The sequence below is a fragment of the Psychrosphaera sp. genome (genome assembly GCF_982872775.1).
The window spans coordinates 1-51004 of record NZ_CEYNSH010000016.1 but is presented as its reverse complement, the minus strand read 5'-3'; the positions used below and the strand labels follow the sequence as shown (position 1 = coordinate 51004).

At 41.3% G+C, this 51004-nt stretch carries 40 protein-coding genes and 1 tRNA gene; 23 read left to right on the top strand and 18 right to left on the bottom strand.

Going from position 1 to position 51004, the window contains the following annotated elements; translation table 11 throughout:
- From AC4E96_RS06685 to AC4E96_RS06670, 4 genes are all read left to right on the top strand, one after another.
- Window positions 1-1056, top strand: a 1056-nt coding sequence (locus tag AC4E96_RS06685; protein ID WP_490255287.1) for a TonB family protein, incomplete at its 5' end; no start/stop codon positions are given.
- A 202-nt stretch (window positions 1057-1258) separates the two neighbouring features.
- Window positions 1259-1522: a CBU_0592 family membrane protein gene (locus AC4E96_RS06680; protein ID WP_488032732.1), complete on the top strand. Its 264-nt coding sequence runs from the start codon at window positions 1259-1261 to the stop codon at window positions 1520-1522.
- A gap of 248 nt (window positions 1523-1770) precedes the next feature.
- Window positions 1771-3927: a spermidine synthase gene (locus AC4E96_RS06675; RefSeq protein ID WP_490255286.1), complete on the top strand. Its 2157-nt coding sequence runs from the start codon at window positions 1771-1773 to the stop codon at window positions 3925-3927.
- A gap of 5 nt (window positions 3928-3932) precedes the next feature.
- The gene (locus AC4E96_RS06670) at window positions 3933-4574 is read left to right on the top strand and encodes a hypothetical protein (RefSeq protein ID WP_490255285.1); all 642 of its coding nucleotides are present in this window, start codon (window positions 3933-3935) and stop codon (window positions 4572-4574) included.
- On the opposite strand, the gene AC4E96_RS06665 is transcribed toward AC4E96_RS06670, so the two are convergent.
- Complete coding sequence (locus tag AC4E96_RS06665; RefSeq protein ID WP_490255284.1) at window positions 4558-5142, bottom strand: nuclear transport factor 2 family protein; 585 nt, start codon at window positions 5140-5142, stop codon at window positions 4558-4560. The genes AC4E96_RS06670 and AC4E96_RS06665 overlap by 17 nt on opposite strands.
- A 292-nt stretch (window positions 5143-5434) precedes the next feature.
- On the opposite strand from AC4E96_RS06665, the gene AC4E96_RS06660 reads away from it, so the two are divergent.
- From AC4E96_RS06660 to AC4E96_RS06650, 3 genes are all read left to right on the top strand, one after another.
- On the top strand, window positions 5435-6571 hold the full coding sequence (locus AC4E96_RS06660) for an aminotransferase class V-fold PLP-dependent enzyme (protein ID WP_490255283.1): 1137 nt from the start codon (window positions 5435-5437) through the stop codon (window positions 6569-6571).
- Between the two features lie 124 nt (window positions 6572-6695).
- Window positions 6696-7262, top strand: coding sequence for an elongation factor P-like protein EfpL (gene efpL / locus AC4E96_RS06655; RefSeq protein WP_488032727.1), 567 nt, complete (start codon window positions 6696-6698; stop codon window positions 7260-7262).
- 93 nt (window positions 7263-7355) lie between these two features.
- Complete coding sequence (locus AC4E96_RS06650; protein ID WP_490255282.1) at window positions 7356-7769, top strand: DUF3293 domain-containing protein; 414 nt, start codon at window positions 7356-7358, stop codon at window positions 7767-7769.
- Here AC4E96_RS06650 and fabR read toward each other — a convergent pair.
- Complete coding sequence (gene fabR, locus AC4E96_RS06645; RefSeq protein ID WP_488032725.1) at window positions 7766-8428, bottom strand: HTH-type transcriptional repressor FabR; 663 nt, start codon at window positions 8426-8428, stop codon at window positions 7766-7768. The genes AC4E96_RS06650 and fabR overlap by 4 nt on opposite strands.
- Window positions 8429-8591: 163 nt before the next feature.
- Here fabR and AC4E96_RS06640 point away from each other — a divergent pair, with 163 nt between their 5' ends.
- The 4 genes from AC4E96_RS06640 to AC4E96_RS06625 all read left to right on the top strand — a co-directional run bounded on the left by AC4E96_RS06640 (window position 8592) and on the right by AC4E96_RS06625 (window position 14445).
- On the top strand, window positions 8592-9623 hold the full coding sequence (locus tag AC4E96_RS06640) for an FAD-binding oxidoreductase (protein ID WP_490255281.1): 1032 nt from the start codon (window positions 8592-8594) through the stop codon (window positions 9621-9623).
- Window positions 9620-10645 (top strand): fatty acid desaturase family protein, encoded by a 1026-nt coding sequence (locus AC4E96_RS06635; RefSeq protein WP_490255280.1) that lies wholly within the window; start codon window positions 9620-9622, stop codon window positions 10643-10645. The genes AC4E96_RS06640 and AC4E96_RS06635 overlap by 4 nt, the downstream gene beginning before the upstream one ends.
- Before the next feature lie 433 nt (window positions 10646-11078).
- Complete coding sequence (locus AC4E96_RS06630; RefSeq protein WP_490255279.1) at window positions 11079-12269, top strand: sugar ABC transporter substrate-binding protein; 1191 nt, start codon at window positions 11079-11081, stop codon at window positions 12267-12269.
- Window positions 12259-14445 carry an ATP-binding protein gene (locus AC4E96_RS06625; protein WP_490255278.1) on the top strand — a complete coding sequence of 729 codons (2187 nt, stop codon included), beginning with the start codon at window positions 12259-12261 and terminating at the stop codon, window positions 14443-14445. The genes AC4E96_RS06630 and AC4E96_RS06625 overlap by 11 nt, the downstream gene beginning before the upstream one ends.
- A gap of 20 nt (window positions 14446-14465) precedes the next feature.
- Here AC4E96_RS06625 and AC4E96_RS06620 read toward each other — a convergent pair whose 3' ends face one another.
- The 5 genes from AC4E96_RS06620 to AC4E96_RS06600 form a co-directional block, all read right to left on the bottom strand.
- Window positions 14466-15518: an aldo/keto reductase gene (locus AC4E96_RS06620; protein ID WP_490255277.1), complete on the bottom strand. Its 1053-nt coding sequence runs from the start codon at window positions 15516-15518 to the stop codon at window positions 14466-14468.
- A gap of 50 nt (window positions 15519-15568) precedes the next feature.
- On the bottom strand, window positions 15569-16243 hold the full coding sequence (locus tag AC4E96_RS06615) for a nitroreductase family protein (protein ID WP_488032719.1): 675 nt from the start codon (window positions 16241-16243) through the stop codon (window positions 15569-15571).
- A 73-nt stretch (window positions 16244-16316) separates the two neighbouring features.
- Window positions 16317-19559 carry an Ig-like domain-containing protein gene (locus AC4E96_RS06610; RefSeq protein WP_490255276.1) on the bottom strand — a complete coding sequence of 1081 codons (3243 nt, stop codon included), beginning with the start codon at window positions 19557-19559 and terminating at the stop codon, window positions 16317-16319.
- Between the two features lie 69 nt (window positions 19560-19628).
- A complete protein-coding gene (locus AC4E96_RS06605) occupies window positions 19629-21299 on the bottom strand; it encodes a monovalent cation:proton antiporter-2 (CPA2) family protein (protein WP_490255275.1) in 1671 nt (556 codons plus the stop codon).
- Between the two features lie 119 nt (window positions 21300-21418).
- The gene (locus AC4E96_RS06600) at window positions 21419-22912 is read right to left on the bottom strand and encodes a DEAD/DEAH box helicase (RefSeq protein WP_490255274.1); all 1494 of its coding nucleotides are present in this window, start codon (window positions 22910-22912) and stop codon (window positions 21419-21421) included.
- Window positions 22913-23174: 262 nt separating this feature from the next.
- Here AC4E96_RS06600 and AC4E96_RS06595 point away from each other — a divergent pair, with 262 nt between their 5' ends.
- Window positions 23175-23426 carry a GIY-YIG nuclease family protein gene (locus AC4E96_RS06595; RefSeq protein WP_490255273.1) on the top strand — a complete coding sequence of 84 codons (252 nt, stop codon included), beginning with the start codon at window positions 23175-23177 and terminating at the stop codon, window positions 23424-23426.
- 57 nt (window positions 23427-23483) lie between these two features.
- On the opposite strand, the gene AC4E96_RS06590 is transcribed toward AC4E96_RS06595, so the two are convergent.
- Window positions 23484-24704, bottom strand: a complete 1221-nt coding sequence (locus AC4E96_RS06590) for an EAL and HDOD domain-containing protein (protein WP_490255272.1) — start codon at window positions 24702-24704, stop codon at window positions 23484-23486.
- 312 nt (window positions 24705-25016) lie between these two features.
- Here AC4E96_RS06590 and AC4E96_RS06585 point away from each other — a divergent pair, with 312 nt between their 5' ends.
- From AC4E96_RS06585 to AC4E96_RS06575, 3 genes are all read left to right on the top strand, one after another.
- A complete protein-coding gene (locus tag AC4E96_RS06585; protein WP_490255271.1) occupies window positions 25017-25946 on the top strand; it encodes an extracellular catalytic domain type 1 short-chain-length polyhydroxyalkanoate depolymerase in 930 nt (309 codons plus the stop codon).
- Window positions 25947-26071: 125 nt separating this feature from the next.
- Window positions 26072-28381 carry a TonB-dependent receptor gene (locus tag AC4E96_RS06580; RefSeq protein WP_490255270.1) on the top strand — a complete coding sequence of 770 codons (2310 nt, stop codon included), beginning with the start codon at window positions 26072-26074 and terminating at the stop codon, window positions 28379-28381.
- A gap of 124 nt (window positions 28382-28505) precedes the next feature.
- Window positions 28506-29189, top strand: a complete 684-nt coding sequence (locus AC4E96_RS06575; protein WP_490255269.1) for a response regulator — start codon at window positions 28506-28508, stop codon at window positions 29187-29189.
- 18 nt (window positions 29190-29207) lie between these two features.
- Here the strand turns inward: AC4E96_RS06575 and AC4E96_RS06570 are convergent, their stop codons facing one another.
- Window positions 29208-32741 carry a hybrid sensor histidine kinase/response regulator gene (locus tag AC4E96_RS06570; RefSeq protein WP_490255268.1) on the bottom strand — a complete coding sequence of 1178 codons (3534 nt, stop codon included), beginning with the start codon at window positions 32739-32741 and terminating at the stop codon, window positions 29208-29210.
- A 136-nt stretch (window positions 32742-32877) separates the two neighbouring features.
- Here AC4E96_RS06570 and AC4E96_RS06565 point away from each other — a divergent pair, with 136 nt between their 5' ends.
- Together AC4E96_RS06565 and AC4E96_RS06560 are read left to right on the top strand one after the other, a co-directional pair.
- On the top strand, window positions 32878-34077 hold the full coding sequence (locus AC4E96_RS06565; RefSeq protein ID WP_490255267.1) for an MFS transporter: 1200 nt from the start codon (window positions 32878-32880) through the stop codon (window positions 34075-34077).
- 90 nt (window positions 34078-34167) lie between these two features.
- Window positions 34168-35130, top strand: a complete 963-nt coding sequence (locus AC4E96_RS06560; RefSeq protein ID WP_488032708.1) for an alpha/beta hydrolase — start codon at window positions 34168-34170, stop codon at window positions 35128-35130.
- A gap of 38 nt (window positions 35131-35168) precedes the next feature.
- On the opposite strand, the gene AC4E96_RS06555 is transcribed toward AC4E96_RS06560, so the two are convergent.
- Entirely contained in the window at window positions 35169-35966 is a 798-nt protein-coding gene (locus tag AC4E96_RS06555) for a 3-hydroxybutyrate dehydrogenase (protein WP_490255266.1), read from the bottom strand.
- Between the two features lie 343 nt (window positions 35967-36309).
- Here AC4E96_RS06555 and AC4E96_RS06550 point away from each other — a divergent pair, with 343 nt between their 5' ends.
- From AC4E96_RS06550 to AC4E96_RS06535, 4 genes are all read left to right on the top strand, one after another.
- Entirely contained in the window at window positions 36310-37008 is a 699-nt protein-coding gene (locus AC4E96_RS06550; protein WP_488032706.1) for a CoA transferase subunit A, read from the top strand.
- Window positions 37009-37018: 10 nt separating this feature from the next.
- Window positions 37019-37675 carry a CoA transferase subunit B gene (locus tag AC4E96_RS06545; RefSeq protein WP_490255265.1) on the top strand — a complete coding sequence of 219 codons (657 nt, stop codon included), beginning with the start codon at window positions 37019-37021 and terminating at the stop codon, window positions 37673-37675.
- A 153-nt stretch (window positions 37676-37828) separates the two neighbouring features.
- Complete coding sequence (locus AC4E96_RS06540) at window positions 37829-38380, top strand: hypothetical protein (protein ID WP_490255264.1); 552 nt, start codon at window positions 37829-37831, stop codon at window positions 38378-38380.
- Between the two features lie 40 nt (window positions 38381-38420).
- Entirely contained in the window at window positions 38421-38774 is a 354-nt protein-coding gene (locus AC4E96_RS06535; protein ID WP_490255263.1) for a DUF1428 domain-containing protein, read from the top strand.
- 47 nt (window positions 38775-38821) lie between these two features.
- On the opposite strand, the gene AC4E96_RS06530 is transcribed toward AC4E96_RS06535, so the two are convergent.
- Complete coding sequence (locus tag AC4E96_RS06530; RefSeq protein ID WP_490255262.1) at window positions 38822-40765, bottom strand: methyl-accepting chemotaxis protein; 1944 nt, start codon at window positions 40763-40765, stop codon at window positions 38822-38824.
- A 118-nt stretch (window positions 40766-40883) separates the two neighbouring features.
- Between AC4E96_RS06530 and AC4E96_RS06525 the strand changes: the two genes are divergently transcribed.
- Complete coding sequence (locus tag AC4E96_RS06525; RefSeq protein WP_490255261.1) at window positions 40884-42038, top strand: MalY/PatB family protein; 1155 nt, start codon at window positions 40884-40886, stop codon at window positions 42036-42038.
- Here AC4E96_RS06525 and lnt read toward each other — a convergent pair.
- The 5 genes from lnt to miaB all read right to left on the bottom strand — a co-directional run bounded on the left by lnt (window position 41962) and on the right by miaB (window position 47678).
- Complete coding sequence (gene lnt / locus AC4E96_RS06520) at window positions 41962-43602, bottom strand: apolipoprotein N-acyltransferase (protein WP_490255260.1); 1641 nt, start codon at window positions 43600-43602, stop codon at window positions 41962-41964. The two genes, AC4E96_RS06525 and lnt, sit on opposite strands and share 77 nt — an antisense overlap.
- Window positions 43603-44472: a CorC family transporter gene (locus AC4E96_RS06515; RefSeq protein WP_490255259.1), complete on the bottom strand. Its 870-nt coding sequence runs from the start codon at window positions 44470-44472 to the stop codon at window positions 43603-43605.
- Window positions 44473-44606: 134 nt separating this feature from the next.
- Complete coding sequence (ybeY, locus tag AC4E96_RS06510) at window positions 44607-45086, bottom strand: rRNA maturation RNase YbeY (RefSeq protein ID WP_490255258.1); 480 nt, start codon at window positions 45084-45086, stop codon at window positions 44607-44609.
- A gap of 1 nt (window position 45087) precedes the next feature.
- The gene (locus AC4E96_RS06505; RefSeq protein ID WP_490255294.1) at window positions 45088-46182 is read right to left on the bottom strand and encodes a PhoH family protein; all 1095 of its coding nucleotides are present in this window, start codon (window positions 46180-46182) and stop codon (window positions 45088-45090) included.
- 65 nt (window positions 46183-46247) lie between these two features.
- On the bottom strand, window positions 46248-47678 hold the full coding sequence (miaB, locus tag AC4E96_RS06500) for a tRNA (N6-isopentenyl adenosine(37)-C2)-methylthiotransferase MiaB (RefSeq protein ID WP_488032696.1): 1431 nt from the start codon (window positions 47676-47678) through the stop codon (window positions 46248-46250).
- 166 nt (window positions 47679-47844) lie between these two features.
- On the opposite strand from miaB, the gene AC4E96_RS06495 reads away from it, so the two are divergent.
- Window positions 47845-49146 carry an FAD-dependent monooxygenase gene (locus AC4E96_RS06495; protein ID WP_490255257.1) on the top strand — a complete coding sequence of 434 codons (1302 nt, stop codon included), beginning with the start codon at window positions 47845-47847 and terminating at the stop codon, window positions 49144-49146.
- A gap of 109 nt (window positions 49147-49255) precedes the next feature.
- Here AC4E96_RS06495 and AC4E96_RS06490 read toward each other — a convergent pair whose 3' ends face one another.
- Window positions 49256-50659 (bottom strand): OmpP1/FadL family transporter, encoded by a 1404-nt coding sequence (locus AC4E96_RS06490; protein ID WP_490255256.1) that lies wholly within the window; start codon window positions 50657-50659, stop codon window positions 49256-49258.
- Window positions 50660-50833: 174 nt separating this feature from the next.
- Window positions 50834-50908: transfer RNA gene (locus tag AC4E96_RS06485), tRNA-Gln, on the bottom strand.
- Window positions 50909-51004: the final 96 nt, after the last annotated feature.

Below are 51004 nucleotides of genomic sequence, written 5' to 3'. Positions count from 1 at the left end.
GCAAAGGTCAATGCTCAGCCCACTAATGCGATGGATGAGATTTCGGCACAACAATTTGCTGCCTTCAAAGAGGCCTATGATGCTTATAAAGAGGGGATTAGCTCAGGTCGGCGTATGGGGATGTATACGTTGGCGAGAAACTCTTTTGAATTAGGTTGCCAATTCTTTGGTGAGGAGAGTTTTGATTGTGCGGTGTTGGCGGTTAACTTTGCCAATATTGCGGACAATAGAGACAAAACACCAATTAAGCTGATTGAAGGCGCCTTACCTGCTTATAAAGAAAAGTACGGCGAAAACAGTTTACAAGTGGGTCAGTTGTACACGCTTGGAGCACAAAAAGCACCTTGGACAGCTGGTAAAACGGCAAAGGATTATCAGCGTAAGGCAAACGATGTGATTGACTCACTAGAGGAGTCACAACCGATTTATGCTGAACTGTTACGTGTAAAGCTAGCAGAAAGCTACCTTTATCGTGGTGATAGAAAAAGCCGCAGGATGATTTCGGCAGTAGAAAAGCTAGAGGAATTACTTCCTTCAAATGACTTCGGTTTAATTGAACCTAATTTCACCTTGGGTAGATATTATTTATCGACGGGCAAACCTGAAAAAAGCACAGCACCTTTTCTAAGGGTACTAGAAATTGTTGAAGCTAGTGGTAAACCACATAAATTTGCGGCCGCCGCTCGAGCGTTTTTAGTTCAGGCTTACGCAAAGTCAGGTCAAGATGAAAAAGCTACGGCTATGAGTGTCGAAATTGGCCGCACAACGCCGTGGGCAAATTCAGCCGCACCAGTTCCTTTATATCGGGTAGAACCTGTTTATCCTATTTCATTAGCCAAACAAGGAAAAGAGGGTCACGCTCAGTTTAGTTTTGATATTGATGAACAGGGTTTTATGACCAATATAAAAAATATCGGTCATGACGGTGACCGCCGCTTTATCAATGCCGCACATAATGCGCTAAAACAATGGCGTTACTCTCCTCGATTTGAAGATGGTAAACCTGTTCTAGCAAAAGGCTTTAAAATTCAAATGGACTTTAATTTACCCAACTAAGCTTAAAAGCCATCAAAGCACTTGCAGTTTTATTTGATGGCTTGTTATACTCCTCGGTTCGAACAGCGGGTCCCCTCGACCCGGTTCTTTAGAGGACAAGATGTCCTCACACAAAGATACGCTGTTTCATGGACTGAGAATGATCCTTCCCACGGAATTGGGCCAGCCTCTTGGATCATTGTATATTTCCGGAGTTTGGAAAATGATTGATATCATTTTTGACGTCATAGGTATGTCTGGCACCTTTTTGGTTGTCGGCGCGTTCTTCCTATTGCAATTAAACAAAGTCTCACCGACTGGTTTAAAATACAATATGATGAATTTGACAGGGGCAATTTTGTTGCTTATCAGCCTGTGTTACAACTTCAACCTTGCGAGCTTTGTTATCGAACTATTTTGGATAGCGGCCTCAGTTATTGGGCTGTATAAATACTATCAAAATAAGAACAAAGACGCGGTGTCGTAACACGGTAAACTCTATTCCAAAGAGTATAAATTGGTAACATAAGCACATAGAGGCGAACCTTCGGGTTCGCTTTCTTGTTTCTAAACAACTTAAATTACCCAATCTTAACTTCTTTATTCGAAAACCATTGCTACAAATTAGACATCACATCGCGCTGCACTTGATTATTTAAGTGACCTTTATTAACGAGATCTATATCATTGAGCACTAACTGTTTTATCTTATCTTTTTCGTTTAGAGACACTATCTTGAAGCCTTCATACCTTAACGTTAGCTTTGTTGCGACTATTTTACTTAGCGCTTTATTATTATTTGTTATTCAACCCTTATTTGCCAAAGTCCTGTTGCCAAATTATGGCGGTGGAAGTGCTGTTTGGACGGCTTGTATGGTGTTTTTCCAGAGTTTTTTACTGATAGGTTATGCCTATGCTTATGGACTAGGTCGATTTTTAAAACTTCAAACTCAGTTGTGGACACATCTTGCACTCGTTTCGTTTATTTCCTTGATAATACTTGTGCAAATGACAGCTCAGTCACCGATCATTTCCTTAGCGAATTTTCCAAACTCACCATTTTTAGATATTTTTTTACGACTATTTGAGAACATAGGCTTACCTTTTTTCTTGCTATCAACAACCGCACCTTTGTTACAGAACTGGTTTGCCCAAATAAGTCGAGATAACAACGCCTACGCACTTTATGGTGCGTCAAATATTGGTGCTTTTATCGCGCTATTTAGCTATCCCTTAGTCATCGAGTCTTCATTTTTATTGTCCGTTCAAACTGTTTTTTGGCAGGGAGCCTACTTGTTATTTGCCGCTTTGGTAAGTGCTCTTTGCCTTAGGTTGATGTCTGTCAATTCACAGATTAGAAACGATCAGAGCGAGTCATATTTATCCAAGAATACAACCTCAGAAGCCACAGAGCATCGGGGCAACGTTAGTGTACCCGCCAAGCCTAACTGGATGATGAAAACGCGGTGGTTGGGATTGTCGGCTTTAGGTGTCGTTTTACTTGTTTCCACAACAAGTAGTTTGACCTACAACGTGCCACCGATACCGTTTTTGTGGACATTACCTCTGGCGCTGTACTTGTTGACCTATATCCTGACGTTTAGTCTGCCGAAGTCATATCATCGAATTTATTGGGCCGTGGTCTTTACAATATGTGCCTTCATTGGGGTTTTATTGTTTTATATTGGTTCGCAATTTGGTTTGTTGAGTCAAATAGTCATGTATCTGGTCGTCTTGTTTACTGGCTGTATGATTTGTCATGGAGAGCTTTATCAGAGTCGACCTGACACAACATATTTGACTAGCTTTTATTTGTATCTAGCAATTGGCGGCGTGTGTGGCAGTTTGATAACGGCTTGGGGCGCAACGTATCTGTTTGATCAGTACATAGAGTTTTTAGTTGCGTTAGGCGGTATTTTGATATTTTTGGTGTTAGTACCTAAGGCCAATTATATTTTTCGTGCCGTTGTGGCGATTGCCGCTATGGGCTTTTTGGCCTTATGCTGGTTTATTAATGGCCAATTTAATCAATACAACATATATCAAGATAGAAACTTCTATACTGCAATCGCGGTAAAAGATATCGAACTTGAAGATGGAGTGGTAGAACGACGACTTATTGATGGCTATACCGCTCACGGCAATCAACGACTGGATGGGTCTTTAGTGCCGCAGCCACGCAGTTACTATCGTTATGAAACGGGAATTGGACAGCTACTAAACAGTGATTGGAACAACAACGCTAAAAACGTCGCGTTAGTGGGACTAGGGGTTGGTGCGTTGGCACATTACGGAAAAGCCGAAGACAGATATCATTTTTTCGAATTAAACCCTCAAGTTGTTGAAGTGGCGAATAATTATTTTGATTTTCTATCGACCTCTAAGGCAAAGATAACGGTTCAGGTTGGTGATGCAAGACAGAGTCTGTCTAAGTATCAGGAACTATTAGAAGAACAAGTAGCCGCTTCTTCGTCGATTGAATTAAGACCAGGTTTAAACCGTAGTACAGACAAGTTCGATCTAATGGTTATTGACGCGTTTTCAAGTGATGCAATTCCTGTCCACCTAATAACGCAAGAAGCGCTTCAACTTTATTCATCTTTGTTGGCCGACAATGGCGTTTTAGCGTTTCACATTTCTAATAGTTATTTAGATTTACGTCCTGTATTAGCCAATTTGGCGGCAGAACTCAAACTAAACGCTCAATACGTTCATACACCAGACTCTTCAAGTAACCCATATGCGGTCGATTGGGTATTTTTAAGTCAAGCTGAGATACCAAAGATAATTGGTGCTGTCGACTTGAAGAGTCAATATGAGCGCTTTGATACGAGTGGCGAGCGCTTGATTTGGAGCGACGAGTACTCGAGTTTGTTACCGATAATAAAGTAAAAATAATGAGTTTATATCACCTGTTAGGGGTACTGAGTGCCGCTTTATTTTTGATGACCTGGTATGGCCTTTATCAACAGATAATGGTCATTGAGACTCGGCGTAATGAAGGAAAAACCTCGACCAGAAGCTTATCAGTCAACCAGTTTACATCCAGTTATCTCGCTTTTTACGCTAACTTTGTTTTTGCTATTGCACTGACGACCTTTAACCATTATCTGTTTTGGACAAGGCTTGGTGCATTAATTTTGTTGCTAGTGATTTTATATCGGATTTGGCAAGACCGACCGACCAAAATGAATCTAAGTGTAGTTGCCATAATGGCTGCATTGTTGTTGATGGGTTTGTTGTCTGTACTTGGCCGGCCTTATGAAGCACTTGCTCAAATTGGCACTACTGCACTAATGTTGCTGGTTACCTTTTTATTAATTCAAGGAACATTGCACCAGTGCCTAATTCTACTTAAAACAAAGCAAGCTGGAGACTTGTCCGGCAGTCTATTCAAAAGCATTATTATTAAAGACATAAGCACCTTGTTATTTGCGCTTACGATTCCTTTTGAAGAGTCCTGGCCCTTGCTGCTCCTCAACACATCGAGTGTAATGATGCGAGGTTGGCTGTTATGGTTAATTAGGGCTTACCGTTAAACTCATAGTCTAAAATAAACTCCTCACATGAACCTTTCGCCGCAGTGTCCATTAGGCTGCCGATTTTCCACTCTTTTTCAAACTTGACCACTTGAATAGCGTTTACACCGCAGTGACTAATTTTTCCATTGTAATAAAATACAAAATAGGTCCAAATTGAAGCTAAATTGTCAAACTGTTGGATACGGTAGTTGATGATTCTCTCGTCCATCATGTCATTTTTGCGTTTGGCAATACTATCGGCAAATCCGACGACGTCTGTGTACTTTAACTGACCGCTTCGCGACGCCCTAATAATGCTTGCTTTTTCTGCAAAAGCACTGATCATTTTGGCTTTGTTGTGTTCACGCATCCCGTCAAAAAGCCTTAAAACAGGTGCAAATATTTCTTTTTTTTGTTGCGGTGAAATTGGGTGTTGAGCAATCTGATTAAAACCACGAGCGGTGTCTAATGAGCTGAGGTATTCACCATTGCTCAATGTGTTTTTATTGGCATCTTGATCTGCATTCGCACTGGAAATTACCAAAAGGTTAATTGTTAAGGCGACAAGAAGAGTTTTTAAACGCATGAACTGTCAAATATAAGGGGAATAAGAGTGACTACAGGTTAACTGAATCTGCTCTTCGCAACAAGCAATCCCACTTTTGTAGCGCAAACTTTACTCACCAAGATAACTTGCCGTCCGAGGAAACAGTTGCAAGTTAATGATTGATTGAATAGGCTGATTAACGACATTTTTAGATTCAAGTGAAGGGAATATGTACCAGCAGTATTATCAACAATTTTTAAGCGCGCGTCCTGGGATTCAACATTTTGCTTGTCATAGTCATCATTATTGGCCAGATGTCACGAGAGACGCAATGTTAGAGTATTGGGATGACACGGCTCAAATGGCGGACGATAAATGGGACTATATTTTTTCGAAAAAAATGCCGGAGTGTCAAAGCCTAATTGCGGGTTTTCTTGGTATTACAAAGCCAGATCGAATCGTTTTTGCCCCTAATACTCACGAGCTCTTGTACCGAATTTTTACTTCATTTGACGTCAGCCCAGACAACAAACTAAAAATATTAACCACAGACAGTGAATTTTACTCATTTCAACGTCAATCGGAGCGATGGCAGCAAGCCGAGTTAGTTGAAGTTACGCGCATCCCAACCGAACCATTTGCAACGTTTGAACAACGATTCGCTGACGCTGCCAATGAGAGCGAATTTGATTGGATTTTCTGCAGCCAAGTCTTCTTTAATTCGGGGTACGCGATTCAGAATCTCACCGAATTTGTACGCACATTACCGTCAAAAAGTCTAATTACAATAGATGGTTACCATGGGTTCATGGCGATTCCTACTGACTTAAGTGACATTGAGCAACAAGTGTTTTATCTGTCGGGTAGTTATAAATATGCCCAAGGCGGAGAGGGCGCGTGTTTCGCTGTTGTACCTGATGGTCAATTTGAGCCAATATACACTGGCTGGTTTGCTGAGTTTGGTGATTTACACAACCGTACCGCTAATCAAGTTGCCTACGCAAAAGGTGGACAACAGTTCGCTGGGGCGACCATGGATATGTCAGCAATGTATCGATTACATGCTGTTTTGAGTCTCCTAAAGCAAGATGGTGTGACGGTAAGTCAAATACATAAATACATTCTGGCTTGTCAGCAGGCTTTTTTACAAATCATAGATGATTTGGACCACCCATATTTGAATCGTGCTCATTTATTACAATGTCATTTGTACGATAGCCTTGCTGAGACAAGACGTCATCCTCAGGATGAGGGGCGAATAGAGTTTGGTGATGGTAAATTAAATGACGCCAATCACGGTCATTTCATGACATTTAAAATGCCAAAGGAAGAGGTAACAGAGCTTGCTCGCTTTTTGGAAAAACACAATGTGAAAACCGACTATCGAGGCGACCGACTGCGTTTTGGGTTTGCCATGTACCACGAGCCGCATTTATACGACTTAAGTTGTCTAAAAGATTACACGTAATAAATTTTGGCTCTAAGAGTACAAGGTATTGTGATTACAAAATAAAATTCACTTTTATCTCGATACTATAAGCCTTAAACTCAGCCTGTTATTGAAAAAATTAATATTATCGTTGGAGTAAACTATGCCTAAGGCAAGTGAGATAAAAAAGAATGCCGCTATTGAGCACAATGGCCGTGTTGTATTAATTAAAGATATTGAGCGTTCTGTTCCACAGGGAAGGGCCGGTGGCAGCCTATACCGCATGCGTATGTATGATGTCGTCACGGGCGGCAAAATTGATGAGACGTTTAAAGACTCTGATATGTTGACTATGGCGGATTTATCCCGACGACCGGTTATGTTCTCTTATACAGACGGTGACGAATACGTGTTTATGGACAATGAAGATTATACGCCATATCACCTCAATAAAGAGACGATTGAAGATCAATTACAATTTATTAATGAAGAAACTCAAGGGCTTCTTATGTTGGTAATTGATGATACGCCAGCTACTATTGAGTTACCGCTAACCGTTGAACTGGAGATTACGGAAACGGCGCCAGCGCTAAAAGGCGGCTCTGCTACTGCCCGTACCAAACCGGCAACATTAACAACGGGCTTGGTAGTACAAGTCCCTGAACACATCAGTTCGGGGGACAAGATCAAAGTAAATACCGAAGAGGTAAAGTTTGTATCTCGTGCGTAAATGAACGTAACGTCGTGCAAAAGAGTGTAATTGGCTAGTTTAATACCAATTACACTCTTATATTAAGGTGTTAATATGCCGAAGGAGGCGGATATGGAATATTCGAATAGCGAGTTGTTAAATTTGTATAGCAATACCGTGTTTTTGTTAGATGAAGTACAAGCGTTACCTAACCCTTTTGCTATTATTACGGCGTTTAATCCACAAGGCAAAAGCCAACCTCTTAAGCAAAACGAGTCGCAAAATGATGCTTTGCGATCAGAGCTTGAAAATGTGCTACATCATACTGTTATTGGAGCTTCCCCAGACCTTACCCATCAAGAACCCAGCTTTATAGTCCAAATATCTAAGCCGGCAGCCGTTGGGCTAGCTCATAAATACGATCAAAATGCTATTTTTTGGGTCGAAGGTGACGAATTACACTTGGTGCCAGTTTTGATGCAAGGTGATGAGGTATCTATTGGTCAATTTAGAGAGCGGATTCGCTTAGGTAGTGAATCGAACTAATCTTGTATCGGTTTTGAAGCACCCTTTAGAATGAATTTAACCATTTTCACGGTTTCTTCAATCATTGACTCGAGCTGATCGGCTTCTGCATTTAGCGCAATGCCGCCCATTGCAAACACGAGTTGTGTAATTGCTTTGGCAACTACATCGGTATCTTCAGTTATGTATTTAGTATTAATTTCATTGGCTTTGACTAAATCGGTTTGCAACTCACTAGCAAAAAAGTCCAACTGATCTTTGATTGCAGCCTGAAAATTACCCGAACCAACCGTCCCTTCTCTGAGTAATATAGGCAGAGAGGAACCTTCTTTGTTCATTTCATTAAAGAAACACTCTACAGAAACACGTACGACTGATTTTTCATTAATGATCAGTCGACGAGCGTCTCTAATGATAGTGCGAAGGTGCTTACCGGCCAACTCGATGACTGCGATATTGAGTGCTTCCATGTCTTTAAAATGGCGATAAAAACTATTCGGAGCAATGCCTGCTTCACGAGTCACTTCGCGCAGACTCAGGGACGAAATGCTTCTCTCTGGGCCAGATAATGAAATCGCAGCATCAATAATTTCTTGACTGTTTATGGAGGCTTTTCTTCCGACGTTTTTCAAAACAAAGACTTCTTCTGTACCAAATAATAACGGTATTTTTTCATACATGGCTTGGATTTACTAGCGGATTTATTTTGCCGCGCTGGCTAAATGCTGGGAACAGGCAAAAAAGGGTCAGTAAATTTATATACACATTTATATACACTTGTATATTTTTGTGTATAATCCCGACCGTGGTGATTTGCCATGTTAATTAGGAAACCTAGATAAAGTGAAAAAAGTGATTCATCGTCTTTGGAACGCTTCGGCGTTGCCTCAATCCTTGGACTTTTGGCTAAAGCAATTAAAGATTAATTACCAGACTCAAACACCAACCGTAAAAGTATTAGACAAACACATTATTGATGATGTTGTTAAACTTGTGCTTAAGCCAAGCAAGTCATTTGGTGAGTTTAGAGTAGGCCAGCACTTACGTTTGAAAGTACTGATTGACGCAATTGGTAGAGAACGTTGTTATTCGATCTCAAATTTACCAACTAAAAAGGGCTTAATTGAACTTTTCATAAAGGTACAAGGTGAAGTCAGCAATGCAATTAGGTCCTCGGTCAAGGTCGGTGATGTCTTAGATGTTTCCAAGCCTTTTGGTGAGAGTGATAAGCAGGCATTTAACGTATTCATTGCCGGAGGTATTGGCATCACCGCGGTGTGGCCGTTATTTTTAAACGCCCAAAAAACTAACCCAAACGCTAAACTGCTGTATCTAACACGCTTACCAGATGAAGGAATTAGGCAATCCATTGATGGTCCTCTGTTCAAGGAAATTCGTCAAAGTCATGCCTTTACCGATGGTCGTGCACGTATCGTCGGCGGTCGCGGATACTTAACCAGCAAAAACAGTGATGTTGCGCCTTTTTCAGAGGTAGTAAAAGACGAGGATAAGGTATTTTCTTGTGGCTCAGCCTCTTTCAATGAAAAAGTACAGTTATTGTTAAAAGAGTTAGACGTGAAACATGAATGTTCAGTCGAAAACTTTAGTTCCACTCCTTTGTCTTCTTCGAGTAGCGAAAAGAAAGAAGTAACAATCAAACTTCTTGAGTCAGGTAAAGAGCTAATTGTATCTAACCAAATTCCACTGCTGGATAGTCTTTTAAATGCAGGGTTAAAGCCTCAATACGGCTGTAAACAAGGAATCTGTCACCAGTGCACTTGCCGGGTAGCACCGAGTTCTATTTTAAATGGTGTGAATAAGACGATTCAGTTATGTACCACATTCCCTGGTCGCGAAATGGAGTTAGAACTATGAATTATGATGCCTTTGCTGCCGAGATAAATGCGATTAAAGACGAGACAATGGCGAAAGTGGGTCAAGAGGACGCACGCTATATCAGACGTATTGAAAAAGTCGTTCGTTACTCTGGTATTACCGGTCGAGTGTTCCTTATGCTTTCTTGGTTTCCGCCGTTTTGGTTTTTGGGTACTGCTTTACTTGCACTCTCTAAAATCATGGAAAACATGGAATTAGGTCATAACGTGATTCATGGGCAGTATAACTTTATGAATGACGAGCGATTTAATGGTAATACTTATGAGTGGGATATTGCCGGTACCGCAGATAATTGGCGCGAAACACATAACTATTCACATCATACTTATACCAACGTAAAAGGTAAGGACCATGATATCGGCTATTCCATTTTACGTATATTTAAAGAACAAAAGTGGACCCCAGCCTTTTTATTTCAGCCCTTTTATGCGGTTATTTTTGCGATGTTATTCCAGTGGGGCGTTGCACTACAGAATTTAAGGTTAGGGCGATTGTTCTTGGGCAAGGTCACCTTCAAAGAGTTCATCAATGAAGACAGACCGGCTTACAAAAAAATGTTTGGCCAATTGTTTAAAGACTATGTGTTTTTTCCAGTTATTGCTGGTCCTATGTTTATTCCTGTTATTTTGGGTAACTTAACGGCTAACTTGATTCGAAACTTGTGGACATATTTGATTATATTCTGTGGCCATTTTACTAAAGATTCACATATTTTTGACCGCAGCGTACTTCACAATGAATCGCAAGGGCACTGGTATTATCGTCAAATATTGGGCTCGTCCAATATTAAAGGTGGTAAGTTATTCCATATTTTGAGTGGTAACTTGAGTCATCAAATAGAACACCACTTGTTTCCGACTATGCCTTCTTATCGTTACTCAGAGGTCGCTCCAAAGATTCAGGCAGTTTGTAAGAAATACGGCGTTCAATACAATAACGGTAATATCTTCAAACAATTTGGTGAAGTGATGGGGCGTATTGCTCGATATAGTTTCCCTTAATTTAAGAAAAACATGCACTCTGGCCGATTGAATCAAGAGTGCATGTTTTAAATTGTTATAAATCGAAATTGGATATGTCTACTTTACGTGTTAGACAAACCTGATCTCCATAATAATCATCAGTATAATTACATTCAGTCAGTTCCACTTCTTTTTCATTTGTAGGTTTATTTTCAAAAATTTGTTGTATTAACGACATGTTCATTTCCTTCAATTCTGTTTATCAACATTGCGCTACTCTCAGCGCTTTCACTAAGTGTGTTGATATTGCCTTTGTATGCGCCAAACGTATATTTAAATAATTCGGACATGTCCTTCTACAAAACTGAATATGGGTTGGCCACTTATGTATGAAATTGATACATAAATATCTGGTTATTAAAATAAAATGCAACTATATTAAAGTATTGGTTTTGACAAGGGTGTCGATGCTGTGAAGGCGATAGTAACTAAAATTTCTACCTTTTTGATTGTATTCAGCGTTTTCTGCGCACCACACGTGCTGCTGGCAAAGCAGCAGTCTATTACGTTAGCCTATGGATTAGAAACCTATTCATTTAGCACAATTTTGTCCCAGTTCACTGCCGAGACGGGTGTTAAAGTTGTCATTAAGGCATTTAAAAATAATGAATTAAAATCCGAATTGATCCAGCGTTCTAATGTTCAGCAACTTCCTGATGCCATTATCGTACCTTCTGACTTTTTAGGTCTTAAACAGATCAATGTCAGTTCTATTCCAAATGAAATAATCTCTCCAAACCTATACAAACAAGCTTTAAAAAGTGCAGAAGTAAATGATCAATTAAAAGGAATACCAATTGTTTTTGGTAATCACTTAGTCCTGTTTTACAACAAGAGTATGATTGAGCAAGTGCCGAGTAATTGGGAAGAACTGCTCTTGCAACGCAACCAATTTAGTAATCCAAAAGACTTTATTGCATGGAGCTACTATGAAATGTATTGGTTTATACCTTTTCTTGGCGCATTTGATTCTGTGCCGTTTAGTGAGGGTAAACCGACCTTAAACACGCCCCAAATGGCCCAAACGTTAGAATGGTACCAACGTTTTCTTGATCAGCGGATCATTGATACCAACTGCGAATATAACTGTGTTAACAACCGCTTCAAAGCACAAAGTTTAGCCATGGCAATTAATGGTGTTTGGGAGTATCAAGCCTACAAAAAGGCACTTGGTGATAACCTAGGGGTTGCTGCTTTACCTCGTTTGGGTGACAAAAAAATGAAGTCATACTTTTCATCCCATACACTAGCGTTTCCAAACCAAGGATTACAGGGGCCTAAAGCGGAGCCACTTAAAAAGTTGGCCGAGTTTTTACAGCGAGAAGATATACAGACGCTTATTTGGTCGGATTTGAATTCAATTCCGACTAACAACAAAACGTTAGCAAACATAGAAAAAGAGGGTAACCATGACTTTAGTATCATGTTTGCACAATTACAAAGCTCCAACCCGATGCCGAATGAACATGAAATGGCGATAGTTTGGGAGGCATTGTTAAAGGGCCTGAACCGTTATTTAGCCGATGTATTTGATGCGCAAACTGCTGCGGAATATATGCAAGTCATCACTGAAAAATCGATTGAGAATGTAAATGGCAACTAAACGTAGTGTGGTAACTGAGTTAAGAGGTAAGCTACCAGTAGCGATTCTGGTACTTTTACTTTTATGTTTAGCCGGTTTTGGTTTTGACAGCTATAACAAATCAATGTCAATCGCAAAAGAAGATGTTGCAAGACATGCACGTTCCCTTGCTTTAGATATTCAAAGTGAGTTGACTAAACAGCGTCATCAATTGTCATTTTTGGCGACAAATAAAGTGTTGGCAGAGTTACCAAACAACCTACTTTATACTCAATATGCGTTTCGAGAGTTGAAAAGGGTGGTCGAAAGTAATGAATTTATAGACGCTGCATTTATTCTAGATGGCAGTGAATTTGTTGTGGAAGGCTTTCCAATTGAGGCTCTTAAAGTCTCATTCCCAGAATTGAGCGAATATACCAAAGCACAATTGAGCGACTCTTTTATTCAAAAAGGCGTTAAATTTAAATATGTAAATAAACCGTTTGGTGTTTTGCAACCAGAATCAAAAGGGAGCTTGTTCTTCGCGATACCCTTGTTAAAAAGTAATGCCTCTATAGTTACGCCTTATGAAAAAACGGCGGTTTTATTTTTGTTGTTAAACCCCGCACTCTTTGTTGATTTGGATAATCGATTGAGTCATTCACAAGCGTTGCTAAGAGTAGAAGGCTTTCCATGGTTTCAATTTGGTCGAGAAGTGAGTGAGTCCGAAAGGGCTATCTCCTATGATTTAAAAGTGGTCAACCCCAGTACTTTTGGTGTCGATTTAGGGCTTAAAGTTAAGCATTTAGAGTCATATTTTACCAAAAGTGTTTATCTATCTATCCTCTACTCGAGTGCATTAGTTATAGTTTTGTTTGTTTTTTTACAAATATATCTCAGTGGGTTTACGAAGCGCCTCATACATCCTGTCCGTCAGTTAGAAAAATTAACGGAAAAGATATCTAAAGGAGACTACTCGGCTTCGGGACAGTCTTCTGAATTCGTTGAATTCGATAAATTATTCAAAACCGTGGACGGTATGGCTGTCACTATCACGAGTCAAATAGAAGACCTCAATCAGCAAAAGCGACGTGCCGAGGAGTCAGAAAAGGCTAAAGGCGCGTTTTTGGCAAATATGAGTCATGAAATTCGTACGCCAATGAATGGTATATTGGGCACATTACAAATCCTTCAACGTCAACCTATTCCAGCCGAATCAATGGAATTAGTTGAAAAGGGAGTGCTTTCAAGCAAAATGTTATTAACGATTGTGAATGACATATTAGACTTTTCTAAGATTGAAGCGGGTCAATTGAAACTTGAAGAAATTCCGCTTGATTTGGCAGAGATTGCATCAGGTGTTGTCGCGGAATTAAGCCCACAAGCAGAGTCGAAAGGTGTACTAGTTGATATAGACATAGGGTATGAAGGGCGAAAAGCATGGTTGGGCGATCCTGTTCGGGTCAAACAAATCATACTAAATTTGTTATCCAACGCAGTTAAGTTCACAGATGAAGGTTACGTTTCCCTTGGTATTCGTTCAGAGGAAAGCCGAAACGTCTCTATTATTGTTAAAGATTCTGGTATCGGGATGTCCAAAAAGATGCAGGAGGGGTTATTCAATCGATTTGAGCAAGCTGATAGCAGCACAACTCGCCGTTATGGGGGCACAGGGTTGGGCATGGCTATAACTAAACAGTTGGTGGACTTGATGGCAGGTGACATTAAAGTATCAAGTGAGCTTGGTAAGGGCACTGAGTTTGAGGTCAGTCTTCCACTAAAAGAAACCCAAGTTGAAGAAGTTAAGAAGACACGTAGAAAAGAGTACTCAACCCCTGATTTAAGCAACAAAACAATCTTGTTAGCAGAAGATAACAAAATCAATCAAACCGTTTTCAATGCGATGATGGGACCAACCAAAGCAAATATTGTGGTTGCAGAAGATGGTATAGAAGCGGTAAAAAAATTCAAAGAATACCAGCCAGATCTTGTTTTTATGGATATTCAAATGCCCAATATGGATGGCGTTGAAGCGTGTAAAACTATTCAAAAATTTGATAACCGTACCCCAATCATTGCATTGACGGCCAATGTTATGGAAGCGGATGTAAAACGCTATATGGAAAGCGGCTTTGTTGCGCACCTAGGTAAACCTATCGAGCTAAATGACTTATACCGCGAAGCAAGTTTCCACTTAAAACCTGCTTCGTTGCATTAATTTAGCTTAGGTTGATTTGACTAAAATGGCGCAGGATAACGCTTTAGGATTTGATCTATTTGGTTAACGACTTCTTCAGACAAATCTAGGTCAAAAGCATCAATGTTCTCTTCAAGTTGCGCCATTGAGGTTGCACCTATAATAGTTGATGTCACTCCATCGATTTGATTACACCAAGCCAGTGCCAATTGTGCTGCACTGAGGCCAACGGATTCAGCCAGTTTTTTGTATAGTCCAATTGCCTCCATGCTTTGCTCCGAGTCCCTAAACAACCCGTTGCGTTGACTCATAGTCCAGCGCGAACCTGTCGGTCTTGCACCGTTAAGGTACTTCCCTGAAAGTGCGCCACCGGCCAGTGGTGACCAAGGTAAATAGGCAATGTCTTCATGAATGCAGTTTTCTATCAAGTACGGCCAGTCTTTTGTATGTAATAAACTGAACTCGTTTTGAATCGATACCATTTTAGGTAGGTCGAATTTTTCACTGAGCTTCAAATATTGGTTAATACCCCAGGTTGTATCATCAGATAAACCACAAAAACGAACTTTTCCTTGGCGAATGCAGCCTTGTAGGGCGTCGAGAGTTTCGTGCATCAAAGCAATTTCATGTGCCTTGTCTAATTCGGAGAAACGAACTTGGTTAGGACGATGCTTGGCAAAATGAGGTGACGTCCGATTTGGCCAATGTAGTTGAAACAAATCGATATAGTCTGTTTGCAGTCTACTAAGTGACTCATCGACGGCTTTCTTTATGGACTTGCCATCGATGTCCTGAGCATTTCTAATCCAAGGTAAGCCGTTGCCAGCTATCTTTGTGGCAAGGATAATGTCTTGGCGCTTGTCTGGATGTTGGTTGAGATAGCGACCAATGATACGCTCAGTCTCACCATACTTTTCGCCCGATGGTGGGACAGGGTAAAGCTCTGCCGTATCAACAAAGTTGACGCCTTTCGTCAGAGCATAATTAATTTGCTCATTGGCATCCGCTTGATTGTTCTGAACGCCCCAGGTCATTGAACCTAAACAGACTCGAGAAACATCTAATTGACTGTGCCCTAACTTACTGTATTTCATTAATTAATCTCTTAAAAATAGTGCAAATATAAACAAATCGAGGTGTTTTTTTACAAAAACGTCGCAATATCACTCAAAGGTTTTTTAATGGTTGAATGATGGGGAATTGTTGCATTTTCTGCCGGGTAGCCGACGACTAATAGCATAAAAGGTCTTTCATTTTCTGGGCGGTTACAGACTTTTGTTAAAAATTGCATTGGCTTAGGAGTATGAGTCAGTGTAGCAAGGCCGCTGTGATGTAATGCATTTATTAAAAAGCCAGTGGCTAACCCCACTGATTCATGGACATAGTAATTGGTATTTTTATCTTCGGCACGAACACCGCCTTTTTTCTGGCTGAACACGGCAATGAGCCAAGGCGCATGTTCTAAAAATGGTTTCTCAGCGTCTGTACCCAAAGGTTTAAGAGCGTTTAACCACTCTTCTCCCGCTCTACCTTCATAAAAGCCTTGTTCGTGCTTTTCGGCGTGTTCGCGAATTTGTTTTTTAACATCGTGGCTGTGAATAGCAACAAAATGCCAAGGCTGATGGTTCGCACCACTAGGTGCTGTGCCAGCGGCTTTGATGCAATTTTCAATAATCGACTGCGGGACGGGTCTTGATGAAAACATACGGATACTGTGACGGCGTTTTATCTCGTTGTAATACGCGTTTGAGCGTTCGAGCATTTCATGTTCAGGGTATTCGATAAAATCAGTAAGAGGGTAGTGCTCCGGGTGAGTCATAATGCGCTCCAAGCCTAAATAAAGCTTTATTTAACGTTCATTTAGACTCAGTAGCAAGTGCTTTTATCAAAATTTATAAGTCTTCGTCTCTTACATCAACCTGGATGTTTTCTAATACAGATACATAACCATCTGTGAGAATAATGGCGATAGATACCGGCGTACGAGATTCTGTGTCGGCCAGAACGACGTCTTGGGTATTAATGGTAAATTCAACTCTATTACTGAATGGAGTTAAATTAGAAATCGACACAACATTTTCGTTACCAAATTGATTATCTGTACCTACCGAAACCACAGATACAGTATCTTCTGGTAAATTAGTCTCATCATGAATATCAGGGTCATCGAAGTAATAAATTACATTAACAGACGAATTGTCGCCCATATCTATCAGTTTTGGACTGAAGTTATAATCTATTTCAGGTGGGGCGTTTTCTAAGGATTTATTGACCAACAAGGTCGCAAAACTGGATGTATTATCTGCGTCTGTAACCCGTATTACGATTTCTTCGTTATTGATGACCGCACCTTTGGATTGGGCTCTTAAAATTATCCCATTAATATCGAAACCTACAACGTCAATCGTATTCGGAATTGGATCAAAATTGGCGTCCAATACTTGGATGGTCAGCTCGCTTGGTGAATTGTCTATATCGACGATGGTATATGGCAAACTCACTTGGTAGTCGTTAATTAGGTTTATAAACGGCTGGCTTAATGTTATTTCCGGCGGATCGTTTTCTGGTATCGCCGTTATTTCGATAACTTGTGAGGTTGATAATTGACTGCTGCTATCGTCTGTTGCAATGATTTCGATCAAATAACTTTCTTCACTTAAAACATTGTCAGGCACATCTATTCTCAAACTATCACCGAGTTGAGTGATGATAAGTTCATCGACGTTATTGTTACCACCGTCCGCAGTGGTGATGATGACATTGTCGCCGTTCACATCATTCGCTTCGAAATTGATTATCTGGAAGTTACCCTCGCTCACACTTGGGTTAAATAACTCAATGTTCAACGATGGAGGCTCTGGGGCTACAGGTACGTCTACGGTGATTGTTTCTGATACTTCAATAAAGCCATCAGATGCAATTGTGGTAAACGTCATACTTTGCTGAAACTCTGCGCTAGGGTCCAAACTTAATGTCAACTCGCCAGATGTTTGATTGTAAGAAAAGGTCAATAATGGATCGCTGGTGAATCGGCTGATCGTTAAGGCGGTTCCATCAGGGTCGGCATAGGTAAGCAAGATAGACTCAGACTGTCCGGGCGCGATGGTTACATTATTACTTGCAACCGTGATTGAGGGTGGCTGATTATTGATTCGGATGATCAGTGGAAGCTCTATTTCAGTCGTTGCACCAAACTCATCCGATGCTCTGATGATTACGCTTCCTGACGTTTCTTGCTCTACCGATGCGGCTTCTATAGTGGCAATACCGTTTGCAAAGCTGATGGTTAAATCTGAGTCGTCATAGATAAATTCAGGGGTAAGCCCCTCCTCATCAACATCATTTACGACAATGGGGATCGATAAGCTAGCGCCACTAACAATATCGACTGCGACTGCATCAGTATTGATTACAGGGGGCGTATTTTTGTAGATTTCTAATGGAAGTGAAAGTGATCGGGCGCTACCAAAAACGTCGGTTGCGATGAGTTCGATGTCCGTTGTAACAGCCTCAGTTTCGGCGAGTAACATCGTTGTTAAGTTAACTGACATGCCATCGACCAGCGCGGTTACATAACTTTCGTCAGTGCGCGCGCTAATTGTAAAGTCGTGCCCTTCAAAATCAGAACCACTGACGTCAAACTGTATGCTTTTTGTTTCTAATACTGGTGGAATAGGGTCTGCCTCGATAATTGGAGCAACATTAACATTTCCCCCCAAAAACTCCGTGTAATTGTCTTGAACATAAAGATGGAAAGTTAACTTACTTTGAAAACTCCCGTCGTTCGCAATCAAAGTAACTTGCTCATCTTCTAAATTAGATACATCGTCGGCGAAGACGGAGACGTAAGGGTAATTGAATTCAAAGCTAAAATCGGTACTAGTACTAGTACTAGTCGCACTTAACTCAACAAAATTCGGCGTTTCATCTTCGAGAACATAAGCAAAAGTCGCGATGGTATCGGTTTCTTGTCCGGATAATTCCTTGATGAGGCTGACGGTGACGTTTTCTTCGATAAATATTTTGGGCGGCTCGTTGTTCAAACTGATACTGTTGTTACCTAAATTTGTCGCTTGGCTTTGTTCTGCTGCTTCAATAATTGCAATATCAACTTGGTGGGTTAAGTGAGCGTCACTTACTTCAAGAGTGATGGCCTGTTGAGCGTCTTGTTGAGAATCAATTGAATCATTTGTTGACAGCATAGACGCAGATAGCTCGAACCCTTGTGGTGTTCTATGCACATGGGTATTAACGTTAATTGGGCTGCTAATAACACGATAGGAGATGCGATCAGAGTCAGGGTCGTAAACATCAAATACCATCGAGTTTGTAACACCATGAGAAAGTGTGAGCTCTGGTTCAATGAGGGCGATAACGGGCGCAACGTCTGTAGTTAAGTCCCTATTTTTGTTGTAGAAAATAATTTGTAAAAGTTCTTCGTGGACGATACCGTTCACTTCTGTCACAGCCAAAAGCTCACCATACGTATCAGACTCACCACCACCTGCTTTGATTGTATATTGGGTTTTATCTTCAGAAAGTTGGCCTGTCATATTGGCCGCATTCATGTAGAAGTTTTCAATGACGTCGGGGTCACCAACCGCAAAGTTTCTGTTCAGGTTAAGCGTAACTTCTTCGCCTTCAAATAGGGTGATGTAATCGGATGGCCATTTGACGAACTTTAGGTCAGAGGGGGTGGTTGAACCGTCCCCATTTCCGTCGTCGCTCCCGTCTCCACCATCATTGCCGTCACTATTACTAGTTATAGTGACATTCAGGTTGACGGTGACAGACTGTTCACCATTTGAAAACTCTAAGATGACTTCGTCACTGCCGACTTGGTTTCCTGCAATAAAAGTCATCGTTTGATTGGCGTTGTTAATGGTTAAAGAGCCATATTGGCTTGCTTGGTTGATGCTCACTGTTACGTCTGTAACAGTTGCATTTGTAATTAAATAGTTGAGCTGTGATTGTTGGCCGACTAAAAGCTCAATAGTCGATGGACTAACCTGGACTGAAAAGGCTTGTGGTGGTTCACTCGTGTCATCATCGCTATCACTAGAACCACAACTAGTAAGGCTTACAATGACAAACGCAACCAATAAAAAATAAAACCGCTTATAAATGTGAACCATCTGACAACTTAACTCCGACAATTAGCGAGGCAGTGATTAGCACTACCTCAATACATTATCGGTCGAAATTCAGATTTTTTTATAATAATTTTCTCTAAATGCGGTTAACTGCTGGTCTATCGTTAGTTCATCGACGCCAAAGTCAGCAAGAACCTGTTCGCTAAGCTCTAGACTCACTTCAATATTTTCCGAAATTACTCGATTGGCTCCGAGCTCGATTAATTTACGACAAATTTCGCTGTTATGGCCTCGAACGTAAATAGGCAAGTCTGCATGCGCGGCTCTCAGCGTCGTCACTAACTCTTTTGCATCTTCAGGTGAATTCACGGTAATGATGACGCTTGCGGCTTGTTGTAGTCCTCCAGATTTGAGTAAAGAGGTTTGAGTGACATCACCAAAAAACACCGGATAGTCATCTTTGTAGCGATTAACAATATTGGCGCTTTTATCGAATGCGATATAGGGAATACCGGCGTTAGCCACTACTTTAGCTACCGCTCGGCCGACGCGGCCAAAACCAGCAATAACAACACGCCCTTGCACAACTTCCTCATTGGGAGCCGCTTGGGTGGGAATAGCCAGCGCTTCGTCTTTTTGTTGAATATGAAACGCCAAGGCGGTCAATAATGGGGTAATTAACATACTTAGCAGAACGACTAACATAAGTTGTTCAAAAAGGTGTTGTGGCAGTATCTGTTGATTAAACGCTAAGGCGAATAGTACTAATGCAAATTCGCCCCCTTGACCTAATATAAGACCCACCGAAAGAGACTTTTTCCAACTAAAGCCAAATAGTTTTACTAACGGGGTTAAAACCAAAAGTTTGGTGGCCATTAATAAAATCGTTGCACCTAAAAGCACCAAAGGAGCACTAAACAAAACGCTCAGGTTTAAGGACATGCCCATGGAAACAAAAAATATACCGAGTAATAAGCCTCTAAAAGGCTGTATTTCTGCTTTTATTTGATGGCGATAAGCCGAATCTGAAATTAACAGGCCGGCTAAAAATGCTCCCATTGCCATCGATAAACCAGCTATTTCTGTTAAGTAGGCGGTACCAAGTACGATCAGGACAGCAACAGCTGTGAATACCTCTGAATTAGCGCTTTTAGCAACCAAATGTAAAATGGGGTTTAATAAATAACGCCCAGCTAATAACACTAAAGCTAGAATTATGACTGACTGAAGAATTGCTCCTCCGAGACTGCCCGTCACCGAACTGTTACTCGCTAACAGTGGAATAAGGGCAAGTAAGGGCACGACAGCCAAGTCTTGCATTAGCAAAATCGCAACGGATGCTCGCCCAGTCTCACTGGTTAATTGCCTTTTGTCTGTCAGAATTTGCAAGACAAATGCGGTTGAAGAAAGGGCCAATGCAAGGCCGATGACGATAGCACTGTTAGTCTCAATCCCAAATAACCAAAAAGAAAGGCTGCCGATAAATAGGGCACTAAGTAGTATCTGCAAACTGCCGAGACCAAAAACTAAGTTTTTTATCTTCCACAAAAACGCAGGCTTCATTTCAGTACCAATGATAAAGAGAAGCAACACAACACCAAACTCACTAGTGTGGCTGATGGTTTCTACATTACTCACTAAGCCAAGGGCACTTGGGCCTATCACAATTCCGGATATCAAAAAGCCGGGAACTGCACCAAGCTTTAAGGCTTGGCAAATGGGTACAATGAGAACAGCGGCAAGAAGGATGTATATTATTTCAAGAACGAAAGAACCGTGCACAGTGACTTCTCTATTATCATTTAGATATCTAAAGTGTACTGTGCAAAAAAAGGGTAAGCAATTACCCTTTATCAGAATTACAACGGTTTTTAACGAGGTGTTGACTCAGATCAACAAGCTTATGCTTTGTTTTTATTATTACCTGAGGTTGAGTTACTGCGGCTGTCGTTATTCGAGTTGGCTCGATGAGACTTACCACGGTTAGGTTTCGCATTATTGGACTTACTCGAACCTGGCTTAGCACTTTTGCGCTTTGCCTTATTATCAGGTTTGGCTTGATGATTAGCCGAATCTTGAGGTTTAGATTTTCTGTTTTGGTTCGGTTTACGTCTTGGCTTTGGCTTGGCGTTTTGTTTTTCCGGTGCCACTGATTGTTTGCTTTGCTGCGGAAGTTCATCGGTTGAATTAGCCGATTTCACCTTGTTCTTTTTAGGCTTTTTCTTTTTAGGTGGCTTAATTGGCTTAGCTTCAGCTAGAGGCATTTGAGGGACAAACTCTTCATCTACTTGACGCGGAATATGCTGTTGGATTAACTGCTCTATATCCGTTAAGTTTTTAAATTCATCACCACTGACTAAAGAAACCGCATGCCCCGAAGCACCTGCTCGACCGGTACGACCAATTCTGTGGACATAGTCTTCTGCGACTTGAGGTAAGTCGAAGTTGACTACTTGTGGTAGTTGCTCGATGTCCAAGCCGCGCGCGGCTATATCTGTCGCGACTAATACTCGAATTGATTTGTTTTTGAAGTTAGCTAGCGCTTTGGTTCTAGCACCTTGGCTTTTATTCCCATGAATCGCAGCCGCACTGATACCTTTTGCATCTAGGTTTTTGGCAATGCGGTTGGCACCGTGTTTAGTGCGGCTAAAAACAAGCACCTGCTGCCAATCATTTTGTTTTATTAACTTGATCAACAACTTGCCTTTACGGCCCTGATCAACGTTATAAAGTGTTTGCTCAACCAACTTTGTCGTTGTATTTGCTGGTGTCACTGAAATGTGTACAGGGTCGTTCATTAACCCTTGCGCTAAGGTTTTTATGTCATCAGAAAAAGTTGCAGAGAACATCAGATTCTGACGCTTTGTTGGCAACATTTTTATGATCTTTTTGATGTCATGAATAAAACCCATGTCAAGCATTCGGTCTGCTTCATCTAGAACTAATACTTCGAGTTGGTCGAACTTAACCGCATTTTGACTGTATAAATCGAGTAATCGACCTGGCGTTGCAATTAAAATATCAACCCCTTTGCGAAGTGCCATCATTTGTGGGTTTATTTTAACACCACCAAAAACCACAGCAGATCGAAGATCTAAGTGTTTGCCATAGGTAGCGACGCTATCGGCCACTTGGGCTGCTAACTCACGAGTTGGAGTTAGGACTAAAGCGCGTACTTGATTTGACTTGGTTAGTTTGCCTTTTCTTAACTTTTCTAACAACGGCAAGGTAAAACCAGCCGTTTTACCTGTACCAGTCTGGGCGGCGGCCATGACATCATTACCTGCTAATACAGCAGGAATCGCTTTGGCTTGAATAGGAGAGGGTGAATCGTAACCTTGCTCCGCAATGGCTTTTAGTATTGCTTCGCTTAGGTTTAACTCGGTAAAATGCATGTTGTCTCGCTTGCTAGAAAAAAAAGGTAATTGTCTTGGAGGCGGTGTTGTTCCCATTATAATCGTTACGTTATAAATGGACTCAAAACCTAAAAACAAAAGGCGCTGAAGACTACCCGAATATCAATATTTAAGCAATCGTATTGCCTTTTTCTTTGGGAATTAAAATGGTGCTTAGCGACAGTTTTAGTTGTACTTTAGGACAAAATAGACGCTAAGCTAGTAAATAAAATTGAAAAGACAGGATTGAATAGGTTAAACCATGGGCTGGTTTGTTTATATACTAAAATGTGCTGACGACACACTTTATACAGGAATAACAACAGATTGTGAGCGTCGCCTCAATCAACACAATGCCAAAAAAGGCGCGAAGTATACTCGTGTTAGAACGCCTGTCACAATGGTTTATCAAGAGGCGGCGGAGTCTAGAAGTTCGGCGACGCAGCGAGAAATCGCCGTCAAAAAGCTAACGAGAGGACAAAAGCTACAAATGATTGAGCAATGCTCACAATAACAAGATAGTCCTATAAACAATTATCCATTAACGTTAGCAATAACCTTTATAGTAACGTTAGGTGCTTAACAGGCGCTCGGCCTCTTCGCCGGCTTCGTGATACAAAAAGTCGATATCGAATTCTTGTCCAGGAAAGTGTTTTTGAATTTGATTGATAACGCCATCCCAGTCACCCACTTCTACGTATTTAACCAGTTTTAAGCAGCACCCGTATTGGCCTTCATAGTTCAATAATGACTGTGCTAGCTTGTCCTGAAGCGCTAATTTTTCGACTACGTCTTCCATTGTCGTATTCAAAATCGCATCCAAAACCGACATGATGCCGACTAGAAAGCCAGTTGGACTAGGTTGGCGACCTATAAGCTTTGGTAAATTTTGTACAAAGAGTGCCCGGCGCAAGCCAAGTAACACTAATTCATTTGGCTTGTCGTCTGCTAATTTTGTCACCGCAACGACTGAAATAAATTTCCGCATCGTATCTTCACCGAGGTAAATCACGGCTTTATTGATGCTTGAAATGGTGATGTTTCGAAATTGAAGTGAAATATTGGCCAGTTTAATCACTCGAGCAGTGAGGCTAATATCTCGCTTTAGAATTGTTGCGATTCGATCAAAATCTAACATATCTTGAGTCAGACAGTTTACCAGTTCTAACGCGACAACCTTTGAGGGATCGATATTTTGAAACTTCATGACCTGTGGCTTTGCGAAGAAATAGCCCTGTAAATAATCAACACCATGTTTGATCGCAAAGTCGGCCTGCTCTTGTGTTTCGATACGTTCTGCGATGAGTTTAACATCGGGAAAGTCTTTTTTGATACGTTGGACTGTATCAGGAATATCAACGGTATCCTCAGGAATATCGAACTTCACGTAACTGATATAAGATGATAACCGTTGCCACTTTTTTTCAAAATCATAGTCATCCAGAGCAAATACGTAACCGAGTTTGTGTAGTTCTGCAATTGCGGAAACGGTTGAGTCGTCTACGCAACTGCGTTCGACTATTTCAATTATCAAATTATCTCGAGGGATTAAGTTCGGTATTTTTCTTAGAACACTCTTATCACATAAGTTAACAAAGGCTTTGCGCTTTTCGGTTACGCTATTGATACCGTGAAATAGTGCCGTTTCGTAGAACATACGAGCCGAAGCTTCTTCGTCGGTCATTCCCGCTGGAAAGGCATTCTTTTCTGAATCTCGGTACAAAAGCTCATAACCCATGACGTCTTGAGATGAATCGAAGATAGGTTGTTTGGCTAAAAATTGTATTGACAAAAGCGGCTCCAATGCAAATTTCAAATGTACAAGATCAAACCAGACCTCAAAGAGCAAGATAAAGTGGTTTTTTAAATTGTACAAGTACTAACCATATTTATAGCTTGTTTATTGGGCTACGTAAATGATGTGTCAAATTTGTGTACGGTATTGGAGACTAAAGTAGCATTGTTAAAAAGACTTAAGTAACGTTGACTTGTGAGACTATCTAACGGACTTACACAAAGGAAGATCATGTTATTTAACAATTTATCAAAGACCAGAGCTTGTATTAGGTCGCTCCTATTATGCTGTCTAATATCAGTCAACATTGTGCAAACTAAATTAAGCTTTGCTGGTACGAGTACCGACCGAAGTGTGAAACAGAAAATGACTCCACTTATTCTCTCAGTTGATAAAAACCCAGGGAACCTAGCGGCTAATTTAATTTTAAATGGTGATAAAAGACCTCTACTTGTTTTGTTACATGGTTGTACACAAACAGGTGAGACGTTTGCTGATAATAGCGGTTTGCTTCAGGCTGCCGAAAATTATCAATTAAACTTACTTATCATAGAGCAATCAAGCCAAAATAATCCCCAGCTATGTTTCAATTGGTTTTCCAACAATGACACTCAAAAGGGCTCAGGTGAGCATAAAAGTATTGTTAATTTCACTCTTTTAGCAGAAAAGTCTGTTAATACATCGGAGAATTATCTGATTGGGCTCTCTGCTGGAGGTGCTATGGCGAACGCTGTATTTACACAAAACCCTGAGTTATATCGTGGTTTAGCTGTTGTTGCAGGGTTGCCATATCCTTGTGCATCAACGTTAACTGAAGCAATTTCATGTATGAAATCAGGCCCTGCACATTCAGTAAAACAATTGAGTGCTTCTATCTTACAAGGTGCTGAGTTGTTTGCAGAAGGGAAAAAGCGCCACATCATCATTGTTTCAGGTACTGCTGATGAAATTGTAAACCCGATTAATTCAAAACGAACGGCACAACAATATACGAAAGCATCACAAGCAGTGGTTATCGGTCCAGAAAAACCGAGTCTAGGACCCGCTATTCATCATTGGACGCGAATAGACCAGTCTGGTTCGGTCGCTATTAAGGTTCAGCACCTAGAATACAAATCTTTGGGACATGGTTGGCCAATTAAGCAAGAACACAGTGACGTGTTACAACCATATTTTTTACCTAGCTCTTTACCTTTGACGGACTTTATAATTAAAAGTTGGTTTGGTCTGGGTGGTTAACTTGTTGTATTTAAAAAATAAAAACAAAATTTTATTTCATATACTACTAAGGTACAAATTAAATTTGGATTGAGTTGGCGTAGGGTGAAATAGTCAAATAATAAAAAATAAAACAGGGTAACAAGATGAATCCAACAAATATTACTAAATCACTTGTTTCTATGGCGGTATTAAGTGCCATTTCGACCATGACTTGGTCATCAAAAGTCGTGGCTGAAGAAGATACAAAAGCGAAAAAGCAAGGACTAGAGGTTATTGAAGTAACGGCACGTAAGTCCGTTGAAAATCTACAAGAAGTGCCAGTAGCGGTAACCTCAGTGAGTGAGTCTGACCTAATCGAAGCAGGTATCGAAGATTTAACTGAAATCCAACAATTTTCTCCAAATACCACATTACAAACAAGCCGAGGTACCAACTCAACCCTAACGGCGTTCATTCGTGGTGTCGGTCAGCAAGACCCGCTTTGGGGCTATGAGCCAGGAGTGGGTATTTATATCGATGATGTTTATATGGCTCGTCCACAGGGGGCGGTTATAGATTTGTTGGATGTCCAACGTATCGAGGTATTACGAGGTCCACAAGGCACGCTTTACGGCAAAAACACCATTGGTGGCGCCATTAAATATGTGACTAAACCAATGTCTGGTGACAGTGAGTTTGATGTTCGCGCAACATTGGGCTCATACAGTCAAAGAGACTTAAAGGTAACAGGCCAAATCCCATTAATTGAAGACCAACTATATGTTGGTTTTGGTTATGCAAACTTAAATCGCGATGGCTTTGGTGAGTTTTTAACGGTCGCTGATAACTTGGGCGATCAAGACACCGAAAACTATAATAAAGACCTAACCGCGGCTAGATTAACGCTAGAGTATCAAGCCAATGACGATTTGTTTTTCCGCCTAGCTTGGGACCAAACGACTGACGACTCAAATGCGAAAGGTGGTTATCGCTTGTTACCAAGTATGCTAACTGACGCACCTGTACCTGATAGTGTTTATGACTCTTATACGAGCCTTCCGACTGAAAACAAAGTGGAACTGGATGGTCTTAGTTTAACAATTGATTATTCGGTCAATGATGATTTATCAATTAAGTACATCGGTGCGAGTCGTGAGGGCTACTCAGACACCAACATTGATTTTGATAATACGGCGTTGGATATTTTTGATGTACCAGCAATCTACGATGATGAAAATACCAGTCATGAATTACAGTTCAACTACTCAGGTGAAAGCTACAAGCTAGTCGCTGGTATTTATGCCTATGACGGCGAGTCGTGCGGTCATTTTGATGCAGTATTAGGTGTTTTAGGTCGAGCCTTGTTCCCTGGGGTTGCAACCGGTTTTACCCGAGAAGTAACCGGTTGTAACAACTCCAACAGCCAAGCAGTCTATGCGCAAAGTAGCTTCGATTTAAATTCGAACTTGTCACTCACTGTTGGTGCACGCTATACAAGAGAAGAAAAAACAGCATTTGTTAATAACGGTGTGCAGATCTTTAATGTTTATCCACGTTCAAATTGGATAGACGGTTACACTAGAGACCCAAATTTGGTATTTCCGCAAGTATTAGGCACTGACAGTAACAACGATGGTACTTTAGATGCTGGGAAAACCGCAGATTGGTCGCGCTTTACACCAAGAATCGGTTTGGAATATCAAATGGACGATAACACCATGTTATTTGCCAGCTATTCCCAAGGCTTTAAGTCAGGTACCTTTAACCCAAGGGCATCTACAAATGAAGAGGCCGCTAACCCTGAAATTGTTGATTCTTTTGAGTTAGGTATTAAAAAGGACTGGAATAAACAGTTAAGAACAAACATAACGGCCTTCAGTATCGATCACACAGACCGACAGTATATCGTTGTAACCCCTGATCCAAATGATGCTACTGTGCTTAACCAAAACTTAGGCAACGTAAAAGGTTCAACTGTTAAAGGTATAGAAGCTGAAATTAGCTACGCTGCGACTGATATGCTTAGCTTTGATGTTGCATTTGGTTGGTTAGATGCCGAGATAGAAGAAGACAGTAAGATAGCCACACCATTAGTGGGGTTAGCAAATACACCTGATTATACCTTGGCTCTATCGGCTAATTACCTCATCGAGAGTGACATGGGCTACTTTGTTGTCAATGGCGGTTATTATTATCGCGATGATTACCGTTTGTTCGAGGACAGCGACTCTCTATATCAAGAAGGTTATGGCATGGTCAATGTGGGTGTGACTTGGGAGAGTACCGAAGGTAATTGGTATGGTGGTATTCATGCCAAAAATCTAACGGACGAAGAGTACATGGTGGGAGGTTATGCCTTCGCTGCGCAAAATGAAGATGGCTCTTGGACACCTGGTCTAGGTGGTGATACGACGTTGGCTAGCTACTATGGAGACCCTAGAACGCTACACGTCACTGTTGGTTATCGTTTCTAAGCCTTCTTTTGTGTAACTGAATCAAAACACACTCAAATTGAGTGTGTTTTCGTATTTACGTATTGTTCTATAAACGGTTTTAGTGATTAAATAATCTTGAAATAGCTTGAAGAGGAAGTAGGTTATGGAAGAAATAAATACGCAGCTTAATGTGTTGATAGCTGATGATCACCCATTGTTTCGTAGTGCGTTAAAGCAAGCCGTGACACATGCCTGTGTTACCGAAAACTTAGACTGTCAATTGATTGAAGCGAATGACGCTAATGAAATGATGCGCTTCCTCAATGATACGCCTGATGTGGACTTAATATTTCTTGACCTTCACATGCCCGGCAACAAAGGGTTTGTGGCCTTAACTCAAATACTCAATCACTTCCCCGATATCGAAGTTATTATGGTATCCGCCGATGAACAAGCCGAAATTATGCTGCAAGCAATAGATTTTGGTGCCTCGGCATTTATTCCTAAATCTTCGGATCTTGAAACAATTTCTGCTGCTATAAATACTGTTTTGGATGGGGAAACATGGTTACCCAGCGCGGTATTAGATATCGAAAATGTCGCCAGTAACCCTGAAGTTGAAGCTCGAAGAAAGCTAACTAAGCAATTATCAGAGCTTACACCTCAGCAGTATAAAGTACTTAGCCTCATCGCTCACGGACAACTCAATAAACAAATTGCTTATGAGCTAGATATCAAAGAAACAACCGTTAAAAAGCACGTTTCTGCCATATTAGAGAAGCTTCAAGTTAACAATCGCACGCTTGCGGGAATGGCTTTTCAACAACTTCAGCTAAACGCTAGTTAATTGTCATTAACTCTGTTCTTAACTCTGTAATGCGCTTTTCAACTTTTTCTTCAGAGCCGGGCCTTTTACCGGCTTTCTTATGAAGCCAAAATTATTATCAATACACGTCTGTCTTAATGTCTCTGATGGGTCAGCCGAACAAATGATCACCGGGCCAGACCAATGGGAATAACGGTCTTTAATTGCGTTTATTACCCCTAAACCGGTTTCATCATTATCTAAATGATAATCGGCGAGCACCAAATCCACATCGCCTCTATGTTGTTTGATACTCTCTAAAAGTTGCTCCTTATTTTGAGCGGCAATAACCTCAAAGCCCCAATTTTCAAGTTGCTTTTTAAGTGCGGTGACAATTAATGGTTCGTTGTCTATAACGGCAATGGTTTTTTGAGTATCGAACTTTTCATTACTTAAAATTACGGCCTCTTTACTCGTCGCATTTATTGGTGCTGGGCAACTCACTAATTCAACGCCAAAATAAACCCCTTTACCATAGTTAGAATGAACGTGAATTGGGCAATCGATAAGTGTCGAAATTCGTTCACAAATAGCCAGTCCAAGGCCTAGGCCGGGGGTTTCTCTCGTTTGTTCCAAGCGTTCGAACTCTTTAAAAATGGTTGTTAATTTAGAATTTGGAATGCCTTTACCATTATCGTGTACTTGGATTTGAATCCCAGTTGAAGTCCGTCTAACGCCTAAAACGATGCGGACAGGTCGATGTGGCAACTGTTCATTTGCGGACGGTGCGTAGTGAAACGCATTAGCTAGAAAGTTTTGCAGTATACGGCGCAACATCCGTTTGTCTGTATGAACCCATAATGATGATAGGTGGCAGCTAAAGGAGATATCTAGCTGTGTAGCCAATACCGTAAACTCATTTTTTAAAGGAATTAACACGTCGTTTAAAGCAAATGATTGTTTATCTACTTTTTGATTTCCATTGTCGAGCTTACTTATCTGAACCAAGTCCGATAACAAGTCTTCAACAACTTGCAAGGAGTCCTCAATATTCTCAGCAAGTTCCGAGATGTCAGAACTGTCAGCTTTGTGCTTCAACATGGACGTAAAAAGTGAGAGGGCATTAAAAGGCTGCATAAGATCGTGACTCGCAGCTGCCAAAAAACGCGTTTTGCTCTTATAGGCAGCTTCTGCTTCCGCTTTCGCTAATGAAAGCTCAGCAGTTCTTTCCTCTACTCTTTTTTCTAACGTTTCATTGGCTAGCTTCAATGCTTGTTCAGCCTGAATATGTGCCGTTATATCGGTATAAGTACTAACAAATCCGCCTCCTGGCATTGCTTGACCTCGAATTTCGATGACAATCCCTGATGGAAGGGTTCGCTGAGAATTGTGGCTCTGACCACGGCGCATAAAATCAAGTCGTTTTTTGACGATAGCCTCGGTGTCGCTCCCTTGAATCATATCCCTTTGGGCATTAAATCGAATGACTTTTTCAATAGGCATTCCAGAGACCAAAAAGCCAGGAGGGAAATCTAACAACTCTATATAGCGGCTATTCCAAGCGACTAATTGCATATCAGAATTTATAACACTTATTCCCTGAGCAATGTTCTCAACACCCGCTTGTAATAACTCACGGTTAAACTCATAGAGACGAGATGCTTCATCAACAATATTGGCGACATGTTCAAGAGAGTGAATATTGTCAGTTTTATGTTGTGTAACTGCGCTGAGAACAAGCCTTGTTGACGCTGAACCTAGTACAGAAGACATGGCTTTTTGAGCTTCTTGAATATCTAAGTGGCGGGCCTGTTGTGACAAGTTAATGTCGGCTGGCCAATGGCGTTTTAACTTGTGTAGGGTGTCTGTATCGACAAACCTCTGAACTAAGTCGGTAAGGTCCTTGTAGGTAAGTTGCGTGATATGGTTGTTGTCTCGCCCGTTTTGACTGGGCTTTTGGATGAATAGATTTGCTTGAAGTCTTTCGCCAATAGTACGTGGAGTGTTTTTTGAAATAATTAAGAATGTAAGGACATTGCCAGCCAATGACATTAAAAGGCCATGACTAATCCAGTCGAGATTTGATAAACCAAACAAAGCGGTTGGTTTTAAGGCCTGAATTCCAAACAATCCATATTGGTTGAGGTCTAGGTTTGGCCAGACGGCCGGAATCAGTAAACAATAAATCCATACCAAACAACCAGCGATTAATCCCCACATCGCTCCCATAGAGCTTGCTTGTCGCCAATATAAGGCGGCGATGAGGGCTGGTGCACATTGAGCGAGCAAGACAAAAGATAACAAGCCAAGGCTCGCCAGTTCGTTTTGTTGAGAAATTAACCGTTCAAACGATAACGATAAAAGTAGTATTACAGCGATGACACATCTTCTAATGTAAAGCAGGAGAGGGCCGAGAGAAGAGGCTTGCTGTGTTTTTGTCGTCTTTTTATTTGACGTTAAAAGCCCAACAAAACGACTTTTAATTAGTATCGGGTTGGCAATTTCTGTCGTAATTAGTGTGCTAAGTACAATTGATGCGACTATTACCATACTTGTCGCAGCAGCCAGACCACCTAAAAATACTAATAGGCTCAAAAGGGACTGTTGGTGGTACAAGGGCAAGGTAAGCATAAAAGTATCAGGGCTAATTGCACCACCAGGGAAGGTGACTAAACCGGCTATTGCAATGGGCAGGACAAAAACGTTGATCAATAACAAATAGCCTGGATACAACCACTTGGCCTTTTTCAACTGTTTCTCGTTATCATTTTCGATAACAATAAGGTGATAGAGCGGAGGTGTAACAAAAATGGTAACAAAGCCGATTAGTACTTGAGCAAAGGTAAAATAACTGCTTGTTAACTCGTTGTCTTCTTGAGTCAGATGAAAAGTAGGGTCAAGTGATTGTAACGCCTCAAGCTGAAGGGTTAGGTCACGCCAACCATCAAACAACACAAAGGTTACATAAAAGCCAACAAGTAAAATGATAAACAACTTAAATAAGGAGCTAAATGCTAGAGCAATGACCAGCCCAGGGTTTTGTCTGTTGGCTTGTGAATGGCGAGCGCCAAATAAGATACTAAACCCAATCAAAACAAAGGTAACAAACAGCGTTGTGGTTAATCCAGTCTGAACACTCCCTGTAATTAAGTCGAACGACTGACTCACGGCTCTTAATTGTAACGCGATATAAGGCAGAGTTCCTATAACGGCAATGATAGTAATAATGGCGGCAAAGTGAGGCGCTTGGTTGAACCTACAGGCGATAAAGTCTGCGACAGAGGTGAGATTTTGTTGTTTGCTGACGCGAAGGAGCTTAATTAACAATGGCCATGCAAATAAAAAACATGCGATGGTTCCTATATAAATAGGTGCGAGTCCAAACCCAGTATGAGCGGCTTGACTGATCGTTCCGTAAAACGCCCAACTCGTGCAACTGACACCCAAACATAGAGCGTAAACCGCAGGTCTCTTAGCGAGTGATGGCCAAAATTTTTGACCATAGTAGGCAATCAAAAAGAGTAATAACAAATACCCAAGCGCTACAAAAGAAACTAACCACGTTTCCATAGACAACCAAATCAAACCTGCCACTCCTTGTTAAAAATTCAGGTACCTCGAGCATTATTACAGACTCTGTATCATGGCATAGTGAACTAAGGTAGTAGTTATTTTCTTATGCCCGTCAGTTAGTCTAAAACCCTATTTTATTCACGAGAAATAAGCAACTATGAAAATTAGGCATAAATATTTAGTCGAAGCCATTGTGTTTTTAAGTTACGTACTTTTTGCTATGGCTTGGGTAGGCGGCACGGCAAGCATGACGCAGATTATGGCGTCAATGGAGTTGGAAAGTTATGCCTCTGCAAGCTTCATCAGTGGTGCGGTTACCTTTGCTAAAATTGTCGGTACATTTGTAGCCGCCTGGTTGGCGTTAAAACTAGGGGTTAAGTATGCTTTTTTTGTCAGTGGTCTATTGATTACTATTGGTTTTTTTACACCGCTTTCTAGCTCCTACGAGCTTCTACTGGTCAGCCGGTTCTTAATGGGCCTTGGCGGCGCTCTGATGATTGTGTATTTCAACCCAATAGTGATGCATTGGTTCAGTGTTGAAGAGCGCTCCACTATCAACGGCCTAAATGCGGTTGCGTTTAACATTGGTACTGCCATTATTCTCGCTTCTATGACATCGATTAACTTGTTCACTGGAAATTGGCAAAACAGCTTGATGTTATTCAGTCTAATAAGTCTAGCGTTGGCCGTGGTTTGGCTGCTAGTCGACTTTGGTGAGTCGCCAAGCGACAAGAGCACGGCAGAAACAAGCTCACCTGAGAGTGTTGAAGAGCGCTACGGATATAAAGAGGGCTTGAAAGACTCCTTCAACTGGGCTTATTCATTGTGTTATGCAGGCTTATTAGCTTTCTATATTTGTTTGTTTACCTTTTACCCAAAAGCAGGCGTCAGTGAGAGTGCCGTGGTGATTGGCTTTGGAATTATCGGTACGATTGCCGGGATGATTTATAGTAAACGAATTAAACAACGAGTCCCTGTCATTAAATGGTCTGGTTTAGTCGTGACCACTATGGTGTTTATTTTGTCCTTTTCGCAGTCGGACCTGGCACAAAGTATCGCTGCAATGATTTTGGGCTTCTTTATTTTTTTACCAATCACAGCTTTGGTTTCAATTCCACACGAATTACCAAATATGACGGGAAATAAGATTACTGTTGTATTTAGTTTGTTCTGGTCAATCAGCTATCTGTTCGCAACGGTTGTGCTGTGGATATTTGGTATTTTAGTCGACCTTAACGGTGGTGATTTTGAGGTGGCATTTATATTAATAGGTGTGGTGAGCTCTACCATGTTCTGGGGAAGCTTTTTTCTTCCAGAAACCAACCCTTTAACCAAACAAGTTGAAAAGCAAGCGTAGAAATCGAAAGAAGTGTATCGGTTTAAACTTGATAGTTAGGTAACTAATCACTATACCCATTAATAGAATAACCATTTTAAGGAAAGCGACATGCGAGGTGAATTAGCAAGTCATTTAGAAGGTTTTATTGATAACGTCAATGAAGCGCTTAATAAAGCTAGGGAAGATGGCATAATGCCAACTCCTGAGTTGGCTCGCGAGAACTTAACGAAGTTATCAGGGTTTGTCACTCAGATTCCTTCTATAGCCTATGCAGAAGAGCGTTCAGTTATGTGCGATCAGACCGAGATCCCGGTTCGAGTATACAGTCCTAATCCAAAGCAAGAGCTTCCTGTTATGGTCTATTTTCATGGCGGTGGTCATATGTGTGGCAGTACTGAGCTATATGATCCTATGTGTCGTAAAATTGCCATAGCCGCAGAGTGCATTGTCATAAGCGTTGACTATAGGCTATCACCAGAATTTCCTTACCCTGCAGGAGTAAATGATTGTGAAGCGGTGGTAAAAAAATATCACCAAGTGTTAAGTAATGTCCGTTACTCTGATGAACTGTATATCGGCGGCGATAGTGCAGGTGGGGCAATTTGCGCCACGCTGACCATGCGCCAACAAGACGACTCAGAACTAGCATTTACTAAGCAAGTACTGATTTATCCGTCTCTTGATTACACGATGAGTTTGCCGTCGGTTCAAGAAAATGGTGAAGGTTACTTACTCGAGCGCACTCGAATCCAGTGGTACTTTGATAATTATTTTGATGATTATGAAGACAGGGAGGCATGCTCACCCTTGTTTGGGCCCATAAGTGATTCCATGCCAGAAACCTTGGTTATTGTGGCGGGTTGCGATCCATTGCGAGATGAGGGTATTCAATACGCTGATAAATTAAAAGCAAAGGGCAACAGGGTGGTCATCCGCGAATTCGAAAACATGATCCACGCTTTCATGAATCTTGAAGATCTTGTACCTGAAGAATGTCGTGAGTTATATCGAGTCATTGGTAATTTTGTTAATGACTCACTGCCAGCTAATATTGCGCCTCCTGCGGCCTGATCAATTTTAGCTAATTACAAAAGATAAAAACCGCACAGTTATTGTGCGGTCCAGCCTCCATCAATAGCTAAAGCTGAGCCCGTGATAGAGCCAGCTGACTCGCTACATAAAAATAGTACCATGTCCGCAATTTGCTCGGCCTTGGCCATCTCAGGCAAAGGTTGTTTTGCGGTGATAAGTTTGTGTTTGGCTGCACTAATATCAATTCCATCATCAGCAGCTATCGCTTCGATTTGCTCATTAATTAGTGGCGTTTCTACCCAACCTGGGCAAATTGCATTTGCAGTGACACCGTTCTTGGCTTGTTCTATGCCAGTGACCTTCGTTAGTCCAATCAATCCGTGTTTCGCAGCGACGTAAGCTGATTTGTTTACTGAGCCTACCAGGCCGTGTACGGAAGCGATATTGATAATTCGGCCCCAGTTGTTTTTGTGCATTAGTGGTAATGCTTTTTGAGTTACATAAAAGGCGGCGGTCAGGCTGATATTTAAAATCAGGTTCCATTTTTCTAAAGGAAAAGACTCAACCGGTGAAGTAAATTGGATTCCAGCATTGTTTACTACAATATCAAGCTGATGAAAGTTATCACTAATCAACTGGAAAAGAGAGTCAATAGCATCACAAGAGGACAAGTCAGCTGAACTGAACACTGTTTTGTTCTGATATTTATTTGTAAATTCCTCGGCCAATTCATTACCGACATGGTTGTCAATAAGACCGTGTAAGACAATATTGCAACCTGCTTGCGCTAATTTGTGGGCAGTAGCCAAGCCGATGCCACTTGTTGAGCCAGTAACGAGGGCGACTTTTCCGTTTAGGTGTTCGCTCACAGACATATTACTATTCCTTTTTAATTGCCGTTAAAATTTGACTAACGAATATGGTTCACCTTGAGGTGAATTTAGAGCATTGAGCTTACCAAAAGGGCCAAACCTTCGAACTACTACCTTAGTATGATATGAGGCTATTTTAGGCTGATTTACATTCACAAAGTAAGCAAAGGAGTGTATTAATAAGTCACTGTCAAAATCGGTTTACTAGTTGGTGTCTAGTTTTTGCTCTATTCCTCTAAAGAAGTAGAGAGTTTATTGGCAGATTGTGTAAACATCGGTTTATCAACAAAATTATAAATACAGATAAAATACTAACGCGTTGAATTCCAATGCAAAGGGGAGATTTATGTCAGGTTTTGACAAAGTAGTGTCGAGCTACGAAGAAGCAATGGCAGGCTTAAAAGACGATATGACGGTCATCGCCGGTGGCTTCGGTTTATGTGGTATTCCAGAAGGTCTGATTGCACAAATTAAAACGATGGGCACCAAAGGGCTTACGATTGTCTCTAATAACTGTGGTGTTGATGGTTTTGGTTTAGGTATCTTGCTAGAAGATAAGCAAATCAAAAAGATGGTTTCTTCATACGTGGGCGAAAACGCCTTGTTTGAGCAACAACTACTAAACGGTGAGCTAGAAGTTGAATTAACGCCACAAGGAACGCTGGCAGAAAAAATGAGAGCTGGTGGCGCTGGTATCCCAGCGTTTTACACTGCGACAGGTTATGGAACACTAGTAGGCGAGGGCAAAGAGTCTCGTGAGTTCAATGGCCGAAACTATATCTTAGAAGAAAGCATCACTGGTGACTTTGCTATCGTTAAAGCATGGAAAGCCGATCGCTACGGCAACTGTATCTATCGCCATACAGCTCAAAACTTCAATCCAATGGCCGCGACAGCAGGTAAAATCACTGTCCTTGAAGTAGAAGAAATTGTAGAGCCGGGCGAGTTAGATCCAACACAAATTCACACACCGGGTATTTACATCGACCGAGTAATTCAAGGTACGTTTGAAAAACGCATCGAAAAAGTGACAACACGAGGATAAGGAGAGCAAAATGGCACTATCAAGAGAACAAATAGCAAAACGTGTTGCCCAAGAATTTAACGATGGCGATTATGTCAATTTAGGTATTGGTATACCTACACTTGCGGCGAACTACGTACCAAGTGACATCGAAGTAATGTTGCAATCAGAAAATGGTCTATTAGGCATGGGTCCTTATCCAACGGAAGAGGAAGTCGATGCGGATATGATTAACGCGGGTAAAGAAACCGTGACTACGGCTAAAGGTGCAGCAATCTTTAGCTCAGCCGAAAGCTTTGCAATGATCCGCGGCGGTCATGTTGACGTGACGGTATTAGGTGCGTTTGAAGTTGACCAAGAGGGCAATATTGCCTCATACATGATCCCTGGCAAACTAGTTAAAGGTATGGGCGGTGCAATGGATTTAGTTGCTGGCGCTGATAACATCATTGTAACTATGACTCATGCCAATAAAAAAGGTGAGTCGAAGCTACTGGAAAAGTGCACCTTACCTTTGACTGGTGTTAATTGTATTACCAAAGTAATCACAGACTTGGCACTATTAGAGATTGAAGACGGTGCGTTTGTGCTTAGAGAAGTGGCACCAGGTGTGAGCATTGAAGAAATAAAAGAAAAAACAGCTGGTAAACTTGTTGTTCCGGATGATGTTAAAGAGATGAACGTATAACGAATTACGTTGATGTTAAATAGGTTAACTTGAAACTTAACCGTGTAAATAAATTTGAAGCCAGCAATATTGCTGGCTTTTTTGTATCTGCGATATTGGGTCCTGACAAATTAATGCTACATTTAAATATCGGTATAAAAATGGTACATCGTTATGAAATCTCAATATTTCAGTAGGCTTCACAGAATCAACGTTAACCTTCAAAATTGGCTTATTGCTTCACTTGTAGGCGTGACAAGCCTATTGACAATCGAGCCAGTATTTTCTTCTGAGCAAGTACCATTAGATCAGCTCACTGAGTTGACTGACAAGGCTAGCGTATTAGATGCGATAAGTCGTTATCAGAATTCTCCTATTTCAAGACAAGGTTTTCAAATTGCTGGAAAAATTGTTGAATTTGCTGAACAATCAAAAGATGTATTGGTTGAAGTCAACGCCAACACGACACCCTGGTTAGTAACAGAGAGACTGCCACCGACTTTAAAAGGCGCCATGTTGGGCGCTTATGTCGCTGGTAGCATCAAACCTCAACTTATTCTAGAGGTTAAAAAGACGCATCATTGCGACGGTGCTTATGAGGTACAGCGTGTGCTTAACTTAATTGATACTGAAGAGATGCTAGCTGAGGTTCAAATTGCATTAACAATGACGCAAGCCAGTTTAGATAGGTTTTCTTGCCATTCAAAAAAGCCGAATTTTATTTAAACTAGGCAAACTAAAAATACCTGAAAAAAGGAATAACAACATGGGATATATCGACGGTTATATATTGGCGGTTGCCAATGATAAAAAACAAGACTACATAGACTTTGCAAAAAAGCTAGCAGCTGCATTTAGGAAACATGGAGCTATACAAGTCGTCGAGTGTTGGGGAGACGATGTCCCTGATGGCAAGCTAACTTCTTTTCCACTTGCGGTAAAAGCCGACGAGGGTGAGTCAGTCGTTTTTTCTTGGGTAGTGTGGCCAGACAAGGAAACTCGTACTAAAGCGTGGCCTGACATCGAGAATGACAAAGAGTTCGAGCACTTATTCGGCGATATGCCATTTGATGGCAAACGTCTTATTTATGGCGGTTTTGATATGGTTGTTAACCAATAATTAATTTAATAGTCAAATCAATAGCCAAGCCTGAGCGCAAAAGCACGTTAGTCGTTGAACGTGCTTTTGATTCTGTGAGATTGTTCTGTCACTGACTCCTGAACACCCGCAGCTTGCTGACTCGCATCATCAACTTGACGACTGACGTCATCCATCATATTGGCAAAGTCACCAAAATGAGTTTGTTGCTCGTTAGCGCATTGTAGTGTTTGTGCCGAAACCTGTGCAGACATCAAGGCTTTTTCCTCTACCGCATTAGTGGTTTCAATTAGTGTATTAACGATACTGGTTTGTTGTTGACCGGAAACCGCAATTTGTTCAATGTTTGATTGCAGTAAGTTGCTGTAGCTAGTCAGTTGCTCAAGTATTTGGCTTGTATCTTCCAATGATTCCTGGGTTTTCATCGCAAGCTTTCTGACTTCATCTGCAACAACTGCGAACCCACGACCATGTTCGCCTGCACGAGCAGATTCGATAGCGGCATTTAACGCCAGTAAATTGGTTTGATCGGCAATTGAGCGGATAACATCCATTACCTGTTGAACTTCAGTTACGCTACCTTGCAATTGCATAACCGTGTCATTTGAGGTTTCTATTTGTTCAATGGTTTTGCTGTTTGCTGCTAGAACTTCTTCTGCACCTTTTCGACCAGAAATCATCGCTTTTTCGGTGTCTTTGGCGTAACTTTCTACTTCCTCTGCTAAGTCATTTAGTTGAGTATTGATATCCGATAATTGGGATAAAACGCTTTTGGCTTGATGCACATTTTGTTGGGTTTCGTGAGTGCTATGAGAAATGCGCTCAACCTTTTCACCGAGCTCCGATAGAGCGTTTGAAACCACAGTCATCTGTTCTGACTTTTGTCGGTTTTCATGTGCCTGATTGTCTAACATATGATTAAAAGATGTCGCTATTTCACCAAATTCAGTATTAGACTGGTTGTCTATTTTAGTCAGTTCCCCGCTGTTAACTAAGCGCTGAAACGCGTCTCTTAATTCGCGAAGTGGATACAATATTTGACGTACCATAACGGCATAGTTAAGCAGTCCGACAAAGGCAACTAAGCTGAGTGCCGCTAGCGTAAGATAAATGGATGTTTGATAGGTAAGTTCTCGGTTTTTTAATACTTGGCTCGCGGCGGCTTCTGTTAGTTGCTCTAACGCAGCCATTTCACTATTTATTTCATTAAAGGTTTGCACTCTTTTTGAGATGGTTTCAAGCGTGTTGTCTAACTCACGCGGATAGCGGTTCGAGATGGAACGTAATTCATTGATGATATCTTCACCAAGATCGGTTTTATCTTCTTTGTCTCCAAAAAATGACGCTAAATCATCTTCTTCGTCGGTCGCATCAAATACACCTAATAGTCTCAGTTGACCAATGCTTTTAACAACTTGTTGAATTTGGCTTAAATTAGAGGTGAGCGCAGATTTGAGGGCGGGGTCGCTGGTCTCAACAAACTTTGCTCTTGTTTCACCAAGTTGATTGACTAGAGACATGACTTCAGATCCATGCTCAATGAATTTTTTTGCGGTGTTAGGGTTATTGTCATAACCACTAATACCATAGTCGATTAGACTGTCAGAATAGCCAAACATTTCACGCTCAGCATTGATGAGCAATGCCTGATCATTACCGCTTAGTTTACCCAAGGCACGGTATTTGTTAGTCATTTTTTCTTTAAACTCGGTGAGTTTTGCTTGTAATGCTTGCACCGCTTTATTTTGATCGCCTAACGCGTTAAGTTGCTTTTGAAGCGCGTCAACGACTGACTCAGCCTCACTTAAACTAACAGCGTTACCCGTGTTTAAATAATTTTGTATGTGACGATGTAAATCTATCGTCATTATTCGATAAAATTGTTGGAATTGAATAGAGTTATTATCAGAGGTTTCGAGCTTGGTTTTAGCGACAAAAAAGAGGCCTGCCATGACGATAACTGAAATGATAATCGTGACAGATGATATGCGGATTAAGTTAGATATTCTCATAAGTACTCCATTTAAGAGTCGCGAAGTTTAGATTGTCTGTGTGACAACTTTGTTACATTTAGATGACAAGTGTGTGGCATGGGGCTTTAGAAATTAAATATTGTTAAAAGGAAGGATAATGACAGAGAACTGGTTTGCTGAAGAGACAAGTCGACGCGAAACCCAATGTTTAAAATGGAATCGATACAAAAACCAAGACATATTGCCTTTGTGGGTGGCGGACTCTGAATTTAAAACACCAACGGCTGTTCAATCGGCATTAGCCCAAAGGGTCGAACATGGCATTTTTGGCTATCACAACCCTTATCACGATGAAGAGGCAACAAAGGCAATAACTCAGTGGCTCAGTCGTCGATACGAATGGCATATTGATCCACGTTGGCTAGTTTGGACTCCCGGTGTCGTACCTGCGTTTAATGTAGTTTTACGCGCGTTTTGTCAGCCAGGCGATGCCATTATTACCCAATCTCCGAATTATCCACCAATATTGAACGCTGCCAAACATCATGACTTACAAGCATTAACCGTTGGAACAATTATGACTGACGGACGTTGGCAATTAGATTTTGATGTCTTGGAACAACAAGCGGCTAAGCCAAATGCAAAAGTATTTTTACTTTGTAATCCTATGAATCCATGTGGCAGCGTTTATACCGCGGATGAGTTAGCTAGGATTGAACAGATTTGCTTGGAGCATAATGTGATTCTTTGTTCAGATGAAATCCATGCAGATCTTATTTTAGACCAGACCGAAAGACACATTCCGGCTGGTACGTTAAGTAAGATAGGCGACCAGGCTATTACTTTGATGGCAGCGAGTAAGACCTTTAATATTGCCGGGTTTGGTGTTTCTTTTGCCATTATAGAAGACCCGACCATACGCGCTAAGTTTAAACGTGGAGCCGATGGGTTGTGTCCTTCCGCTAATAATTTAGGGGTTATTGCTACCAAAACCGCATTCACAGAGTGTGAAGATTGGTATCAAGCACAACTCAGTTATTTAAGAGACAACCAAGCTTATCTTGAAACAGAGATTAACCGATTACCAGGTTTGGAATATATACCACAAGCTGCCACTTATTTAGCTTGGGTGAATGCAGAAGGGCTCGGGGTTGACGATGTTCAGAGCGTATTTGAAGAGGCTGGTGTTGGTCCGTCACCTGGAAAAGACTTTGGCTGGCCAAACTACGTTCGAATTAATTTTGCTTGTCCGAGATCAATGCTCGTTTGCGCCATTGAGCGCCTGCAGCAAAAATTGCTAACAACAAAGTAAAGAGCCAGGCTGTTGTGTTGCCATATTGTCTATAGAAGGTTGAACTTGGAGCAATAGTTACTGTTTGGCTTAATACCGCTTGTTCAAATTGAGGCAACATTGCTTGAATACGACCATCGGCATCAATAACAGCGGTAACGCCGTTATTGGTTACTCTAATAACGGGTTTGGCAAACTCTAAGGCTCGCATTTGGGCAATTTGTAAATGTTGCCAAGGCCCATGAGACGCGCCAAACCATGCATCGTTACTCAGTGTTAATATTACGTCGCTCGAGTCATACAAATTGGCTCTTACTTGATTGGCAAAGGCAATTTCAAAACAGATGGCAGGCGTTAAATTGACGCCATTGGCGATTAAATTATCTTGCTGAAAGTAACCTCGGCTAAAGGACGACATTGGTAAATCAAACAGTGGCGCGACTTTTCTCAACACTGACTCAAAAGGTACAAACTCACCAATTGGTAATAAGTGATGTTTATTAAATCGATTGTTGTGACCGTATTGATAATGACCTACCGTGTCATCATTATGCTTTTTGCCGAGCACAATGATGTTATTGTAAGCATTGGTTGTATCAACCTGATAGTCAACGATACCAGTTATCAAAGATGTATTTGTTGCTGCACTTAGTTCGTCTAGCTCTTTTAAGTACTCTAGGGAAAGTACCTCAAGCCTAGGTATGGCCGCTTCTGGCCAAATGATCAACTCGTGGTCTTTAAACAAAGACTTAGATAAATTTAGATAAGCCTGCATGGTGGGCCATTCGTTCTCTGGCTGCCATTTAATACTTTGCGCTATGTTGCCTTGCACCATGGCGACTTTTACTTTTCTAGGCTCGTTGACGGTGTCTGGAGCCTGGTGTTCAGCGTGTGAAAAAGACACTAGGCTAACAACCAAACCCAAAGGCAATGCTACGGGCAAAGACAATGGAACCAAACCGTTTGAACTTTGCTTTTGGAACTTGGTGCCAGTTTGGGTAATTCTAATTAAAAATGCAGCAAAACCTGCGGATATAAATACCAACACACCTTGTAAGCCTATCTCACCAACGATAGGTGCTAGGCTACGTAAAGGGCCTTCAATTTGGGTGTAGCCAATGGACAACCATGGAAAGCCAGTAAGAAAAACGGAACGACAATATTCAACTCCAAGCCACAAAAAAGGTACAAAGAGCCAGTTGTAGTTTATGGATTGGGTAGTGGAGGAAAGCTTTTTATAAAGCCAGCCAAACAGTGCAGGAAAAGCGGATAAGTAGGCTACCAGCAAAAACATCACAAACAGTGACGCGGCAAGAGGCAATCCACCAAAGTCAGCGATGGCGACATGGACCCAGCTTATTCCAACTCCAAACCAACCCAACCCAAACAAAAAGCCTCGATTTCTAGCTTGTTTGGCTGTTTCAGCCGTATTTAGGGTGATAAAAAATAACGTAAAGGAGAGGAAAGGAATCCACCATTGTGTAAAAGGTGAATAGGCTAGGGTATTAATTGCACCTAGAAGCGGTAAACTCATTACCACTAGCCATTGGACCAACTTAGCGTCCTTGCGAGAGTTGTTTGCCATTTATATTACGTGAGCTTTCTTTTTAGGTACGGTGACCATTAATTGCTGAATGCGTCGAGTGTCGGCAGATTGAATCTTAAACTTAAGTTCTTCAATGTGCACTTCTTCGCCTTTTTCAGGCATGTGACCAAATTTGTGAAGCACAATGCCACCGATAGTGTCGGCTTCTTCTTCGTCAAAGTCGGTTCCAAAAAACTCATTAAAGTCATCAAGCTCAGTGAGAGCTTGGACCATGTAGCTATGTTTAGAAACTTGGCGAATACTATCCGTTTGAGATTCTTCAGAGTCGAATTCATCTTCAATCTCACCAACGATCAACTCTAAGATGTCTTCAATCGTCACTAGACCAGAAACACCACCGTATTCGTCAACAACAATCGCCATATGATAGCGGTTAAGTCGGAATTCACGTAAAAGAGTGTCGACACGCTTACTTTCTGGCACCACAACGATTGGGCGCAGTAATGATTTTAGGTCTATCTCTTGTTCACGGTCCATCAAGATTTTTAGTAAATCTTTAGCTAACAAAATCCCTTCAACGTGGTCCTTATCTTCAGTGACAACAGGGAAACGTGAGTGACCAGACTCGATCATGATTGGAATAAACTTATCTGGACTGTCCGATAAGTCTAACGTGATCATTTGAGAACGAGGGATCATGATGTCACGAATTCGAAGGTCGGCGATTTCCATTACGCCATCAATCATATTTTTAGTGTTCAAATCGATTAAATCGTTTTGAGCCGCTGCATCTATGATGTTCGAAACATCTTCTTTGCTCTTCGGTTCATCAGTAAAAAGCTGACCGAGTTTTTCAATCCAGCCCTTATTTGAAGAACCGTTGCTACTATGTGGGTTGTCTTCGCTCATTCTGGTAAGAATGTTCCTATGTTATTAAAAAATCTTATAAAATGGTTGGTAATCACTTATTAGGCTCAAACATTTCACACTTCCATTTTGGTGGAAAAATGAACGCCTTGTCAATCTAATTATTTGTTACGAAATTAGTCAATTAGATATGGATTAGCAAAACCTAGTTCTTTGAGCAGGTCAATTTCGAGCTGCTCCATTTCTTCTGCTTCTGCATCATCAATATGGTCATAACCTAATAAATGCAAGCAGCCATGGATAATCATGTGGCACCAATGTGCCTGACTGGTTTTATTTTGTTCAGTGGCTTCTTGGTTAACAACAGGGACGCAGATAACCAAATCACCTAACAGCGGCATTTCAATATGCTCTGGCGCTTCAAACGGAAAGCTAAGGACATTTGTTGGTTTGTCTTTGCCGCGATACTCATAATTGAGTTGCTGACTCTCTTCTACGTCCGTTAATCGAATTGTGATCTCTGCTTCTTGCTGAAATTGAGGTAAAACAAATTCTAACCATTGCTGGCATAGCTTTTCATCTGGTACAAATTGTGAGTGGTCAGCCGCTTGTTGCGTATCACTGAACGCATCTTGATACTCTACATAGACCGCCATATTATTTTGCTGCCTTTACTTCGTTCAATGCCGCTTCTCGCAGTGCTTTTTCCTGCTCGGCTTTCTCTTTCGCTTCTTTGTCACGGGCAGCCTTGGCACGGCGCTCTTCTTCATCGTGTTGCTCGTATGCCATGACCACTTTAGCAACGACAGGGTGGCGTACGACATCGTCCGCTTTAAAGAAGTTGAAACTAATGTCTTCCACTTCACCTAGGATTTCGATGGACTGGCGAAGGCCTGATTTTGCGCCACGCGGTAAGTCTACTTGAGTAATATCACCCGTGATAACCGCTTTTGAATTAAAGCCAATTCGGGTTAAAAACATTTTCATTTGTTCGACCGTCGTATTCTGACTTTCGTCCAGGATAATAAACGCATCGTTTAGGGTTCTACCACGCATATATGCAAGCGGTGCGACTTCAATAACGTTTCTTTCGATTAATCGCTCAACTTTTTCAAAGCCCATCATTTCGAATAATGCGTCATACAGTGGGCGTAGGTAGGGATCGATTTTTTGGCTGAGATCACCGGGTAAAAAACCAAGTTTTTCACCGGCTTCAACCGCCGGACGAGTCAGAAGAATACGTCGCACTTCTTGGCGCTCTAGTGCGTCTACCGCACAAGCAACGGCCAAATACGTTTTACCAGTACCGGCTGGGCCAATACCAAACGTTATATCGTGATTTAATACATTTTTGACGTAATCAGTTTGGTTTTTGTTGCGTGGCTTAATATTGCCTTTTCGGGTGCGAACGACAACTTCGTCATCATAAGCTTCGTTGCTTTGATCCAGAACGGCTGCTTCTTGAACTGCCAAGTGAACTTGGTCTGGCGTTAATTCAGCTGCTTTAACTTTGTTTTTTGCTTTTGGGCTTGGCTGGGTTTCTATGTACAAGTTTTTGAGTACATCACTAACCGCAGCGGTATTTTGAGGATTACCTACTACCTTAAATTTATTGCCTTGATAAGTAATTTCCACTCCCATGCGACGCTCAATGTATTTCAAATTGTCGTCATATGGGCCAATTAACGAAGCCAATCTATCTTTGTTAGCAGGCTCCAAAAAGAGTTCCGTTGTGTTTAATTTTTTAGGCAATGTAGTGTAACCCTCATAATTTGAGGACAAGGGCTTAAGCTTGTCCTATTTGTTTATTGAGCTTGTTATGGCTTGAATGTCGCCACACCTAAGTCATCTTCTTGAACTTGGCGTTTCGCTAAAATATCCGCCGGAGCAACGTCTTGACGCAGTCCCATTTCATTCTCACCACGAATGAACTCACCGCGTAATGAGTTTGTGTAGACGTCAACAATTTTAACGTCCGCAAAACCACCAATCAGTGAATGTGGTCCTTCAAAGTTAACCACACGGTTGTTTTCAGTACGGCCTCTTAGCTCCATTGGATTCTTAACGGATGGACCTTCTACCAAAATACGTTGTTCTGTATTCAGCATTTGACGAGAAATCTGCATTGCTTGGTGTGTGATCAAGTTTTGCAGCTCGTATAGGCGTTCTTTCTTTTCTTGTTCAGAAACGTCATCTGGCAGATCCGCTGCTGGCGTACCAGGACGCGCACTGTAAATAAAGCTAAAGCTGTGGTCATAACCGATGTCTTCAATCAGCTTCATCGTTTTGGCGTGATCATCGGCGGTTTCTCCAGGGAAACCAATGATAAAGTCACTGCTCATACTGATGTTTGGACGTACTTTGCGTAACTTACGGATTTGTGATTTGTATTCAATTGCAGTGTGACCACGTTTCATTAGGTTTAGAATACGGTCTGAACCTGATTGAACCGGTAAGTGCAAGTGATCAACTAATTCAGGTACGTCTTCGTACGCAGCAATAATATCGTCAGTAAACTCTACCGGGTGAGATGTTGTGTAACGAATGCGGTCAATACCATCTATCGCGGCAACAAGGCGTAATAATTCACTAAAATGACAAACATCACCATCGTGTGTTTCACCGCGGAAAGCATTTACGTTTTGGCCTAATAAGTTGACTTCACGTACGCCTTGCTCTGCAAGTTGTGCAACTTCATATAATACATCGTCAACTGGACGTGATACTTCTTCACCACGCGTGTACGGAACAACACAGAACGTACAGTACTTACTACATCCTTCCATGATGGAAACAAACGCACTAGGTCCGTCTGTTGTTGGCTGTGGTAAACGGTCAAACTTTTCGATTTCAGGGAAAGAAATGTCGATGACAGACTCACCTTCACCTTTTTTGATTTGATCAATCATTTCAGGCAGACGGTGTAATGTTTGAGGACCAAATACCATATCAACAAATGGTGCACGTTCACGGATATGTTGACCTTCTTGTGAAGCTACACAGCCACCGACACCAATCACAAGATCAGGGTTTTTGTCTTTTAGATTTTTCCAACGGCCCAACTGATGGAATACTTTTTCTTGGGCTTTTTCACGAATAGAGCAGGTATTTAGAAGAATTACATCTGCGTCCTCAGCTTGTTCGGTAAACTCATAACCGTGACTATCGTCGAGAAGATCCGCCATTTTTTGCGAGTCATACTCGTTCATCTGACAGCCCCAGGTTTTAATATGTAGTTTCTTAGTCATTCTGCTCTCGTACTCAAAAATGAAAACGTTGTTTTATAAAAGGTCGCGTATTTTACAGGTAAATTGGGTCAACTGGAAGAGAAGAAATTATGAACTTATAAACTATTCCATTCCTTTTAGTTTTGGCATAATGAATGGGAAAATTAGTATTTCAAAGGGCATAGTTTTGCAACCACATAACGAATTCATCGGCAACACTTCATCCTCGTCAGACACTGTATTGTTTAATGGTATGTCAATAAACTCTGTAAAAAATACAGAATTTGATTTTGTTATTGTCGGTGGCGGAATGGTAGGGGCGAGCTTGGCGGTTTCGCTGGCAAAAAGTCATGGCCCTGATTGCTCGATTCTATTGTTAGAAAGAACTGCCCCAGAAACGAATTGTCTTGAGCAAATTCCGCTGCGTGTCTCAGCGGTGAATCGTTACAGTGAACAATGGCTGAATGATATCGGCTGTTGGGACAATATAGACGCTAGCAGTGCTTGTGTCTTCAAGCGTTTGGCAACGTGGGAAAAAGGTAGTGCTCGGCTAGAGTTTTCTGCAGCAGAAATTGGCGAAACTCACCTTGGTCACCTAATTCGAAACGAAGCGCTTCAACTCGCCAGTTTTAAAAGCTTATATTCCCAGTACTCTAATCAGGTATCTGTACTTTATGATACAGACTTAACCTCATTTTCTAATATCTCTGAAACCGAAGTTGATGTGACTTTGACGTCTTTAGGCTCTGATCCTGACGAAACCAAAGAACGCGTAGCGAATGTAAAAACTAAATTGCTCATTGGTGCCGATGGTGCCAATAGTCGAGTAAGGCAATTGGCTAAAATAGGGTGTTCAGGTTGGGATTATGAACAACATTGTTTTTGTGTGACGATAAAAACAGATTTTGAAACTCAGGACATCACCTGGCAAGAGTTTCAGCCTAGCGGCCCTAAAGCATTTTTACCGTTAAATAATGGTTTTGCCAGTCTGATTTGGTACGACAGTCGAAATGAAATACCAAAGCTAAAATCTATGTCTAAAGAAGTTCTCAAAGACAAAATAAAAAGCGTCTTTCCTAGTTTACCAGGTGACTTTGATGTGATGTTAACAGCGTCATTTCCTCTCACACGTCGACAGGCCAACAACTACGTCGACTCAAGACTGGTGTTAGTGGGTGACGCCGCACACACTATCAATCCATTGGCAGGGCAAGGCGTTAATCTTGGTTTCAAAGACAATGCAGTATTGACAGAGTTGTTAAATGATATCGACTTAAATGACGAGTTGGCTCTTACAAAAGCACTTAATAGTTACCAGAAAAAGCGAAAAGCGGATAGCTTATTAATGTCTGGTGTTATGGATAGCTTCTATCATTTATTTAGCAATGAAAAGCCACCGCTGCAAATGTTAAGAAAAGGACTGTTAGGCGTCGCAAGTCAACTGCCTTTAGCAAAAAAAGCGGTGATGAAAAAAGCCCTCGGCCTGTAAATATTCTGGAGAGGACGTAAAACGTGTTTAAGTGGCTTTTACGTCCTCTCAGTAGTACTAACTAATAAATAAAAAGCCAGAGTTCGAATGCTAATTTGTAGCACGTCTGTTAAAAGTTAGCGCTGATATAAAGCACGGCCATGGTTTTTTCTGCATCGGATACATCAAAATTATCGCTTGGCGGGTAAAGTGGTAGGCCAACGATATTCTCAACCTCTCTTAAGTCGGATAATCTTATTTGGCCTTTTCCCGTTTTATAGTAAGTGCCGATGGTTATTGGAAAACCAAATACGTCGGTATGCATTGACAAACTCAGGCCAACTAAGTCAATAACTTCGGTACGTTGGAAAGGTTGACTCAAATCTATTTTACTGTTTGCCTTGTCTGTAAATAACCCAAGAGTCAATCTATTAGATTTGGATAGCTGATACGACAACCCAAGTGAATAATTTAGAACTTCTTCTAGATCTCTTGTAATAGGAGCTTGTTTTGAGCTGATCTCAAATGGGTCTACATCGACTTGACTAAAATAATCAACATCAAAGCTTAGTGACAGATTATCAAAGTGAGTCGACACACCCGTCGAGATGTTCATCGCGTACTCTTGTTTCTTTTCTCCCATGATTTCGCCGACACTTGCGGCTAATGCACCTGGAGGAAGGGGGCTTAAAGTGGAAACCATTATTTGATGGCTCGCTTCAAAATTTCTATTTAACGCGACATCTTGCGCTATTTTTATGCCCCAATTGAAGCCGTTAGACTTGTATAATAAGCCAAGCTGCGGTGAAGCGATGATGTTGACATCTGTTAAGCGTCGAGTGGCACTAAAGCCTTGATTAATGCTACCTAACTCTGAGTCTAGGCTAGCGACGATTCCACTGCCTTGAACCGTTTCGAACTGTTTGTATTTGAATATGAGTGAGGCACCAAATGACCAGTTGGGGTTGATGGCAACCGCTCCACCAATCCCTAGCTCGTACGATGCATTGTCTAAATCAATATTGGCAAATTCGGTATTGGTGCCGATCGGGATTTGTTCATTTAACAAAATTTCTGTCGTTGAAGCAGAATAGTTTCTTTCTATGGTTAAATCCGATACTGCAAAGGCAAGACTCCAGTGCCATCGGTCTGTGTTTTTACCTGTTCCTAAGAAGCTGGGTACAATTGAAAATGATGAGCGCTCAAAGTCACTTTGATCTGAAAAAACATTCTTGATGTCCATACTTTCCCAAGCGAAAGTACTTAAAGAGGCGGAGTTTTGTAATTTAGTCTGGGCAAGACCCGCGGGGTTATAAAAGACCGCAGACATATCGTCTGAAATACTTGTAAACGCACCACCTAGACCAATAGCTTTCGTCCCAAGTAACACATTTTTGTAGTGGTACTCATCGCCTTGGACATTCTGACTAAAACTAAGTGCCAAAACACCAACCATAGCTAATTTTGTCAGCGATTTTGGTGATGTAATTTTAAACGAATTTTTAGATGCAAAAATGTGACAATTATTTGCCATTGAGACCAAACCCTTTGTACTAAACAAGTTCCGTTTCCCGAATAAAAGCTGGGAACACCTTTTTGCTTAAATATAGATACAAATGTTTGTTAGATAAATAAAATAATAAAATTTTAATAGAAAAGGATTTTTCGGTAGAAAGAAAAAAGCCTCGCAAGAGCGAGGCTTTTGAGGTGGCTGGAGTACCAGGATTTGAACCTGGGAATGGCGAGATCAAAACCCGCTGCCTTACCGCTTGGCGATATCCCAACGAAACTTGCATGACTTAATTAAAAGACCATGACTTTAAATGGTGCGGAAGGAGAGACTTGAACTCTCACACCCGAAGATACTGGAACCTAAATC

What these genes read in the sequence shown, in the direction of transcription:
- AC4E96_RS06680 (WP_488032732.1), top strand. Translation starts at nt 1,259, where the DNA reads ATGATTGATATCATTTTTGACGTCATAGGTATGTCTGGCACCTTTTTG.
- AC4E96_RS06670 (WP_490255285.1), top strand. Translation starts at nt 3,933, where the DNA reads ATGAGTTTATATCACCTGTTAGGGGTACTGAGTGCCGCTTTATTTTTG.
- AC4E96_RS06665 (WP_490255284.1), bottom strand. Translation starts at nt 5,142, where the DNA reads ATGCGTTTAAAAACTCTTCTTGTCGCCTTAACAATTAACCTTTTGGTA.
- AC4E96_RS06660 (WP_490255283.1), top strand. Translation starts at nt 5,435, where the DNA reads ATGTTAGAGTATTGGGATGACACGGCTCAAATGGCGGACGATAAATGG.
- efpL (WP_488032727.1), top strand. Translation starts at nt 6,696, where the DNA reads ATGCCTAAGGCAAGTGAGATAAAAAAGAATGCCGCTATTGAGCACAAT.
- AC4E96_RS06650 (WP_490255282.1), top strand. Translation starts at nt 7,356, where the DNA reads ATGGAATATTCGAATAGCGAGTTGTTAAATTTGTATAGCAATACCGTG.
- fabR (WP_488032725.1), bottom strand. Translation starts at nt 8,428, where the DNA reads ATGTATGAAAAAATACCGTTATTATTTGGTACAGAAGAAGTCTTTGTT.
- AC4E96_RS06635 (WP_490255280.1), top strand. Translation starts at nt 9,620, where the DNA reads ATGAATTATGATGCCTTTGCTGCCGAGATAAATGCGATTAAAGACGAG.
- AC4E96_RS06625 (WP_490255278.1), top strand. Translation starts at nt 12,259, where the DNA reads ATGGCAACTAAACGTAGTGTGGTAACTGAGTTAAGAGGTAAGCTACCA.
- AC4E96_RS06620 (WP_490255277.1), bottom strand. Translation starts at nt 15,518, where the DNA reads ATGAAATACAGTAAGTTAGGGCACAGTCAATTAGATGTTTCTCGAGTC.
- AC4E96_RS06615 (WP_488032719.1), bottom strand. Translation starts at nt 16,243, where the DNA reads ATGACTCACCCGGAGCACTACCCTCTTACTGATTTTATCGAATACCCT.
- AC4E96_RS06610 (WP_490255276.1), bottom strand. Translation starts at nt 19,559, where the DNA reads ATGGTTCACATTTATAAGCGGTTTTATTTTTTATTGGTTGCGTTTGTC.
- AC4E96_RS06600 (WP_490255274.1), bottom strand. Translation starts at nt 22,912, where the DNA reads ATGCATTTTACCGAGTTAAACCTAAGCGAAGCAATACTAAAAGCCATT.
- AC4E96_RS06595 (WP_490255273.1), top strand. Translation starts at nt 23,175, where the DNA reads ATGGGCTGGTTTGTTTATATACTAAAATGTGCTGACGACACACTTTAT.
- AC4E96_RS06580 (WP_490255270.1), top strand. Translation starts at nt 26,072, where the DNA reads ATGAATCCAACAAATATTACTAAATCACTTGTTTCTATGGCGGTATTA.
- AC4E96_RS06575 (WP_490255269.1), top strand. Translation starts at nt 28,506, where the DNA reads ATGGAAGAAATAAATACGCAGCTTAATGTGTTGATAGCTGATGATCAC.
- AC4E96_RS06565 (WP_490255267.1), top strand. Translation starts at nt 32,878, where the DNA reads ATGAAAATTAGGCATAAATATTTAGTCGAAGCCATTGTGTTTTTAAGT.
- AC4E96_RS06560 (WP_488032708.1), top strand. Translation starts at nt 34,168, where the DNA reads ATGCGAGGTGAATTAGCAAGTCATTTAGAAGGTTTTATTGATAACGTC.
- AC4E96_RS06555 (WP_490255266.1), bottom strand. Translation starts at nt 35,966, where the DNA reads ATGTCTGTGAGCGAACACCTAAACGGAAAAGTCGCCCTCGTTACTGGC.
- AC4E96_RS06550 (WP_488032706.1), top strand. Translation starts at nt 36,310, where the DNA reads ATGTCAGGTTTTGACAAAGTAGTGTCGAGCTACGAAGAAGCAATGGCA.
- AC4E96_RS06545 (WP_490255265.1), top strand. Translation starts at nt 37,019, where the DNA reads ATGGCACTATCAAGAGAACAAATAGCAAAACGTGTTGCCCAAGAATTT.
- AC4E96_RS06540 (WP_490255264.1), top strand. Translation starts at nt 37,829, where the DNA reads ATGAAATCTCAATATTTCAGTAGGCTTCACAGAATCAACGTTAACCTT.
- AC4E96_RS06535 (WP_490255263.1), top strand. Translation starts at nt 38,421, where the DNA reads ATGGGATATATCGACGGTTATATATTGGCGGTTGCCAATGATAAAAAA.
- AC4E96_RS06530 (WP_490255262.1), bottom strand. Translation starts at nt 40,765, where the DNA reads ATGAGAATATCTAACTTAATCCGCATATCATCTGTCACGATTATCATT.
- AC4E96_RS06525 (WP_490255261.1), top strand. Translation starts at nt 40,884, where the DNA reads ATGACAGAGAACTGGTTTGCTGAAGAGACAAGTCGACGCGAAACCCAA.
- lnt (WP_490255260.1), bottom strand. Translation starts at nt 43,602, where the DNA reads ATGGCAAACAACTCTCGCAAGGACGCTAAGTTGGTCCAATGGCTAGTG.
- AC4E96_RS06515 (WP_490255259.1), bottom strand. Translation starts at nt 44,472, where the DNA reads ATGAGCGAAGACAACCCACATAGTAGCAACGGTTCTTCAAATAAGGGC.
- ybeY (WP_490255258.1), bottom strand. Translation starts at nt 45,086, where the DNA reads ATGGCGGTCTATGTAGAGTATCAAGATGCGTTCAGTGATACGCAACAA.
- miaB (WP_488032696.1), bottom strand. Translation starts at nt 47,678, where the DNA reads ATGACTAAGAAACTACATATTAAAACCTGGGGCTGTCAGATGAACGAG.
- AC4E96_RS06490 (WP_490255256.1), bottom strand. Translation starts at nt 50,659, where the DNA reads ATGGCAAATAATTGTCACATTTTTGCATCTAAAAATTCGTTTAAAATT.